The sequence below is a fragment of the Streptomyces tendae genome (genome assembly GCF_014650435.1).
In the GTDB taxonomy this organism is placed as follows: Bacteria; Actinomycetota; Actinomycetes; order Streptomycetales; family Streptomycetaceae; genus Streptomyces; species Streptomyces tendae.
In genome coordinates, this window is the sequence record NZ_BMUY01000015.1 from 1 (window position 1) to 56,136 (window position 56,136).

Below are 56,136 nucleotides of genomic sequence, written 5' to 3' on the forward strand. Positions count from 1 at the left end.
CGACGAGCAGGGGCAGCGGCTCGGAGGAGGTGACCAGGTCCCGCAGGGGGTGGCGGGCCAGGACCGCGTCCACCTCGGGCGTCAACGCCGCCGCCAGTCGGGTGGCCACCGGCAGCGTGTCGTCGAGCAGGGTCGTCGCGGCGGCCAGCAGCACCGCACGCCCCGCCTCCTGGGGCATCCCCGCGGCGGCCCGCCGGTACAGCTCGGCCCCCTCCTCGAGCACGAGGCCGGCGTCGATGCCGGCCGGGACCTTGATCCGCGCGGTGTGCCGCCAGGTGGCGACGGGGTCGCTCCACGCCTCCACCCGGTACGTCCAGTCGCCCGGTGCGTCCGGGGTGACCTCGGCGCCCCAGCGGTCGCTGCCCGGGGCCAGCTCCCGCATCGGCGTCCAGGGACCCGGCCGGCCCTCGGGGTCCTTCAGCACGACGTTGGCGGCCACCGCGTCGTGCCCCTCCCGGAACACGGTGGCGGTGACCTCGAACGTCTCTCCCGTCACCGCCTTCGCCGGACGCCTGCCGTGCTCCACCACCGGCTGGACGTCCCGGACCGGGATACGTCCGATCCCCGCGGTCGCGCTCATCCGCATCTCACCTCCGCCGTGCTCGGGGCCGGGCGCGCGCCCGGCCGATTGGGTTGGGCCGATCGGGTCACGCCGCGCCCGAGGGGGCCTTGTGCGCCGACGGGGCGAGCCGCTCCGGCTGCTCCTGCGCATGGGTGACCAGGCTGGTCCGCAGGTACCTCTCGGCGGCGTCCGCGGCCTCGCGTGCGCACCGCTTTCCCATCAGCACACAGAGGGTGTAGCCGGAGTCCTCGAAGGTGGTCCGGACGGTGACGTCCGTGGGGGACGCCAGCATCGAGCGTTCCCAGGCGCGGTAATGCCGCAGCTGCCGGGCGACTTCGCTCTTCGCGGGGAGCAGCATGGCCGGTCACCTTCCGGACGGTCCGGTGGTACGGACGATCGGGTTCTGGACGGTCGAGTTCTTCACACATGGTGCATGGACGGTCACGCCCCGTCTTGTTGGATCTTCAACTGCTTTGCGTCACCCGTTCCGGCCCGTATTCCGGCCCCGAGCTGCTCGTGTTGCACGAATGGGCTACCGCTCCCACTCTGGAGTGACTCAGAAGCGATCAGCGCTCACGCTTCGTGATCGGGGAGCCCGTCCCCCAAGGGACGAGGAGGAGCGAGAGCCTTCGCGGTGAGGAGCCACGACGATGAAGACCGCAGTGCCCTGCTACTACCACCTCGACGTGGAAGTGAGCCCGGAACGGGTCGGACAGGTCAGGCGCATCCTGGCCGCTCACCTCCGGTTCTGGAACCTGGAGAACCTCGTCGAACCCGTCTGCTCGGGCGCCGAGATGCTGCTCCGGGCGATCGACGAACACGCGAGCGACAAGAACACGTCGATCGAGATGTGGTGGAACCGCCAGCACCTCATCACGGCCGTGGGGGGCAACGACCAGGCGCTCCGGGTCGACCAGGACCTGCGCACCTGTCTGCAGCACCTCGCCGCCAACAGCGACGGCTGGGGCTGCTGCGCCACCGACACCGGGGCGAAGGTCATCTGGTTCTCGCGCCGTGCCCGCGCCGGCGAACGCGTCCCGCTGGTGGAGCGGTCGCCCGAGCCGATCACCCAGGAGGGGCTGGAAGTGCCGAGAGAGATCATGCCGGTGGCCCGGGTCGCCGGGTGGGCACGTACCCGAGACGGCGTTCTGGAGGAGGCCCGGTGACCCGCGCCAGGCCGAACTGGAAGGGGTCGCCCGTGTGGAGCGGGCACCCCTACCCCCTGGGGGCGTCGTACGACGGACAGGGCACCAACTTCGCCCTGTTCAGCGAGGTGGCCGAGCGGGTCGACCTGGTGCTCGTCGACGACGACGGCAACCACAGCAGCATCCCGCTGCCCGACGTCGACGGCTTCGTCTGGCACTGCTACCTGCCCGGCGTCGGCCCGGGCCAGCGCTACGGCTACCGGGTCCACGGCCCGTGGGCCCCGGCCGTCGGCCACCGCTGCAACCCGGCGAAGCTGCTCCTCGACCCCTACACCCGCGCCGTGGACGGTCTGGTGGACAACCACGCCTCCCTCTTCGAGCGTGCCAGGGGCAGGGCCGATCCGGGCGACAGCGCCGGGCACACCATGCTCGGCGTGGTCACCGACCCCTTCTTCGACTGGGGCGACGACCGCCCGCCCCGGCGCCCGTACTCGGAGAGCGTCGTCTACGAGGCCCACGTCCGCGGACTCAGCCGCACCCACCCCGGCGTGCCCGAGGAACTGCGCGGCACCTACGCGGGCCTCGCGCACCCGGCGGTCGTGGAGCACCTGACGTCCCTCGGCGTGACGGCCGTGGAACTGATGCCGGTGCACCAGTTCGTCCACGACGGAGTGCTCCAGGACAGGGGACTCGCCAACTACTGGGGCTACAACACCATCGGCTTCTTCGCGCCCCACAACGGCTACGCCGCCCTCGGCACCCGCGGCCAGCAGGTCAGCGAGTTCAAGTCGATGGTCAAGACCCTGCACGAGGCCGGCCTCGAAGTCATCCTCGACGTGGTCTACAACCACACCGCCGAGGGCAACGAGAAGGGCCCCACCCTCTCCTTCCGCGGTATCGACAACGCCTCGTACTACCGCCTGGTGGACGGCGACTGGCAGCACTACTACGACACCACCGGCACCGGCAACAGCCTGCTGATGCGCCACCCCTACGTGCTCCAGCTCATCATGGACTCGCTGCGGTACTGGGTCACCGAGATGCACATCGACGGGTTCCGCTTCGACCTCGCGGCCACCCTGGCCCGGCAGTTCCACGAGGTGGACCGGCTGTCCGCGTTCTTCGACCTCATCCAGCAGGACCCGGTGATCAGCCGGGTCAAGCTGATCGCCGAGCCCTGGGACGTCGGCGAGGGCGGCTACCAGGTGGGCAACTTCCCGCAGCTGTGGTCGGAGTGGAACGGCAAGTACCGCGACGCCGTACGGGACTTCTGGCGTGCGGAGGACCACTCGCTCGGCGAGTTCGCCTCCCGGCTGACCGGCTCCTCCGACCTGTACCAGCACAGCCGCCGCCGCCCCCGCGCCAGCGTCAACTTCGTCACCGCGCACGACGGGTTCACGCTGCGCGACCTCGTGTCGTACAACGACAAGCACAACGAGGCCAACGGCGAGGACAACCGGGACGGCGAGAGCCACAACCGGTCCTGGAACTGCGGCGTCGAGGGCGAGACCCGGGACCCGGCCGTCCGGGAGCTGCGCGGTCGCCAGCAGCGCAACTTCCTGGCCACGCTCCTGCTCTCGCAGGGCATCCCGATGATCTGCCACGGCGACGAACTGGGCCGCACCCAGCGCGGCAACAACAACGCCTACTGCCAGGACAACGAGATCTCCTGGATCGACTGGCGGCTCGACGACGAGCAGCGTGCGCTGCTGGACTTCGCCCGGCGTCTGATCGCGCTGCGCGCCGACCACCCGGTGCTGCGCCGGCGCCGCTTCTTCCGGGGGGAGACCCTCACCCACGCCGGCCAGCCGCTGCCCGACCTGGTGTGGCTGCTGCCCGACGCGCGGGAGATGACGGACGACGACTGGCAGCGCTCCGACGCGCACACCGTCGGCGTCTTCCTCAACGGGGACGCCATCGCCGAACCCGACCCCCGCGGCCGGCCCGTCGTCGACGACTCCTTCCTGCTGCTGCTCAACAGCCACTGGGAGCCGGCGGTCTTCCGGCTGCCCGACGCGGCCTACGGCGAACGCTGGACGGCGCTGGTCGACACCGCCGACCCGGACGGCGTCCCCGACGAGGCCGAGCACAAGGCGGGCACCCGGCTGACCGTCGAGCAGCGCAGTCTCGTGCTGCTCTCCCGGCCCTCCCGCGCCGACCGGTGAACCGGTGAGGTCAGCTGCCGAGGCGGCGCGCGGTCACCGTGAACTGCGCGCCGTCGGCGTCCCGGAGCACCGCCTCGTCCGCGCCCAGGGAGAGCACGCTGCCGCCGTGCCGCTCGGCGGTGCGGGCGCAGGCGGCGACGTCCTCGACCGCGAAGTGGATCTGCCAGTGCGGCCGGACGGCCGGGTCGGGGGCCGCGCCGAGCGCTCCCGACTCGATGCGGGCCACGACCTCGCCCTCGTGGCGCAGGACCACCTCGTCGCCCTCGTACCGGACCTCGCAGCAGCCCTGCCCCGACGCCCACTCGAAGATCTCGCCGTAGAAGATCGCGGCGTCGAAGGCGTCGCGGGTGTGCAGCCGGATGAAGGCGGGACGCTTGGTGCGCCAGGCGTCCCAGTCCGAGAACAGCTCGCCCTCCCAGATGCCGAACGTGGCGCCGTCCCGGTCGGCGAGCAGGGCCGCCCGGCCCGGCGGCAGGGAGATCGGCCCGACCGCCGCGGTGCCGCCGCGCTCCTGCGCCCGCGACACGGCCTCGTCCGCGCTGCGCACGGCGAAGTACGGCGTCCAGGCCACCGCCATCTGCCACATCGCGGCGACGGCGGCGATCCCGGCGACCGGCACCCCGTCGGCCAGGGCGATCCGGAAGGGTTCGCCCAGCCGGGCGGGCCGCCACTGCCAGCCCAGCACGGCGGAGTAGAACGCCTCGGTGGCCTCGAGATCACGGCTGGTGAGACTCACCCAGCAGGGGGCCCCGTACACGGAGTGCGTGGACAGGAGGCTCTCCCCGCGGGTGGAGGAGGTCGTGTCGTGGTTCATGGCAGTCTTGTCCTGGTCTCGTCCACCGGCAGCCACCGGCTCCACACCAGTGTCCGGCCGGGAGTGCGGCGGGCGCCTGGCGAGTACCCCGCACAGGGCGCCGAAACGGTGGCGCACCCGCCCCGGACGGCCCAGTGGCGCGTCAGCGCGCGGCTGCCGAGGATGGAGACCCGGAGGTGACCATGCCCCCCATCGACGCGGCCCCGGCCCCGGGGCCGGACCCCGATTCCGACTCGGACCAGATCTTCCGGCTGCAGGAGCAGGTCCGGCAGCTCAAGGAGGCCGTCGTCTCGCACACCGTCGTCGATCAGGCGATCGGCGTGGTCATCGCGCTCGGCGGGGTGACGCCGGACGAGGGGTGGATCGTCCTGAAGGAAGTTTCCCAGCATACGAACATCAAACTCCGCAATGTGGCGGAAACGATACTCATCTGGGGGCGCACCGGAGTGATGCCGCCGGAGATCCTGACCGCCCTGGAGGACCGTCTGGGGCGGCCCGTGTGCGGCGGACCCGCGCTCAGCGGGCCTCCGCCAGGATCTCCTCGCGTATCCGGTCGAAACAGCCGGTGAGCAGCCGGGAGACGTGCATCTGGGAGATGCCCAGCTGCTGGGCGATGCGGCTCTGCGTCATCCCTCCGAAGAAGCGCAGGTAGAGGATGGTGCGCTCGCGCTCGGGCAGCGCCTCCAGACAGGGCCGCACGGCCACCCGGTCGACGACCGCGTCGAAGGCGGGGTCGGGGCCGCCCAGCGCGTCGCCGAGGGCGTACCCGTCGGTGCCGGGCATCTCCGCCTCCAGGGACAGGGCGGTGAAGCACTCCAGGGCCTCCATTCCGGTGCGCACCTCGACCGTGGTCAGCTGCGCGTGCTCGGCGATCTCCTCGACGGTCGGCGCGCGCCCCGGCGTGGTCTGCGCCAGCTCCTTCGCCGACCTGCGGACCCGGTTGCGCAGGTCCTGGATGCGGCGCGGCACGTGCAGCGTCCACATGTGGTCGCGGAAGTGCCGTTTGATCTCGCCGGTCACGGTCGGCACCGCGTACGCCTCGAAGGCGTGGCCGCGCTCGGGGTCGTAGTGGTCGACGGCCTTGACCAGGCCGAGGGCCGCCACCTGATAGAGGTCCTCCAGGTTCTCGCCGCGGCCGCGGAAGCGGACGGCGATCCGCTCCGCCATGGGCAGCCAGACCCGGATCAGTTCGTCCCGCAGCGCCTTGCGCTCCGGTCCCTCGGGCAGCCCGGCGAGCCGTTCGAACGCCGCGGCCGTGTCGGGAGCGTCGTCGTGCGGGTGGGGCTGGGTTCGACCGGCGACACGCATCACGCGCACCTCCCTCAGCAGGGGTGCTGGCAAGTCCTCGTATATATGGATACTGAGCGCGAATGCCCCGAACGGCCACTCGAACGGCCGCACACCGGTGACCGGACGGCCGCCCGGTCGCGGGACGTGATGTGCGGCACGCTCCCGGTGATCGTGCGGACCGGTGCGGGTGGATCGTCCCTGGGCAACGCTTGATCACCGATCAAACGGGACGAAGCCCCTGGCCACAGCGCATTCCGCTCATTTGACAGTGCGCTGAGCGTACGGATAGGAAGCAGCGTCGAGAGGTCGAGAGGGGCACCGTGTACGAGCCGAACGTGGTCGGGGACTGGCAGGAGTACGACGAGCACGCCGGCCTGCGGGTCCGCGTCCACCGTCTTGAGCCGGCCGAGCCGCCGCGTGGCCGTGACGACGCCGCCGAGGGGCTGACGTACTTCCGGATCCGGGTGACCGTCGAGAACCGGGGCGGGCGGCACCTCGGCATCCATCTGGAGGACGGCCAGATCGACGTGCGGATCGGACCCGACGGGGAGAGTGCCTTCCTCGACTGGCGCAACTCCCAGTTCGTCGAGGGCTTCGACGTCTACCCGCTGCGCCGAGCCACGGCCGTGCTCTACGCGGCCGGGCCGGAGGCGAGCCTGAGCCAGGTGGACGTCCAGGTGCAGCTGCGGGTGGACGAGGAGTGGGCCGAGCGCAGGCTGTGGAGCGGCGCCCTCGGGCTGCCCGACGGCGCCGGCGCCACCCCGTGCGGCGCGGTACGCGACGACGGCCTCGCCCACCAGGTGAGCGCCTTCCTGCGGGGCCAGTCGGAGGACGGCTCGGCCTGACCCGCCGGGCGGTCCCCCGGGCCGACCGGACCCGGCTAGTGCGCGATGCCGTCGATGATCTCCCGGGCGCCCTGCCGCAGCAGGGCCACCGCGACCGAGGTGCCCAGCGTCGCCGGGTCGAGTCGGCCGGCCCACTCGTGGGCGTTCAGCCGTACCTTGCCGTCCGGGGTGAACACGCAAGCGCGCAGGGAGAGTTCGCCGCTCCGCTCCACGTGGGCGTATCCGGCGATCGGGCTGTTGCAGTGACCCTGCAGGACGTGCAGGAACATCCGCTCGGCCGTCGCCTCCCGGTGCGTCGCGGCGTGGCCGAGGCCGCTCACCGCGTCGATCAGGGCGCCGTCGCCCTCCCGGCACTGCAGCGCGAGGATGCCCGCGCCGATCGGCGGCATCATCGCCTCGGGGGAGAGGACCTCGCTGATCACGTCACCGCGGCCGATGCGCTCCAGACCGGAGACCGCGAGCAGCAGCGCGTCCGCCTCGCCCGCGGCGAGCTTCGCCAGCCGCCGGTTGGCGTTGCCGCGGAACGGCACGCACCGCAGGTGCGGGTGGGTGGCGGCGAGCTGGGCGACCCGGCGCACCGAGGACGTGCCCACGCGCGCACCGTCGGGCAGCTCGTCCAGGGTGAGGCCGTCCGGGTGGACCAGCGCGTCCCGCACGTCGTCCCGCTCCAGGAACGCGGCGAACACCGTACCGGCGGGCAGCGGCCGGTCGGCGGGCACGTCCTTGACGCAGTGCACCGCGAGATCGGCCTCGCCCGACAGCAGAGCGGCGTCGACCTCCTTGGTGAAGGCGCCCTTGCCCTCCACCTGCGAAAGATCACCGAGCCACTTGTCACCGGTGGTCTTCACCGGGACGACCTCGGTGCGCACGCCGGGGTGGAGGGCCGTCAACCCGGCCCGTACGCGCTCGACCTGAGCGAGCGCCATGGGGGAGTCGCGGGAGACGATGCGGATCAGTTCGGGGGCGGACATGCGGACACGATAGTGCCCCCGGGGCGCCCGCTTCACCCGACCGGTCCCGGCCCGCCCTCTCGCGTCAGGCGTTCGGGTCGAAGGTGATGCCGGCGGGCTTGGCGGCGTCCAGGTGGGAGGCGAAACTGCCGTCCTTCAGGCCGAAGTTGGCGCTGCCGAAGTCGTAGGCGCTCAGCTTGTCGCGCAGGCCCGCCGGATAGCCGTTCCAGCCCACCAGGGTCGGGTACTGCCAGGTTCCCTCGTGGTTCTCCGGCGGCTCGTCGCCCGAGGTCGCCAGGCGGAAGCAGTGCGTGCTGATGCCGTCCTTGTGGTAGACGATCTTCGGGTGGGTGCCGTCGAAGCGGACGGTGGAGCGCTCGTGCACGCTGAACGAGCCGTGGTTGGACGTGGACACGTACTGCACGGTGCCGTCGCGCACCCACACCACCACGTGCTCCCAGTCGTGCCGGTGGCCGCCCAGACTCGTGCCCGGCAGGGCCTGGTCCTTCTCGAAGTAGAGGCCGTACATGTAGGCGCACCAGTCGCCGTCGCACTTGGCGCGCGCGTAGCCGTTGGTGTTGTCCAGGTCCGAGGCGTCGCGGCAGTTGCCGTTGAGGGCGCCGGTCGGGTTCAGCCCGCCGTTGACCGCTCCGTCGGCGCCGATGGCCGGGGTGGGATAGCAGCCGTCGGTGTCGTAGTCGTAGGCGGGCTGGTACGCGCGCTCCAGGCCGTCGGCGTTGCCGGGCAGCCCCGGCGGCGGGGCGGCGAAGGCGGTGGCGGGAAAGGCGACGACGAGGGCGAGGGCACCGAGCGGTACGGTGAGCCATCTGCGGCGGGACGTCGCGGTGGTACGCGGGGACATCGCGTCCTCCTCGGGCTGGCGCAGCCCAACGGCTGTGGGGGGAAGGGGAGTTAAGGTTCCCCTCTTTCTCCTCCCGCGCCAAGGGCGCACAGACGTCACCGCGGTGAAGGGCAGCCCAACACCTGCCCCGGCGTCACACCTCACACCAGGTCGTCCGGGAGGTCCGCGGCCGACTCCTCGGGCGCCAGGTCCGGGCGGAGCCGGAGCCAGGACGGCTGGCGCAGCATGCCCTCCCGGGTGCGCGTGCTGTAGCGGACCTCGCCGACCAGCCGGGGCACCACCCAGCGCGCCCCCGGCACCCGCGGCACCGGGTCGAAGGGGCAGACGTCCGTCGCGGCGGCGGCCAGCAGCGCGGCCAGCTCCGCGCGCTCACCCGCGCTCCAGCCGGTGCCCACCCCGCCGACGTAGCGCAGCCGGCCCGCGGCGCGCTGGCCGACCAGGACCGCCCCGGGCAGGCCGCCGAGCCGTCCCTTGCCGGGCAGCCAGCCGCCGACCACGACGTCCTCGCTGCGCATGTTGCGGATCTTGATCCAGGCCCGGGAGCGGACACCGGGTTCGTACACCGAGTCCAGCCGCTTGCACACCAGCCCCTCCAGGCCGTGCTCGCGGGTGGCCCGCAGGGCCTGTTCGCCGTGTCCGACCAGCGCGGCCGGGGTCGACCACGACGGCCCGTTCGGAGCGAGGTCCGTCAGCCGCTCCCGGCGGGCGGTGTAGGGCAGGCGCAGCAGGGAACGTCCGGCCAGGTGGAGGGCGTCGAACAGCACCAGGTGGACGGGGGCCTTCGCCGCCCGGTGCGCGGCCCGGCCGGGGGCGTGTGCCAGACCCATCCGGGACTGGAGCAACTGGAAGTCGGCACGGCCCCGTTCGTCCAGGGCCAGCACCTCGCCGTCCAGTACGGCGGGGGTCTCGCCGAGCGCGGTGGCGAGCGGCGCCAGCTCCGGATAGGCGGCGGTGATGTCCTGGCCGGAGCGGGCCCGCAGCAGGACGCTCCCGTCGCCCGGCAGGTAGACCACCACGCGCTGCCCGTCCTGCTTGGTCTCGTAGGCCCAGCGCGCGTCCTGCCCGGCGGGCGGCAGGGCGCCCGGGGTGGCCAGCATCGGGGGGATCAGCGGCAGCTCCACGGGTCAGTACTCGACCCGCCCGGGCGCCGTCACGCGCGTTGCCCGCCAGGTTCGCCTGAACGGCGCCGGTCCCGGGCGGGTCCGGCGCCGTCGCGGTCAGCGCACCGGGGCAGGCTCCGTCGCGGCACCGTCGGCCGGCGCCGGGCCGGCGACCGGCTCGGCCGGGCGGTGCCGGGGGACGAAGGACGCGATGGCGAAGGCCAGCAGGGCCGCGCCGGCGCCGATGGCCATGACCACCTTGAACGCGTTCTCGGACGGCAGGGCGAAGCCGCCGAGGTCGATGGTCAGCTGGGCCAGGATCACACCGGCTATGGCACTGGCGACCGACGTGCCGAGCGACCGCATCAGGGTGTTGAGGCTGTTCGCGGCGGCCGTCTCGCTCGGCGGCACCGCGCCCATGATCAGCGACGGCATGGCGCCGTAGGCGAAGCCGATACCCGCGCTGATCACGCAGGAGATCAGGACCAGGTGCCAGACCTCGGCCATCAGCACAATGTTCAGGCCGTAGCCGGCCGCCACGATCAGGGCGCCGATCATCAGCGTCACCTTCGGACCCCGGGACTTGGAGACCTTCGCGGAGACCGGTGCGAACGCCATCATCACCAGGCCGGACGGCGCCATCACCAGACCCGTGGTCAGCAGCGAGCGGCCGAGTCCGTAACCGGTGGCCTCGGGCAACTGCAGCAGCTGCGGAAGGACCAGGGACATCGCGAACATCGAGAAGCCGATGGCGACGGACGCCAGGTTGGTGAAGAGCACCTGTCGGCGGGCGGTGGTGCGCAGGTCCACCAGGGGCTCCGGGGTGTGCAGCTCCCACCAGCCCCACACCAGCAGGATCACCACGGCCGCCGCGAACAGACCGAGGGTGGTGCCCGAGGACCAGCCCCAGTCGCCGCCCTTCGAGATGGCCAGCAGCAGGCTGGCGAGACCGGCGGCCATGCCGATGCCGCCGAGCACGTCGAAGCGGCCGCCGGTGCGCACCGCCGACTCGGGCACCAGCGTCAGTACGAGCACCAGGGACACCACGCCGAGCGCGCCGGAGAGCCAGAACAGCATGTGCCAGTCGAGCTTGTCCGCGATCAGCGCGGCGGCGGGCAGGCCGAGCGCGCCGCCGACTCCGAGGGAGGCGCTCATCACCGCGGTGGCGCCGGCCAGCCGTTCGACCGGCAGTTCGTCGCGCATGATGCTGATGCCGAGCGGGATCACGGCGGCGGACAGGCCCTGCAGGGCGCGTCCGGCGACCATCGGGACCAGCGCGTCGCTCAGTCCGCAGACCGCGGAACCGGCGATCAGCAGCACCAGGCTGAGCAGCAGCATCCGCCGCTTGCCGAACATGTCGCCGAGCCGGCCGACGACCGGAGTGGCCACCGCGGAGGCGAGCAGCGTGGCGGTCACCGCCCAGGCCGCGTCCGAGGCCGACGCGTCCAGGAGCTTCGGCAGCTCCGGGATGATCGGGATGACCAGGGTCTGCATCAGCGCGACGACGATCCCGGCCAGGGCCAGTACCGCCACCACGGCGTTCGGCCGTGGTGAGGCGGGGGAAGCGGGCATGGAGGAGCCTTTCGAGCGAGGAGTCTTGCGACGGGTGCCGGAAACCGGAACGCGAACCTTTAAGTCAGTCGCTTGAAGTATCCTACGGGGTGTGGCGTGCGAACGCCCGTCCGGGCCGGGCGGCGACCCCGCGCCGCCGCGCCGTAGGCTTTCGGAAGAACCCGCCGCACCTCGGCGGACCTGCGACGACTCGAGGGACTGGCCGTCGCGGGCGGTACGGAGAAAGTCCCGGCGCGGTGGTGATCATGGCGGGCAGGGCGGTCCGGACGGAACAGGTCAGCGCGACCCGGCAGCTGATCCTGACCACCGCTGAGCGGCTGTTCGCCGAGCACGGGGTGTACGCGGTCTCCAACCGTCAGGTCAGCGAGGCCGCCGGGCAGGGCAACAACGCCGCGGTCGGCTACCACTTCGGCACCAAGACGGACCTCGTCCGGGCCATCGCGCAGCGCCACTCGGCACGCGTCGAGGAACTGCGCGCCCGGCAGCTCGCCGCCCTCGGCGACTCGCCCGACCTGCGCGACTGGGTGGACTGCCTGGTCCGGCCCCAGTTCGACCACCTGGCGGCGCTGGGCAGCCCCACCTGGTACGCGCGGTTCTGCGCCCAGGTCATGACCGACCCGGCGCTGCGGCAGATCCTGACCGAGGAGTCCCGGGCGTCCCTGTCCCTGCGGGCGATCATCGAGGGGCGCAACCGGTGCATGCCCGCGCTGCCGGACGAGGTCCGCGCGGAGCGGGGCGACATGGCCCGTCACCTCATCGTGCACACCGCGGAGGAGCGCGAGCGGGCCCTGGCCGAGAACCGGCCCACCCCGCGGGCCAGCTGGCAGGACGCGGCCGACGGCCTCGTCGACGCGATCGTGGGCATGTGGCTGGCGCCCGTCACACCCCGGGGTGGGGAGTGACGGGCGCCGGCAGCTGAAGGGGCGAGGTCAGCGGGCGAGGCGGATCCGGGTCACGGCGTCCTCGGCGGCGCCGGCCCCCGACCTGTCGACCACCTAGGCGGTGCCGTCGGCGATCTCCACGTGGTTCGGGTTGGCGCCGGTGGAAACGCTCTCCTCCACGGCGCCCCGGCGCGGGTCGACCCGGGTGACGGGGGGCGTGGTGACCGGGATGGCGGACCGCGCCCGGCCCGACTGGCTGCCGTGCAGGGAGCACCGGGGTTCGCGGCTGTGGGTGCGGGCTGCGGGGGCGGGTCGGTCGGTCGACCGCGTCGCGCGTCGGCGTCGCTCACCGCGCGTCGGCGTCGCGTGCCGTCCGTGACCCGAGGGCGGGTAGCGCCGGAGGCGGGGCCGGTTCGCGCAGGCCGCACAGGAGCAGCCTCCCCACGGCGGGCAGCGCCACCAGCGGCAGCAGGGCTGTCCGCAGCGAGGACGCGTCGGCCAGTGCGCCCAGCGCCGGGGCGGCGAGCCCGCCGACGCTCACCGCCAGCCCCAGCGTCACCCCGCTCGCCGTCCCCACCCGGCGCGGCAGGTAGTCCTGGCCCAGCGTGATGTGCAGGGAGAACGGCACGTACAGCCCCGCCGACGTCAGGGCGACGAACAGGTACACCGCGGGACCGGGCACGAGCACGACCCCGGCCACCGCGAGGACCGTCAGGACGTACGACCGCCGCACCACCTTCAGCCGCCCGTACCGGTCCGCGAGCCGGCCCCCGGCGACCGTGCCCACCGCGCCGCCCAGATAGAGCACGAACAGCGCCGCCGTCCCCGCCGCGACGCCACCGCCCACCCGCTCCCGCACGTACAGCGCCACGAACGTGCTCAGGCCGACGAACACGACGGAACGGCACACGACGGCGCCGGTGAGCCGCAGGAAGGACGCCCAGTCGTCGGTCCCCGCCGCCACCGCCGTACGGCCGCCCGCCGCACGCGCCCTCCCGGCCGCATGCACCGCCACCCCGCACAGCGCGGCCCCCGCCACCGCGGGCAGCGCCAGCAGCCACGACGCGCCGAGACCCCCGCCCCCGACGACGGCCCACACCAGCGGCGGCGCCAGCGCGAAGCCGACGTTGCCGCCCAGGGAGAACCACCCCATCGCCGTATGGCTCCCCCGTGCTGCCGCCCGCGCCGCCCGCGCCGCCTCCGGGTGGTAGGCGGCGATCCCCACACCGCTCACCGCGACGGCCGTGAGGGTGAGCGAGTAGGAGTCGGTGACGCCCCCGAGGGCGACGCCCGCTCCGGCGGTCAGCGTGCTCAACGGCAGCAGCCACGGCAGCGCCCACCGGTCGGTGAGGGCCCCGAACAGCGGCTGTACCAGCGACGACAGCAACGAGGCGGCGAGGACGACGCCCGAGGCGGCGGCGTAGCCGTACGCCCGTTCGGCGACGAAGTACGGCACCAGGGCGGCCACGGCGCCCTGGTAGACGTCGACGCAGGCGTGGCCGAAGGACAGCAGGACGAGGGGCCGGTCGTGGGTGAGGGTCACCCGTCGATCGTCACGCGCACCGGGCCTGGCCCGCTTTCGATAACCTGCCGAATTGTGTCGAACATCCGCCACTCGAACGCCGGCCAATCGGGCATCCGTCAACCGGACATCCGCCACACCCCGGTCGCCCCGACCCGCGCCCAGCGGCTGGACGCCGGGCAGCGGATCGACGCCCACCGGCACGACGAGCACCAGATCGTCCACGCCGGGTCCGGCGTCGTGGCCGTCACCACCGAGTCCGGAACCTGGTTCGCGCCGGGGACGCGTGCCATCTGGATCCCGGCCGGCACCGTGCACGCCCACCGCGCCCACGGCCGCCTCGACCTGCACCTGGTCGGCCTGCCCGCCGACGCCAACCCGCTCGGCCTGGACAGTCCGGCCGTCCTCGCCGTCGGCCCGCTGCTGCGCGAACTGATCGTCGCCTACACCCTCGACCCCAGCGACACGAGCCCGGAACGCGGCCGCCTCCTGGCCGTGCTGTGCGACCAGTTGCGCGCCTCGCCGCAAGAGCCCCTGCGCCTGCCCACCCCCAGGGACCCCCGGCTGGCCGAGGTGTGCGCGCTGGTCCACGCCGACCCCGCGGACACCCGCACGCTTGCCGCCCTCGGCGCCGCCACCGGCGCCGCGGAACGCACCCTCAGCAGGCTCTTCCGCCGCGAGTTCGGCATGACCTTCCCCCAGTGGCGCACCCAGTCCCGCCTCTACCACGCCCTGCGCATGCTCGCCGACGACCTGCCCGTCACCACCGTCGCCCACCGCTGCGGCTGGTCCTCCGCCAGCGCGTTCATCGAGGTCTTCCGGCGTGCGTTCGGCTGTACGCCCGGCACCCACAACCGCCGTCCGGGAACCGCCCACCCCCCGGTTCCTACCGTCGAGTAATATCGCGCGCCAGGCCCCCATGAGGAGGAACCGTGCCACGGTCCGAACGCTCACCCCTGCTGCTCGCCGGCCTGCTGGCCGCCGCGGGCGTCGCCCATTTCGCCCAGCCCCGCCCCTTCGACGCCACCGTCCCGCGCTCCCTGCCGGGCACCCCCCGGGCCTGGACGTACGCCAGCGGCGTCGCCGAACTCGCGCTGGCCGCCGGGCTCGCCGTGCCGCGCACCCGCAAGGCCGCCGCGCTGAGCGCCGCGGCCTTCTTCGTCGGGGTGTTCCCGGCCAACGTCAAGATGGCCTGGGACTGGCGGCACCGCCCCGCCCCGCAGCGGGCCGCGGCCCTCGGACGGCTGCCCGTGCAGGTGCCGCTCGTGCTGTGGGCCCGTGCCGTCGCCCAGAGCAGCGGCAGCCGGTCATGAGCGCCCTCCCCGCCGTGGGCGACACCGTCGAGGACTTCACGCTGCCGGACGAGACCGGCACCCCGCGCCGCCTGTCCGAACTGCTCGCCGACGGCCCCGTCGTCCTGTTCTTCTATCCCGCCGCCCTGACCACCGGCTGCACCGCGGAGGCATGTCACTTCCGCGACCTCGCCGCCGAGTTCGCCGCGGTCGGCGCCCGCCCCGTCGGCGTCAGCGGCGACGCCGTCGAACGCCAGCAGGAGTTCGCCGGTCGCCACACCCTGGGCATGCCGCTGCTGTCCGACACCGACGGCACGGTCCGCGAGCGGTTCGGGGTGAAGCGGGGCTTCAGCCTGGCTCCCACCAAGCGGGTCACCTTCGTCATCGGGCAGGACCGCACCCTGCTGGAGATCGTCCGCAGCGAACTGAGGATGAACACGCACGCCGACCGCGCCCTCGCCGCGCTCCGCGCTCACCGACGGTGACGGGACCACCCGCGACCCGCCCCGGTTGATACCGCATCGTCCTGGGATGATCCTGGACGGCATGGAGGATTCCTCCGCCGCGATGACCGTCGACGCCCGCGGACTGGTGACGGGCTGGAGCGACGGCGCGCGGCGGCTCACCGGACACACGGCCGAGGAGGTCGTGGGGCGCCCCGCGCGGGACCTGCTCGCGCGGGGCGCACCCACCCGCCCGCTGTCCCGCACCGACCCGGCCGGCCCCGTTCTGTCCGGCACCGTCGTGGTCCGCCACCGGGACGGCCACACGGTCGGTCTCAGGCTGCGGGTCAGCCCCCTGCGGGGCGCCGACGACGCTCCCAGCGGCTACCTGGCGACCGCCGAAGCACCCGGCGGCCCGGCTCCCGACCTGATCGACGACGCCGTACGGCAGGCGTCCCTGTCCATGTCCGTCCTCGACCCCGAGCTGCGCTTCGTGCACGTCAACGACACCGCGTGCCGGATGCTGGGCAGGCCCGCGGAGGAACTGCTCGGCCGCGGCCTGTCCGACACGCTGGCCGACTTCGAGGGCGACGCGCGGAGCTTCCTGCACCACCTGCGGGTCGTCGCCGACCGGGGGCAGCCCGTCCAGTACGAGAGCTACGCGCCCGCGCCCACCGGCAGCTGCCTGCACGCCTGGACCGTGGAGATCTGGCCGGTCCACGACGCGTCCGGCACCCTCGTCGCCGTCGCCATGGCGGCGCTGGAGAGCACCGAACAGCACCGGGCCCGGGAGCGGCTGGCCCTGCTGAACGCGGCCGGCGCCGTCGGCAGCACCCTCGACGTGGTCCGTACCGCCGAGGAACTCGTCGGGCTCCTCGTGCCCCGGTTCGCCGGTTTCGCCAGCGTCGACCTGCTCGACTGGGTGCTCGGCGCCGACGAGCCCCTCGCCGTCCCGCCCGGGACCGGTGAACTGCGCCGGGTGGCCCACGCCTCCGCCACCGAGGGATTCCCCACCCCCGCCGTGCACCTCGGCGGGCATGAGGTCCACCCGTCCGACAGCCCACCCGCCCGCGCGATGCTGGAGGGCCGCGTCGTCCTCAGCGGCCCCGGCGACCCGGAGTTCGACCGGTGGATGAGGATCCGCGAGGCCGAGGCCCCGCACAACCGCCCGTTCCGCGAAGCGGTCTGCTCGACCCTGTCCGTCCCGCTGCGCGCCCGCGGCACCACCCTGGGCGTCGCGCTCGCCGCCCGGACCGCGCCCCGGGAGCCGTACGCCGCGGAGGACGCCGTACTGGCCGAGGAACTGGTCTCCCGGGCCGCCGTGTCGGTGGACAACGCCCGCCGTTTCGCGCGCGAGCGCTCCACCGCCCTGGCGATCCAGCACAGCCTGCTCCCCAGGGGCCTGCCCGGACAGGCCGCGGTCGAGGTGGCCCACCGCTACCTCCCCTCCGCGTCCGCGGCGGGCATCGGCGGCGACTGGTTCGACGTCATCCCGCTCTCCGGCACCCGCGTCGGCCTCGTCGTCGGCGACGTCGTGGGCCACGGCATCCCGTCCACGGCGACCATGGGCCGCCTGTGCACGGCCGTCCGCACCCTCGCCGACGTCGATCTGCCCCCGGACGAGCTCCTCACCCACCTCGACGACCTCGTCACCCACCTCGCGGCCGGCGGCGCGAACGACGGCGGCGAGGCGGAGATCGCCGAACTGGGCGCCACCTGCCTGTACGCCGTGTACGACCCCGTCTCCCGCCGACTGGCCCTGGCCGCCGCCGGTCACCCCGCCCCCGCACTCCTCCTCCCCGACGGCACCACCCGCCTCGTCGCCATGACCGCCGGTCCGCCGCTCGGCGTCGGCGGACTGCCCTTCGAGGCGACGGAGCTGGAGCTGCCGGAGGGCTCCGTCGTCGCCCTCTACACCGACGGACTCGTCGAGGACCGGGACCGGGACGTCGACCACGCCACCGCCGAACTGCGCCGGGCGCTCACCGCGCCCGCCACCTCCCTGGACGCGCTGTGCGACGGCGTCCTCAAGGCCGTGCTGCCCGAGGAGCCCGGCGACGACGTCGCCCTGCTGCTGGCCCGCACCCGGGCGCTGGGCGAGGACCGGGTACGCACCTGGGACGTCCCTCCGGACCCCGCCGGGGTGGCGGCCACCAGGCGGTCGGTCGGCGAACAGCTGACGGCGTGGGGGCTGGACGAGACGGCCTTCGTCACCGAACTCGTCGTCAGCGAACTGGTCACCAACGCGATCCGGTACGGCGAGCCGCCCATCCAGTTGCGCCTCATCCGCCACACGGCGCTCATCTGCGAGGTGTCCGACGCCAGCTCCACCTCGCCGCACCTGCGCCGCGCCCACGCCTTCGACGAGGGCGGCCGGGGCCTGCTCCTGGTCGCCCAGCTCACCCAGCGCTGGGGCAGCCGCCAGACGGACACCGGCAAGACCATCTGGGCCGAACAGGCGCTGCCCGTCCAGTGAACCGGCCGCACGGCCCCTGCCCCCGCACGGCCCCTGCGCCGGGGGCCGCTACGCCTCGCTCTCCTCCGCCGCCACCCGCGCCAGCGTGCGGCCGGTGCGCGCGGACCGGGCCCGCCGGGGGTCCGGGGTGCCGTGCCCGCGTCCGCCGCCGGCCGTCTTGACCAGCAGCCACGCCGCGTCCGCGGCGGCGCCGCCGTCCGGGCCGCCGCGGAACCGGGTCAGCGCGTACTCGCCGTGCAGCTTCGCGCCGTGCAGCCGGAACCTCGCGTGTCCGTGCGCCAGCGACTCGGCGAAGTCGACCGGCCGGCCCCGGCGGTCGTGGCTCAGCGGCTCGTAGGTGCCGTGGTCCCACACGATGACCGTGCCGCCCCCGTACTCACCCGCCGGGATCACGCCCTCGAACTCCTCGTACTCCAGCGGGTGGTCCTCCGTCGGCACCGCGAGCCGCTTGTCGCTCGGGTCCGCGGACGGTCCCTTCGGCACCGACCAGGACTTCAGCACGTCGGCCACCTGGAGCCGGAAGTCGAAGTGCAGGGTGCTCGCGTCGTGGATCTGCACGACGAAGCGGGGCGCCCCGCCCTCACCGTCGGCGCCGCCGTCGCCCGGCGCCTGTCGTCCCGCGGGCTCGCCGGTCCGGCCGAAGTCCCGTTTGCCGTGGTAGTCCCGCAGCCCATCGCCGCCCTCGCCGTCCACCTGGCACTCCTTCCCGCGAAACCCTGGGTCCCCGCCGGGGCCGGGTACCCCGCTCAGAACTCCTCGTGCACCTCCGGGTCGCCGCCGATCCGCCGGTGGGCGCGGTCCGCCACCGCGCGCAGCTGGCCGGCGTCCAGCTCGAAGCCGAAGACGTCCAGGTTCGCCCGCTGCCGCGCCGGGTCGGCGGACTTCGGGATCGGTACCGCGCCCAGCTGGGTGTGCCAGCGCAGGACCGCCTGGGCGGGGGTCACGCCGTGCGCCTCGGCGACCGCGGCGACGGCGGGATCGCCGAGCAGGTCGCTGCCCCGGCCCAGCGGGCTCCAGCTCTCGGTGCGGATGCCCTTGTGCTCGTGGTAGGCGCGCAGCTCGTCCTGGGGGAACAGCGGGTGCAGCTCGATCTGGTTGACGGACGGCAGGACACCCGTCTCCTTCTCCAGCCGCTCGATGTGCTCCGCCGTGAAGTTGGAGACGCCCACCGACCGCACGAGGCCCTCCTCGCGGAGCTTGACCATGGCCTTCCAGGAGTCGACGTACTTGTCCACCCGCGGCAGCGGCCAGTGGATCAGGTACAGGTCGACGTACTCCACCCCGAGCCGCGCGCGGGACTCCTCGAACGAGGCGAGCGTCTCCTCGTAGCCGTGGTGCCGGCCGGGCAGCTTGGTCGTCACGACGATCTCCTCGCGGGGGAGACCGGCCGAGGCGATCCCGCGGCCGACGCCGGTCTCGTTGCGGTAGTTCGTCGCCGTGTCGATCAGGCGGTACCCCGCCTCGACGGCCTCGCGGACCGCCCGCTCGGCCTCGTCGTCCCGCATCGGCCAGGTGCCCAGGCCCAGGGCGGGGAGCGTGGAGCCGTCGTTGAGTGTGTACGCCGGGATGCTGATCACCGTGGGACCTTCCCTCGACTGTGCGCGGCGGTGTGCCGCCCGCCCAGCGTCGCCCACGGCGGGTCGGGTGATCAACCGGACGGCGCGGCGGAGGGTCTGCCACGATCTGCGCATGACGACCCGGAGCGCGAACGACACGGCAACGGACACGACGACCGGCGGGGCGGGGGCGCACGACACGGCGGAACGCACCGCCGCGGCGGCGGGCATCGAGGTGCGGCCCGTCGCCGGGCACATCGGCGCCGAGATCCACGGTGTCGACCTCGCGGCGGGCCTCGACGCCGCGCAGGTCGCGGCGGTGCGCGCGGCGGTACTGCGCTGGAAGGTGGTGTTCTTCCGCGACCAGCGCCTCGACCACGCCGGACACGTCGCGTTCGCCCGCCTCTTCGGCGAGCCGGTCGTCCTGCCCCGGCGCGGCAAGGCGTCCCCGGCCGGCTTCCCGGAGATCGAGACGACCGCCGACCGGCTGGAACTGGGCGGCCGGTTCGGGATGGAGCACGACGAGTGGCTGCGGCGCCGGCGCCACACGCTGCTGCGCGGCTGGCACTGCGACCACGGCGCCCGCGTCGACCCGCCGGCGGCGACGATCCTGCGCGCCGAGACGGTGCCCCCCTACGGCGGCGACACCACCTGGGCGAACCTGGCCGCCGCCTACGCCGGGCTGTCCGCCCCGCTGCGCGCCTTCGTCGGCACACTGCGCGCCGAACACCGCCTCGGCGTCGGCTACCAGCCCCGGCCCGGCGACGACGCCTACGTCCGGCACCTCCTGGACCACCAGACCGCGACCGTGCACCCGCTGGTCCGGGTCCACCCGGAGACGGGGGAGCGGGTGCTGTTCGTCAACGGCTACTACGTCGAACAGATCACCGGGCTCTCCCGCCCCGAGAGCGCGGCGATCCTGGAACTCCTCGTCGAGCAGGCCACCCGCCCCGAGTACACCGTCCGCTTCCGCTGGGAGCCCGGCAGCGTCGCCTTCTGGGACAACCGCGCCACCGTCCACCTCGCCCCCGGCGACCACGCGCACCTCGACCACCCCCGGACCATGCACCGGGTGATGCTCACCGGCGAGGTACCGGTGGGGGTCGACGGCACCCCGTCCGAGCCCCTCGTCGGCAGCGAGGTGGGCCGCTGGTGAGGCAGGACCCCGGCGAGGAGGGCCGGGGCGCTCACCGGAGCGGGATCGTCACCTCGTCCTCGACCGGCGGGTCCTCCTCCTGGGCCCGGTTGCCGGTGGCCGCGTAACAGCGCAGCCGGACCGCTTCCGGCGTCACGTCCAGGCGCAGGAAGCACTTGAAGAAGGGCGGGCTGTACGTCGCCGAACCCGGCGAGAACACCGACGTGTAGAGCTTGCGCACCGGCAGCCGGAACCGCTTGCGGCGTTCGGGCCGCCGCGCGGTGCCGAGCAGACCAGCGACGATCCGGGTGCGCGCGGTGACCCGGGCGTCGCCGCCCGGGGCGCGGCCGGTGCGGATGCCGAGGCGTTCGGCGATCACGGCCGTCGCCTCGGCCTCCGTGAGGGTGAACAGCCGCCGCAGCCGCAGCCGGCGGCCGTACAGCGCGCTGTAGAAGGCGAGCGAGTCGCCGCGCAGCGGGTAGGAGCGGAAGTCGTCCTCGGTCACACCGGCCACCGAGACGCGCGGGATGGTGTGGGTGGCGTGCATGAACGCACCCCCGCCGCCCGCCACGACGTACTGCACGGTGCGGCCGTCCACGTCGACCGGATAGCGCTGGTAGTTGTGGATGTCGCCGCCGATCGCCGCGACGTAGTGGTGGGCGGGGTCGCGCACGATGTCGTCGACCGTGCCGCCGCCCTCGATGGCGCACGGGTGGTGCTCGCCGTCGACGTACAGGGGCGAGCCGGTGACGAGGATCTTCGGCCGGTCTCCCGCCGACACCTCGCGCAGCCAGGCGCCCTGCTCGGCGTCGACGGTGCCCAGCAGTCCCGTGTCGATGCCGACGATCCGCACCGGACCGGCGTCGACGGCCCAGTACGGCCCGGGCTGGACGGCCTGCTGGTCGGGCGCCGAACGCAGCTTGCGCGCCTCGTCCAGGTGCCGGCCGTCGTCCGGGCGCGGCCGGTGCCACAACAGGGACCGCAGCCGGGCGCGGGAGAACATGCGCGGTGCGGGCTGCGGCGGCAGGGGCTCGGCGTCGTCGCAGAAGACGCGCATGAAGGCGCCGAGGTCCTCGTACCAGTCGTGGTTGCCCGGTATCGCGTAAATGGGCGCCCGGTAGTCGCGGTAGGGACGGAAGAACTTCGTGCCGTAGTCGTCGGCACTGCCCACCGGATAGATCACATCGCTCGCGAGGACCGCGAACCGGGTGTCCCGGCCCGCCTTCAACAGCCCCGGCACGACGGCGTACTGGGGATCGTCGCCCTCTCCCGTGTCACCGACGATAAGGAACGAGAACCGGTCGGGATCGTCGCGCACGATCACCTTGTCGGCCGGCGCCCCGGCCGCCGCGCGCTGCGCCACCCAGCGGGAGCGGGTGCGGCCGGTGGGGTCACCGAACCAGGAGGCCAGCACGCCGTTGCGGGCGGCCCACAGCGTACTCGGGCTGAGCCAGGACAGCTTCTCGGTGCGCACGGGCATGAGCGTCCGGTAGGCGCCGGGTTCGGCGGAGCCCCAGCCGGCGCCTTCGGCGGAATCGCGTGAGGATTTGGACACCCGGGCACGGTAACAACGCCCTCACCCGGGGCCCGACGCGGGGAGGCGCGTCAACTGCGGCCCCGGACGGGCGCTTTCGGGTGCGTCCAGGCGTCAGAACGTCCGGCGCAGCAGGTCGAGCAGGGCCGCCCAGTGCCGCTCGGTCGCCTCCGCGTCGTAGGCCGCGGTGTCGGCCTGCGTGTAGCCGTGACGGGCACCGGCGTAGACCTCGCACCGGTGCCGTACCCCGGCCGCCGTCAGGGCCGCATCCAGGCGCTCCTGCTGCTCGGCGTCCATGCCCGGGTCCTGGTCCGCGTGGGCGAAGTACGCCTCGGCGGTGATGTCCCCGGCCACCAGGTGCGGGCTGTCCGGCCCGTCCGTCGCCAGGTTCGCGCCGTGGAACCCGGCCACCGCGGCCACCCGGTCCGGGAACGTGCCGGCGGTACGCAGGGCGAGCCCGGCGCCCATGCAGTAGCCCACGAGCGCGGCCGGGCCGTCGGTCGCCGCCGGGAGGCCGGCCAGCCACCGCAGCCAGGCGTCGGCGTCCCGCATCGCCCGGTCCGGGGTCAGCGACCGCATGACCGGACCGAGTTGCTGGAAGATCTCCGGCCGTGCCCCCGGGTCGATGAACCCGGGCAACTCCACGACGGGCGCCCGTCCGCTGCGGTGGAAGACGTTGGGCACCAGGACGGTGTACCCGGCACCGGCCAGCCGGTCGGCCATCGCCCGCAGGGACGGGCGAACCCCGAAGGCGTCCATGTACAGCAGGACGGCGGGGTGCGGTCCGCCGTCGGCAGGGTGGGTCAGGTAGGCGTCGGCGGTGCCGTCGTCGGTGGGGACGTCGACGGCGGTTCCCACGGTGGGGGTCATCGGGTGTGGTCTGCCTCTCTCGGGTGCTGCGGCCGGTCGGACGGTCCGCTATTCGAACCGGGTGGTGTCGCCCGCGCCCCGCCGTACGATCTCCGCCTCGCCGCCGGAGAAGTCGACGACCGTGGTCGGTTCGGTGCCGCAGTCCCCGGAGTCGACGACCGCGTCCAGTACGTGGTCGAGCCGGTCCTTGATCTCCCAGCCCTGGGTCATCGGCTCCTCCTCGTCGGGCAGCAACAGCGTGCTGGACAGCAGCGGTTCGCCCAGCTCGGCGAGGAGTGCCTGGGTGACGACGTGGTCGGGGATGCGCACGCCCACGGTCTTCTTCTTCGGGTGCTGGAGCGCGCGCGGCACCTCCCTGGTGGCAGGCAGGATGAAGGTGTAGCTGCCGGGCGTCGACGCCTTGATCGCCCGGAACACGTCGTTGTCGATCTGCACGAACTGCCCGAGCTGCGCGAAGTCCTGGCAGACGAGGGTGAAGTGGTGCCGGTTGTCCAGGTGACGGATCGACCGGATGCGGTCGATGCCGTCGCGGCTGCCCAGCCGGCAGCCCAGTGCGTAGCAGGAGTCCGTCGGATACGCGATCAGCGCGCCGGAGCGGACGCTGTCGGCGACCTGGGCGATGCTGCGCGGCTGGGGGTTGTCGGGGTGCACGTCGAAGTACTTCGCCATTCACCGAGCTTATGCCCGCTCGCCCGCCCTGCCCGACAGGCCCGGCGCGGCCCGGTCGCCGACGCCGATGGGGGGCCGGCGCACAGTGCCATGCGGTAACGTCCCCGACCTGGGCCGGAGACGGGGCGAGACGAGGAGAAGGCCGACGTGGCGGGCCGAGCGGACGGCGGACGGCAGCGGGCGACCGGGGCCGGTGAGCACGCGGGATGGGCGCGGGAGTTGCTCGAACACCTGCGGCCGGCCGGCCGCGACCTGAACCGGGTCGTGGCCTGGCTCGGCGACACCGCGCACGCGACCGTCGCGCTCCAGGACGGCACCGGCCGGCTGCTGGCCGGCACCCGCGTCCCGCTGGACGAGGCGCTGGTCGCCGACGTCACCTCCGGCCGGATCGCGTCCGCCGCCCTGGAGGACCGCGGCCGCCATCTGCGGCTGGTGCGCGTGGAGCGGTCCCGTCCGGCATCGGCCGCCGTCCTCGCGGTGGCCCGCGAGAGCCCCTTCGACCGGCGCGTCTTCGACATCGTCACGCACGCCGCCCAGGTGCTGGAGCTGCTGCTGGCCGGCCACGAGTCCACCGCGGCCGGACACCGGCTGCGGCGCGCCACCTCCGACCTGCGGCTGGCCATCCTGCAACTGCTGATGGTGGAGGACACCGTCTCCGCCCGCCGCGTGGCCGCCGGACTCTGGCCCGGCCTCCTCGACACCGACACGGCCTGCGTGTACGTCGTGGAGAGCAGCCCCGCCGAACGGGACCGGCTCGCCGAGGAGTGCCTGACGGCGACGGGGGAGCGGGCACTGGTCGTGCGGTGCCCGGCGGTCGACGGACACGTCATCGTGCTCGCCCCGCGCGACACGGCCGGGCAGGAGCTGCGCTCACTGGTCGGCCGCCGCCCCGGCGTGTTCGTCGGCGGCAGCGCCCGACAGGGCCTCGCCCGTACCGCGACCGCCTACGGCCAGGCCGTCAGCGCCCTGGCCGTGGCCCGGTTCCGTCCGGAGAAGGCGGCCCTGTACGCCGAGCGGACCCGCCCCGAGCGACTGATGGACCCGGCGGAGCTGCACGACTGGACGGCCGGCGTGCTGAGCCCGCTCGACAGCCTGTCCCACCACACCCGCGCCGAACTGCTCGCCACCACCCGGCTCGGCCTGGAGTTCACCGCCGTCAACACGGCCAAGGTCCTCGGCGTCAGCCGCAACACGGTCCGCGCCCGCATGGACCGGGTCGAGTCGCTGCTGCGCACGGACTTCGCCGACCTGACCGTGCGGGCCGCCGTCCACCTGGCCCTGAACGCCCAGCTGGGCCTCGCCGAACCCCCGCCGGGCTCCGGCGCACGGGCCGGCGCCGCGCGACTCACCGACCTGCTGTCCGGGCCCGCGCTGCGCACCTGGGCCGCCGACCTGCTCGGCCGCCTCGACCCGGACGGCCGGGACCTGCGGCGCAGCCTGCGCACCTGGATCGCCGCGGGCGGAAACGCCGAGCGCGCCGCCCAGAAGCTCGGCATGCACGCGCAGACCGTCCGGGAGCACGTCCGCAGCGCCGAGCCCGTCCTGGAACGCCAGCTGCTCGCCGCAGGCAGCGACCTGTACGAGGTCGTGCTCGCCCACCTGGCCGCCGGTGACCTCGCCCAGCCGGTCCTGCACGGGACGAAACCGGGTCATCCGGACTCACCTGTGCACGAGTGAGTCCTCCGGGCCCGGCAGCGGGCATCGGCGCGATTCACAACGGCGGACCCGTCCACGTAGGTTCGACGGGACGGGGGCACGACCGGAACGGGGGACCGGTCGCGCCCCCTCGGCCGTCAGCCGTGGGGCAGGATCACCGCGCGGCCGTTGACCTTGCCCTCGTGCAGCCGCTCGTAGGCGAGCGGGGCGTCGTCCAGGGAGTACGTCTCGGTGTGCACCGAGACGGCCCCCGAGCGGGCCAGGTTCAGCACCTCGATCAGCTCGCTGCGGCTGCCCCAGTAAGGGGCGTTGACCGACACCTCGAACGGCAGCATGCCGAACCCGACGGGCAGCGAACCGCCACCGATCCCGACCAGGGTGACATCTCCCTCGACGGCCGCGACGGCACCGGCGGTCTGCACGGTGGGCGCCACGCCGACGAAGTCGAACACGGCCTCGGCGCCCAGACCTCCGGTGATCTCGCGCACCGCGTCGGCTGCCTTCGCGTCCGACAGCACCGCCTCGTGCGCGCCCACCTCGCGGGCGAGGCGCAGCTTCTCCTCGCTGACGTCCAGGGCGACGACCCGGGCGGACGTCAGGGCGCGCAGCAGCTGGATGGCGACGTGGCCGAGACCGCCGGTGCCGATGACGACGGCGGTCGAGCCGGGGACCAGCTTGGGCAGCGACCGCTTGATCGCGTGGTACGGCGTCAGCCCGGCATCGGTCAGCGGCACCGCCGCCACCGGGTCGAGCCCGTCCAGCGGGACCAGGTGCCGGGGGTCGTCGATCAGCAGGTACTCCGCCATCGACCCCGGACGGCCGAGCCCGGGCGGCCGGATGCCCAGCTCGTCGGCGCGCAGGCAGTAGTTCTCCTTGCCCTCCGCGCACTTGGCGCAGGTGCCGCAGCCCCAGGGGCCGTACACGGCGACCGCGTCGCCCTCGGCGAGCCCCGTCACGCCGGCGCCGAGCGCGGCCACGGTGCCGACGCCCTCGTGGCCGAGGGTGAGCGGCAGCTCGTACGGGAAGCCCTCGGCGGGCCAGCCCATCACCGCGATGTCGGAGTGGCACACGCCGGCCGCGGTCACCTTCAACAGCACCTGGCCGGGGCCCGGTTCCGGGTCCGGGACGGTGACGACCTCGGGCGGGGCCCCGATGGTGCGGTACTGCAGTGCCTTCATGATCGAACTCCTTTGTTCTCTCTCCCCCCGGGACGGGTGAGCGCTGCTCAGACGGCTGTGTAGGCGCCGTCGACCAGGTGGTAGCTGCCGGCGACGAAGGACGCGCGGTCCGACAGCAGGAAGGCGATCAGCTCGGCGACCTCCTCGGCGCGTCCGAGGCGGCCGGCCGGGTGCAGGGCGACCAGGCCGTTGTAGGCGGCCTCGTCCATGGTCTTCAGCAGCGGGGTGTCGATGAAGCCGGGACCGACCGCGTTGATCCGGATGCCCCGGGCGGCGTACTCGGCGGCGGCCGCCTTGGTCAGTCCGACCACGCCGTGCTTGGCGGCGACGTAGGCGGGCGAGCCGGCGAAGCCGACCGAGCCGAGGATCGAGGCGACGTTGACGATGGCGCCGCCCCGGCCGGCCGCCTGAAGGGCGGGCAGTTCGTAGCGCATCGAGTAGAAGACGCCGTCGAGGTTGGTGCGCACGACGCGCTGGTACGCCTCCACGTCGTACTCGCCGGTCGGGGCGCTGGGGCCGCCGATGCCGGCGTTGTTGACGGCGAGGTCCAGCGAGCCGTACGTGTCGACGGCGAACTTGACGGCCGCCTCGACGGACTCCGGACGGGTGACGTCCAGCTCGACCGCGGCGGCCTCGACGCCCTCGGCCCGCAGGTCGGCGGCGGCCTTCTCGGCGCCCTCGGCGTTGTAGTCGGCGACGACGACCCGGGCGCCGCCGGCGCCGAGCCGGCGGGCGGTGGCCAGGCCGATGCCGGAGGCGGCGCCCGTGACCAGGGCGGTACGTCCGGCGAACTCGGCGGCGTGGTCGGAGGAGGGTGCGGTGGCGGGGGTGGTGCCGGTGGTGCTCATGGTGCTGTTCTCACTCTTCGGTGGTGCTGTCGGGGGTCGCGGCTGCGGCCTCCGAGGTCAGGGCGTCGTAGGCCCGCTCCACGAGGGCGGCGAGGTCTGCGGCTCCCGAGTCCCCCTCACCGCCGCGCGCCCACAGGCGCAGGGCGGCGATCAGAACTCCGGCGGCGGCGTCGACGACGGCGGCCGGGCGCACGTCCCGGGCGTCGTCGCTGCCGAGTCGGGCGGCGACGATGCGGATCGACTCCTCCTGGGCGTCGACCCGGATGCGCTGGTAGGCGGCGAACAGTCCGGGCTCGGTGTCGGCCAGGGCCACCAGGCGGCGCATGCGCGGGCGCACGTGCCACGCCGGGTCCCGGTCGTCGGCCAGCCAGTCCCGGACGGCCCTGCGATAGGCGAGCAGGGGCGGCTCCCCGGCGGGGCGGGACCGCAGCAGCGCGTTGATCCGGTCGCCGTCCCGGCGGACGAAGTCGAGCGCCGCGTCCTCCTTCCCGGCGAAGTGCCGGCTGAAGGTGCGGCGCGTGACGTCCGCGCGCTCGGCGATCGCCTCCACCGTGGTCGCCGCCGAACCGCGTTCCAGGATCAGGTCGCAGGCGGCGGTGGCCAGCGCGTCGCGGGTCTGCCGCGCCTTGCGCTGCCGCCGGTCCTCGGTGGCGGGGGAGGGCTTCGCTGCCGTCATGCCTCCGAGCGTACACCTGAAAATGTCCCAGTGGGACATGTGACGCAATGAGACATGTGACCCGTCGGGACATCTAGAGGGACTACCCGGATTCGTGGCGTGGTCGTGTGGTGGCCCGGCTGCCGCCGACCCGGTGAAATCCACCCGGTGCGCCGATCGGACGGCCCGGGCGCGGGGGAGCAATGGGACTATGACCAGTTCAGCGTTTCACCGCACCATCGTCCTGCCCGCCCCCGTGTGCCGGCAGGCCGCGCAGCACCTGGAACAGGCGGTGCACAAGGCCATCGACGGTGCCGCCACGCCGTGGCGCGCCTTCCGCGGGGCGGACGGCGACGACTTCGCGTTCTCCGTCCCGGTCGTCGAGCAGGCCGCTGGCTGCCTGCTGGTGCTGGCCGCCGAGAGCGCCCAGAGCCTGCGGCCCTCCGCGCTGCGCGCCCTGATCTCCGTCGCCCTGCACCTGCGGGACGCCGCCGAAGCGGTCCGCCGCCCCGCGGTCCCCAGCCCGGCGTGGTGAGCGCGGAAAACACCGTGCCCCCGATCTGAACCTGTGTTTGGCTCGGCCGCATGGAGTTCACCCGCTTCCTCGACTGCCTCGCGGCCGACCACGACCGGCTGCGGGCCGTCGTCGGCACCGACGCCCCGGTGCCGACCTGCCCCGGCTGGACGGTCGCCGACCTGACGCGCCACGTCGGCGAGGTCTACCTGCACAAGACCGCCGCCATGCGCGACGGCGCCGAGCCCGAGCCCTGGCCGCCGAAGGAGTTCGCCGAACAGGAGCCGACGGCGCTGCTCGACCGGGGCTACACCGCGCTGCGCGCCGAGTTCGCCACCCGCGCCCCCGAGGACCCGGCCGGCACCTGGTACGGCCCCGACCAGAGTGTCGGCTTCTGGATCCGGCGGATGGCGCAGGAGACCGTCGTCCACCGCATCGACGCCGAACTCGCCACCGGAGCGCCCGTCACCGCAGTACCGGACGACCTCGCCGTGGACGGCGTCGACGAACTGCTCAAGGTCTTCACCGCGTACGCCGTGGCCGAGTGGGGCGAGTACTTCGCCGAGATCCTGGACGGCTCGCCGGGGCACACGTTCCTGGTGCGGGCGGGCGACGACGCGGTGTGGCGGGTGCGGACCGGCCCCGGGGAGTTCACCGTCACGGACGGCGCGGGCGACGGGACGGCCGACGCGACGATCAGCGGCTCCCCGCAGGGCGTGCTGCGCTCGCTCTGGAACCGGGCGGGTGCCGACGGGGACCTCGGTGTGACGGCCGAGGGCGATCCCGGCGCCCTGGCGGAACTGAGGCGCTGCGTCGTCGTGGCGACCCAGTGAGCGGACGCCCGGCACACGGCGGCGCCCCGGCCGTCAGACACCGATGAGGCGCACCGCCCCCCACAGGGCCACCGTCGACGCGGCGACCGTGGCCGGCACGGTGAGCAGCCCCAGCACGGTGAACCGGCCCAGCTCCACCTCGATGCCGTGCCGGTGCAGGATGCGCCGCCACAGCAGGGTCGCCAGCGAACCGACGTAGGTCAGGTTGGGGCCCAGGTTCACGCCGATCAGCACGGCGAGGACCTGGACCGGTCCGCCGGTCGCGGCCAGCGGCAGCAGGGCGAGGACGGCCGGCAGGTTGTTGACCAGGTTGGCCAGCACCGCGGCGACCGCCGCCACCCCGAGCAGCGCCGGCAGCGAGTCCCCGTCCGGCAGCAGCCGCCCGAGCCCGGTGGCCGGCGCGCCCGCCACCACCCCCTGCACCACGATGCCGAGAGCCAGGACGAACAGGCAGAACAGCGGCGCGGCGGCGCCCGCCAGCTCCCGGGGCGCGACATGGCGCCGGGCCAGCGCCCGCACCCCGAGCACCAGCACACCGCCGAGCGCCGCCCAGGCGGGATCCACCCCGGCGGGCGAGGCCACGGCGAACCCGGCCAGGGTCAGGGCCACGACGACCACGGTGAAACGCGGTACGGCAGGCGCGGGCTTCGCGGGCGCCGCGCCGGGCCCGTCATCGGGGGCGCCGTCCGGCGTCTTGCCGGCGGCCGGGCGGGTGGCTCCGGAAGCGACGGGCACCGCACCGGCGCGCGAGGGGGCCGCGGACACCGGCTCGGCCAGGTCCGCGCGGAAGAAGCGGCGGAACACGGCGTACTCGACGGCGATCGCCGCCAGCCAGGGCAGCGCCATCAACGCGGCGAACCGGGTGAAGGTCAGACCACTGGCCGTGAACGCCAGCAGGTTGGTCAGGTTGGAGACCGGCAGGAGCAGCGAGGCGGAGTTCGCCAGGTGCGCCGTCGCGTACACGTGCGGGCGGGCCCGCGCACCGGCCCGGGACGCGGTGGCCAGCACCACCGGGGTCAGCAGGACCGCGGTGGCGTCCAGACTGAGCACGGCCGTGACCGCGCAGGCCACACCGAAGACCCCGGTCAGCAGCCGCCGCGGACTGCCGCCGCACCTGCGGGCCACGGCCGCGCCGACGGCCTCGAACAGGCCCTCCTTGGCGCACAGGTACGCCAGCATCAGCACGAGTGCGAGGAAGACGACGACCGGCAGCAGCGTACGGGTCTGTTCCCACGCCCGGTGCGGGGAGACCACGCCGAGCGCCACGACCAGCACGGCGGCGGGCACGGCGGCCACCGCCTCCGGGAGCCCCCGCGGGCGCAGCACGGCGAAGGCCAGCACGCCCAGCAGCAGGACGACGGGCACGGCCTCGGAGAGGACGGTGGTACTCAGGACTTCTCCTCCACACCGGTGGGCCGGGCGGGAGCCCGGTGATCGGCGAACGCGGTCAAGGGTCGCATCCCCGGGCGGGCACGGTTCCGCACGACGTGGTGTGGCCGAGGCCACGCCCGGGGCGAGAGCCCGGCCATGTTCCGCGCGGTGCGCCGCGGGCTACCGTTTCCACGGACCCACCCCGTGTTCCCCACGACGAGCAGTTCGGACGGCCCGGCAGTGCACACAGATCTCTCCCCCGTCATCGCGGCGACCGCCCAGTGGCTGACCCGCGCCTATCCGGCGTCCGGCGGCGCCCTGGCCGAGGCCCTGTGCGAGGTGCAGGCCCGGCAGGCCGTGACCGTCGCGGCACGGCTGCGCTACCCGAGCCCGATGGACGTGGCACTGCTGGGTGTGGCGGGCCCCGGAGGCTCCGCCCGGCTCGACTGGATCACCGGCGCCGACGGCGTGACGCCCACCGACCCGGACGCGGACGCCTGGCGGACCTGGGTGGACGAGGTCGTCGCCAGTTGGGCGGCCTGCCTGCTGACCGACCCGGCGCTGGCCGAGCCGGCCGTGACCGCGCTGGCCGGGGGCGGTCCCTCGGCCGGGACACCGGCGGAGTTCCGCCGCCTGCTCGCGCCCGATGACGCCGACCGCCGGGCGGCCGCCCTGCTGCGCCACCCGGACCTCGTCGCGCCCGTCGCCGCCCTGCACCACGCCGGGCTGACGGCCCGACTGGACCCGGGCCAGGCCCTCGTCGCCTGATCCGCGACGCGGCGGGCGCGGCAGCCTGATCCCGCGTTGCTACGCGACGGGCGTGCGGGGCAGCCTCATCCGCCCTGTGACGTGACCTGACGGGTGCGGGAGTCTGCGCTGCGACGCGACGCAACGGGTGCGGGAGTCTGCTCCGCGCTGCGTCGTGACCCGGCGGGCGCGGCTGCCTGCTCCGCGCTGCGACGCGATCCGACAAGGACGGGAGTCTGCCCCGCGCTGCGACGTGACCCGCCGGGTGCCGGAGTCTGCCTCGCCCCCCACGGTGCGGTGTCCGCCGCGCGACGCAACCGACGGGGAGCCCGCGCGGAACCGGGCAGGCCCTCAGACAGCCGTCTTGAGGGCCGACCCGGGCGGGCCCTCAGGCAGCCGTCTCCAGGTTCGCCACCGGCGACACCCTCGGCACTGCCGCCCTGCGTTCGCGCAGGAGGTGGCCCGCGCCGATCGTGCCCACGATGATCAGCCCGCCCGCGATCAGGGCGCCGCGGGCACCGGCCAGCTCCATCAGGAGGCCCAGCGCGGGCGGCCCGCCCAGGCCCCACACCGTGCCGATGCTGCCCCACACCCCGAGCACCCGGCCCCGCATGTGCGCGGGCGGGTCGGTCTGGAGCACCGCCGTACCGGCGGTGTCGGAGACGGACTCCACGACGGCCATGGGCAGCACCATCACCAGCAGGACGGCCAGCGACGGCGACAGCCCCGCCACCACCTGCAGCAGCCCGCCCGCCGCGGCCAGCGCGCCCACCACCCGTACCGAGGGGCGGCGCAGCCTGGCACCCAGGACCGCGCCGATGATGCCGCCGACGGCCAGCACCGTGGAGACGGTGCCGAATGACCCCGCGCCGCCCGCGAGCGGCCCGGTGACCAGCACGGCCAGGGTCAGCTGGTAGTTGCGCCCGAAGACCGCGCTGACCCCGGTGACACCGGCCAGCGCCAGCAGCCGGGGGCGGCGGGTGAAGAAGGCCAGCCCCTCGCGCACACTCATGGTGTCCTTCGCACCGTGGTCCTTCGTGGCCGCCACGTGCCGGACCGCACCGCGCGCCGGGCGCAGGAACGGGATGACCGAGGCCACGAACAGGAACGACAGCCCGTTGGCGGCGTAGGCGGCGGCCGTGCCGAGGAAGCCGACCGTCACACCGGCGAGCGCGGCCCCCGTGAGCCGGCCCGCCTGGTGCACCAGGGCGCCCACCCCGATCGCGGAGGGCACGTCCTCGCGCGGGACGAGGTCGTTGCCCAGCAGGGAGCACGCCGGGCCGTCGACCGTGGCGATGACGCCGGTGACGGCGGCCAGCACCATCAGGGAGGCCATGTCGAGCCGGTCGAGCGCCACCATGAGCGCGGTCACGAAGGCGACCGCGCCGAGCAGTGCCTGGCTGACGGCGGCGGTCAGTTTGCGCGGCCAGCGGTCGACGGCCGCGCCGCCGAACACGCTGATCAGCAGCGCCGGCGCGGCCTGGACGGACATCGACAGACCCGTCGCCGCGGCGGAGCCGGTGATCTGCAGGACCAGCAGGTTCTGCACGGTGAGCTGCATCCACGTACCGGCGTTCGACACGAAGTTCGCGACCGACCACCAGCGCATGCTGCGGTGTCTCAGGGACCGCCACGGCGACCGGGACGGTTCGGACGGCGAGGCGGCAGGGGGCGGCGGGGCGGAGACGGAGGAAGAAGACACAGTGCGCCACTCGAAGGCGGGTCGCGGGACCCGTAGGGGAAACGGACGGGAACGAGCAGGCCGGCTGCGCTGCGCGGCTGTTCCACCGATCCGGACACGGCGCCGACCATCGTGACAGAAGGGACCGGCGAGTCGTCGCCCGGTCCGCGCCCCGCCCGCGGCCGGGACGGACCAACCACCTCTGGCCCTGACGTACTTGAGCACCCGAGTGCGCTTGATCACAGCAGCCCGCGGCGGCGCCGCACCGGCCGCCGGCCGTGACCGCGGTCACGGTGCGTGGTGCCGGTGGCGGGCGCCTGAGCATGTGAGCGCGCCGGTGGGGCACTCGGCGCACGCTGTTCAGCGCTCCGAGGGAGAAAGGTCGTCCTCATGATGCCGATGGCGGCGTTCGGCCCACGGGGGGAGTCCCGCACGCCCTGGGACCGCGTCCTGGTGACCGGCGGGGCCGGATTCCTCGGCTCCCACCTGTGCACCCGGCTGCTCGACGCGGGGGCCGAGGTCGACTGCCTGGACGACCTCTCCACAGGGCGGGCCGAGAAGGTGGCCCACCTGGCGGGCCGCCCCGGCTTCCGCTTCCTGGAACGGGACATCTCCGCACCCGGCTGCGCGGACGCGCTCACCGGCCCCTACGACCTGGTCCTGCACCTGGCGGGCCCCGCGTCCCCGGCCGCCCGGCCGGACCGGCCCGTCGAAGCCCTCGACGCGGGCAGCGTGGGCACCCGTACCGCGCTGGCCGTCGCGGGCCGGGACGGCGCCCGGTTCCTGCTCGCCTCCTCACCCCCGGTGGGCCCCGACGCCCGCGGTGACGCCTCGGACGAGGCGGACCCGGTCGGTCCGCACCGTGCCTGCGCCGAGGCCGTCCGGTTCGCCGAGGCCCTGGTCGCCGCGCACGCGGGCGCCCACGGCTCGAACGCCGGGATCGTCCGGCTGTTCGACGGCTACGGACCCGGCATGCGGGCGGACGGCCCGGGAACACCGGCCGCCCTGATCGAAGCGGCCCTGGCCGGCCGGCCGGTCACCGTGCCCGGGGACGGGAGCGGGACGCACCCGCTGTGCTACGTCGACGACATGGTCGACGGCGTGCTGCTGGTCGCGGCCGGCCGATCGGTGCGGCCCGTGGACATCGGCGGCGACGAGGAGCCGACCGCCGCGGAGATCGCCCGCCTGGTGATCGAGCTGACCGGCTCGGACTCGCCGCTGGCCTTCGGCGAGGACGTGGGGGACGGGCGCGCGCGGCCGCGGCCGGTCACCGGCTTCGCCCGTGAGATCTTCGGCTGGCTGCCGAGCGTGACCTGGCAGGACGGTCTGGAGCGCACCGTCGCCGCCTTCCGCGGACCGCCCGAGCCCTTCCCGGCGCCGGGCGGGGAGACGACGGACGGGCGGGCCGGGGAGGAGCGGTGGGCGTGACCCGCCCGGCACACCGCCGGACCATGCCGGATCATGTGTGGGCCCGGTCACCGCGGCGACCGGGCCCACACATGATCCGGCGGCGGATCGCTCAGCCGGGCTTGCCCCGCCCCGACAGGGCGTCCCGCGCCCGGTCGACCATGCCCGCGCCGGGGGCCAGGAGCTTGTTCATCGGGGGCTTGTCCGGAGCCGACGGGTGCGGTCGGGTCGGTGCCGTCTTCTTCGCCTGACGGACCTTGTCGCCCAGCTCGTCCAGGGCCTGTGCGGGGCACGCCTCGCGCAGCCGCGGGAACAGGTTGCCCTCCTCGTCGGCGACGTGTTCACGGATCTCGCTCATCAGCATGCCGATCAACCGGTCGAACTCGACGTCGTCCGCCCCGCGGCTCTCCAGGTCCTTCATGATCTGCTCGGCCTGGGCGTGGTCCTCCAGCTCCTTGTCCGCCAGAGCACCTCCGCCCGCCACGTGCTCACGAACCGCCGGGTAGAGGTACGCCTCCTCCGCCACCGAGTGCCGGATCAGCTCGATCGTGGCCTGATCGGCGTACAGCTTGCGGTCCTTGTGACCGGGCGGCAGCGCCTCGATCTTGCCGAAGAGCTCCTCGACCTCATGGTGATCGGTCGTCAGCTCGTCGATGACGTTTCCTCCATGACCCATGGTCCACTCCACCTCCAGAGGGTTGTGGCGGTCGCGCAGCCGATCCGCCACGGGTGTCCGGACGACCGGGTCCCCCCGGGCGCGGTGGGCTAACGCCCGGTTCAGGCCCCGAACTTGGCCCGGATACCGCCCGCCCGCGCCGCGGGACCGGCCGCGGCCCGTACCGAGCGGTGCACCAGGTGCGCGTCGTGCCGGAGATCATGGGCGGCGTGCCGGCCGCGCCACAGCAACGAGGGCGCGCCGCCCGTGTCGTCGGCCGCGATCAGCAGCCCGCCCATCATGGACAGGTTCTTGATGAAGTGGACGCGCTGCTGGGCGCGGTCGGCGGGGTCCTCCGCCTCCCAGTACCGGTGCGCCGCCAGTGTGGTGGGGACCAGCGTCACCGCGAGGGCCAGCGCGGCCAGCCGCGGACAGCGGCCGAGCCCGAGCATGATGCCGCCGACCACGTGGACGGCGCCGTTGAGCCGTACGAGTTGTTCGGTGCTGTCCGGCAGGACCGGCACGCGGTCGGCCACCGGCCGCACGACCGGCTCGGCCGCCGGGGCCACGTCCTGCGGCCTGCGCAGAGACTGCAGACCGCCCGCGACGAACATCGAGGCGAGCATCGGCCGGCCGGCCAGACGCAGAAGACTCATGACGCTCTCTCGCTCTCTTCCGGGTGCTCTGTTGGGTGGGGTACTGAGGGTGAGGAGGGCGCCGACGGGACCGCCGGCGGGATGGTGCCCCACGGGGATCATCAGGTGCTCCGGCCGGCCGGCGCCATTCGGCGTCCGGCGTGGCGCCCGTGCCCCTTGGCACCGCGCCGCGCCGGGATGCGCAGGTCAGAGGCTGGTGAGGATCTGGGGCGACAGGTTCTTGATCATGGTGTTGGTCCAGCGCATCTGGCGCAGTGTCTGCGGGTGGCACGCGGAGGCGAGCGTCAGCAGCCCGCTGTCCTTCGACGCCTGGGCGGCCTGGGCCAGCATCTCCCAGTGCAGTGAGTTCTCCGCCGCGGCCACGTGCAGCTCGCGCAGGTCGCGCAGGAGGAGCAGACCCGGCTCCGGCCGGTGCCCGAACGCCTCGGACGCCTTCTTGCGCAGGGTGGCGAAGACGCCGTCCGCGGAGTGCTCCGGCGGCTCGCCCAGCTTCACACCGCGCTCCGCGGCGGTCTCGGCGAGCCGCCGCACGTGCTCGCGGGACCAGCGGGCGAGGTCGGCGGCGACGTGGTGGACCTCGTGCTCGGTGGCGTGCCGCTCGCCCACGGCCACCAACTCGTGGGCCAGCCGCCGCTCGCCGCGGTGCAGCGTGCGCAGGGTCAGGTCGATGCCGTTCACCGGGCGCCCTCCTCGTGGCCGTGCGGGAACCCGGTGGGCTCCTGCTGAGTCGTCCGCGCCGCCGGGCCCCCGGCGGTGGGCGGGACGGAACCGGCGGCGACCGGTGCCGACGCGGTGGTGGTCGGCGCCGGGGAGGGCCGGCCGTCCCCGCGTTCCACGAGGGTGAGCGCGGCCGTGGCCGTCTTGAACAGCGGCTGCTTGGAGGCCGGGTCCCAGTCGGTGATCGTCGTCTCGTTCGCGGCCCGCCCGGGAGTGTCCGGGCCGGGCCCGGAGCCGCCGTCGGTGTCCCAGTAGCCGTAGTGGAACGGCACGAACAGCAGCCCCGTGCGGATGCCGCTCACCCGCAGTCGTCCGCGCAGCCGGCCGCGCCTGCTGGTGACCTCGACCAGGTCGCCCTCGCCGAGACCGAGCCGCTCCGCGTCCGCGGCGGAGACCTCCACCCACACGTCGGGGGCGGCGTCGTTCAGCTGGGGCGCCCGACCGGTCTTCGTGCGGGTGTGGAAGTGGTAGAGCGTCCGGCCGGTCGTGAGACGGAACGGGTACTCCTCGTCCGGCTCCTCGTGCGGCGGCAGATAGGCGGCCGCCTTCAACATCGCCCGGCCGTCGGGGTTGAGGGAGCGGTACTCCACGACCTCCTGCGAGGCCCCGGTCTCCAGGTCCTTGCCGTAGCTCTCGCACATGTCGGGACCGGCCCAGCTGATGCCGTCCGTGTAGAGCCGTGCCGTCCCCTCGGGCGCCCGGTCGTCGCAGGGCCACTGGATGCCGCTGGTGTCGCGCAGCTTGGCGTAGGACAGGCCCGTGTAGTCGCAGGGGCGGCCCGCGCTGCACCGCTTCCACGCCTCGAACGCCGACTCCGGATCGTCCCAGGTGATCAGCGGTCCGCCGTCCTTGTCCCGGAAGTCCATGCGCCGTGCGTAGTCCAGGAAGATGTCCAGGTCGGGCCTGGCCTCACCGGGCGGTTCCACCGCCTTGCAGGACAGGTGCACCGTGCGGTCGGCGTTGGTGAGCGCGCCGGTCTTCTCGCCCCAGGTCGCGGCGGGCAGCACCACGTCGGCCAGCTGCGCCGTCTCCGTCAGGTAGAGGTCCTGTACGACCGTGAACAGCCTTTCCTGCGACAGGATCGAGCGCATGCGGGACAGTTCCGGCATCGAGACGGCGGGGTTGGTGCCGCTGATCCACAGCATCCGCAGCGAGCCCTGCTCGGCGTACCGGAAGATCTGCATCGCGTGGGTCGGCGGCGCGAAGTGCGGGACGGTCTCCGGCTCGACGTTCCACACCCGGGCCAGGTCGGCCACGTGGGCGTCGTTCTGCCAGTTGCGGAAGCCCGGCAGGTCGCCGTTGGCCCCGCACTCGCGGGTGTTCTGGGCGGTGGGCTGGCCGTTCATCTGCAGCAGGCCGGCGCCGGGCCTGCCCAGCATGCCGCGGATCAGGTGCAGGTTGTTGACCTGCACGGCGGCGGCGGTGGCCTGGTGGGACTGGTAGACGCCCTGGAGGACCGTGGAGACCAACGCGTCGGCGGTGCCGACGAGTTCGGCCGCCTCCTCGATCCGGGCGGCGGGCACGTCGCAGATCTCCGCCGCCCACTTCGGCGTGCAGTCGGCGACCCGGGCGGCCAGTTCCTCGAAGCCGACGGTGTGCGCGGCGATGAAGTCCCGGTCGATCCGCTCGTGCCGGATCGTCTCGTGCAGCAGCGCGTTGAGCAGGGCGACGTTGGTGCCGCTGCGGGGCGCGAGATGCACGGCGGCGTGTTCGGCGACGCGGGTGGGGCGCGGGTCCACGCACAGCAGCCGCGGCGGGTCCGCGCCCTCCAGGCGGTCGAGGAGCCGCATCCACTGCACGGGCTGGGTCTCGGCGATGTTGTGGCCGAACAGCGCGACCACGTCGGCGTGGTCGAAGTCGTCGTAGCTGCCGGGCTGCCCGTCACAGCCGAACGTCTCCTTCAACGCCTCCGCGGCCGTGGCCGTGCACAGCCGGGTGTTGCCGTCGAGGTGGTTGGTGCCGATGCCGGCCCGGGCCAGGACCGTGAGCGTGTAGTACTCCTCCAGGAACAGCTGCCCGGAGGTGTAGAAGCCGATCGAGCCCGGCCCGCGCGAGTCCAGCAGCTCGCGCGAGCGGGCGGCCACCAGGTCCATCGCCGTGTCCCAGTCCGTCTCCACCAACTGCCCGCTGCGCCGGACCAGCGGCCGGGTCAGCCGGTCACGGGAGGCGTTGGCCTGCCAGCCGAACAGGTCCTTCGGACCGAGCCGCCCCCGGTTGACCCGGTCCACGTCCCGGCCGCGCACGCCGACCATGCGGCCGTCGGCCACCGCGATGTCCATGGCGTCGCCGTCCGAGTGCAGGATCGACGCGGACTGCACCCAGCGCTGCACCGAGCCGGGCTCCACGCCGTCCGCGAGGTACGTGTCCACCCGGGCCGGCCAGGTCTCGTGCCGTCCGTAGGGCACCCGTGCGCCCCAGGGCCGCGCGATCCGGTCCGTCGCATCCTCCATCGCCGGCCTCCCGCCAACATCCGCCACACTGCCGGCCGCCGGGTACCCGGGCGCCGCGGATCGAAGCGGTCCACTTGTGGGAGCGCTCCCAAGCGGGCAGGATGCTGCGGTGACAGCGACTCCCTCCGTACGCCCCTACCGTCCCGCCGACGCCCCGGCCCTCGACGACATCTGCATCCGGACCGCGCACAACGGCCGGGACAGCCGGCCCGTGTACGCCGACCCCGCCGTCCTGCCGGCCATCTTCGCCGCGCCCTACGTCCACCTGGACCCCGACCTGGCCTTCGTGCTGGACGACGGGCAGGGCCGAGCGGTCGGCTACATCCTCGGCACGGCGGACACCGTGCGCTTCGCCGCCGAGTTCCGGGCGAAGTGGCTGCCGAGGGTCGCCGACCGGTATCCGGCCCCGCAGGGACCGCCCGGCACCCGGACCCCGGACGAGGTCATGGCCGGACTGCTGCACGACCCGGAGCGCATGATCGTCCCGGAACTGGCCGCCCACCCCGCCCATCTGCACATCGACCTGCTGCCCGACTGGCAGGGACAGGGCCACGGCCGGACCCTGATGCGGACGTTCTGGCGGGCCCTGCGCGAACGCGGCGTCCCGGCCGTCCACCTGGTCATGGCAACGGCCAACACCCAGGCCAGGGCCTTCTACGACCGCCTCGGCTTCCACGAGATCGCCGCGGCGGGCCTCGACCCCGCCGACGTCACCTGCCTGGGCCGTACGACGCAGGACACGCAGGACGCGGGGAACACGGGGCACGCGCAGGACGCGAAACGGACCTGACGGCGGACCGGCCGGACGGGGGGTCAGTCCCCGCCCAGCCGGTAGACGTTGAAGGCCCGTCGGATGACCGGCTGCGCCACGTTGCGCACCCGGACCCCGCCCGCCGTCATCCCGTGCTCCGCGCCCAGGTGGGCGTGTCCGTGGACGGCCAGATCGGCGCCGGCCGTGTCGATCGCCTCCGCCAGCAGGTAGCTGCCGAGGAACGGATGGATCTCCGGCGGCTCCCCGGCGAGCGTGTCCGCGACGGGGGAGAAGTGGGTCAGTGCCACCCGCGCCGCGCAGTCCCTCTGGTCCAGCTCCTTGAGCGCGGCGTGCAGGGAGTCCGCCGAACGGCGGGTGGTCCGCACGAACTCCTTCATCACCGGCTCGCCGAACTCACCGGCGCTGCGTCCCACGAACCCGCCGCCGAACCCCTTGGTCCCGGCGATCCCCACCCGGCCCCCGGCGCACTCCACGACGGTCGCCTCGCCCTCCAGCACGCTGACTCCGGCGTCCCGGAGGATCGCGGTGACCTCCTCGGGCCGTTCGTCGTGGTGGTCGTGGTTCCCGAGGACCGCCACCACCGGCACCGGCAGGTCCCGCACCTCCCGGGCGACCACCCGCGCCTCCTGGGGGGTGCCGTGCCGGGTCAGGTCCCCGGCGAGCAGCAGCACGTCGGCGCAGTCGGACAGGGTCTCGAACGCGGGCCGCAGCAGCCCTTCGCTGTCGGGTCCCATGTGGATGTCCCCGACGGCGGCGACGCGGATCGTCACAGCTCCTCCGCATGGTCCGGGCGCGTGGCCTCCGCCACCACGACGTCGGCGTGCACGGTCAGCCCGGCCAGCTCCTGACGGGCCAGGCGCAGCACCCTCTCGCGGCACTGCGCCGAGGGCACCGTCCCGGTGAGCGCGACCGCCCCGGCCCGGACCTCGGCACGTACGCCGAGTTCACCGAGTTCCTCCGCGGCGAGCCGGTCCTGCAGGTGCGCCACACGGTATTCGACGTTCTGGACGCCGGGGTCGCTCATCGCGGACCCTCCTTCGAGACGGTGGCCGGGGGACCGGCCGGAGGGATGATCTCCAGCCGTTCCAGGATGAAGAAGAACGCGGCGGGCATCGGATCGTCGCCGCAGTCTCGGCGCAGCGCCGCCCAGTCGATCTTCTCGCGCAGGGTGCGGGCGATCGGCAGTACCGCACCGAAGTCGCAGTGGTGCTCCGAGAAGGCCGCCAGCAGACCGCGCAGCAGGTCGGTCGGCGACAGGACCGGCATCAGGACCGAGTCGACCGACAGATCCCGGGCCCGGTCCAGCAGAGCCGTCGTGACCGGCTCGTGCGCCAGCTCGAAGATCAGGTCGACCTGCTGCCCCAGGCAGTCCGCCTTGAGCAGCCAGTCCTCGGGTGGCGTGTAGACCGTCAGCCCCGCTTCCCGCAGCGTCGCGGCGACGGCGTCGGCGTCCTCGGGGCGGATGCAGAAGTCGACGTCGTGCTGGAGGTTCTGGGTGCCGCCGTGGGCGTACACGGCGACGCTGCCGGCCAGCGCGAACGGGTGCTCCGCCTTCTTCAGGGTCGAGCCCACCTGCTTGGCGGCCTGGAGAATCGCCTGATTGCGGTCGAGCGGGAGATCCTCGTGAGGTGCCTCGCGCCGGGGCACGGGGCCGCTCTCCCCGTCGGACGGGTGCAGCTCGGAGACGCCGGCCCGTCGGCCGGTGGCGTGATCGTCGGCGGGCTGCCTCATCGCTGTCCCCTTCCCGGGCTGTCGCCGTCGGCGGAACGGACCGGACCGGCCCTCCCCTTCTGGCGAGGCGGGTACCCGGCGCCGTACCGCCGACACCGCGGCAGGTGCCGGTGTGAGGCGTGCGGGGATCGCGGGCACTCGGCCGGCATGAGCGACGAGCGGATGCGACAGCGGACCGACTCCGCCGACCGCCGGACCGTGGAACGGCTGGTGGCGGCCTGGCTGGCCGAGACCGAGCGGCACGATCCCGAGGCCGCCGGCGAGGCCCGCGACGGATGGGAACGGGACGCGCTGTCCGACCGGTCCGCCCAGGACCTGGCCACCTGGGTCACCGCCAGGGTCACGGACACCGGCTTCACCGAGGACGAGGGCCCCTACGTGGCGGGCCCCGTGCGGATCACCCCGGCGGACAAGGACACCGTGCACGCCTGGCTGCGCGCCCGCGGGCACGCCGTGTGAGGCGGACACCGGTGCCGCCTCACGAAGGCGGCCGCCACTCGAACATCAGCAGCGTCGCGTCGTCCCGCAGCCGGCCCTCCTGCATGGCCAGGATCGAGTGGATCAGCCGGCGCAGGGACTCCGGCGCCAGTTCACCGCCGGCCGTGGCCCGGATGACGTAGTCGGCGAAACGTTCCAGGCCCAGCAGCTTGGCCTCCCGGGTCCGGGCCTCCACGACACCGTCGGTGTACATCAGCACCCGGTCCCCGGGCACCAGCGAGATCTCGTGCGTCCGGCGCGCGTGCGGGCTGAGCAGGGACGGCATGCCCATGGGCGGGTCGGCGTCGCGCTCCATGGCGTCGATGATCAGCCGCTGGTCGCGGATCAGGATGGGCGCGGGATGACCGCAGTTGGCCCAGCGCAGCACGCCGGTGACCAGGTCGAGCTGCGCGATGACCGAGGTGCAGAACTTGTCCGGGAGCCAGCTGGACAGCGCCTCGTCCACGCCGCGCACCAGCTCGGGCAGGTCGGCGCCGGTGCGCCGGGCGTTGCGGCTGGCCGCCAGCGAGACCGTGCTGGTCAGTCCGGAGGCCAGGTCGTGCCCCATCGCGTCCAGGACGGCCACGTGCAGGGTGGTCTCCGTCAGTGCGTGGTCGAAGGCGTCGCCGCCGATCTCGTAGGCGGGTTCCAGCACGGCCGTCGACACGACGTCGCCGTTGCCTATGGTGCGTGGCGGCAGCAGGGCGCGGAGCATCTCGGCGGGCAGCTGCATGCGCTCGGTACGGGTGCGCCGCACGAAGGAGTCCTCGTAGAGCCGCTTGGATGTGATCATCATGGCGAGCAGCGAGGCGAGCGCCCGGCCGCGGGTCAGCGAGGAAGCGGTGAGGGCCGTCTCGTGCACGGCCAGGACGCCGAGCCGCTCCGCGCCGTCCAGCAGCGGGAACCAGGCGATGATGCCGCCGCCCGCCCCGGACTCCTCCACCCGCAGCGACTGGGTGCGGTACGCCCACCCCGCCAGCGAGCCGTCGACCGGGACCGTCGGGGCCACGGCCGTCTGGGGGACCAGTTGGCGCTGCTGGAGGTCGACGAGGTAGACGACGGCCTGCCGCAGCCCCAGTGCCCTGGCACAGCGGGCCGTGGCGGTGCGCAGGTCCAGGGTGAGGTGCGCCGGATCGGCGAGGAACTTCCGCAGCCCCGCGTCGTCCGGGTCCGACGTGGACACCTCGTCTCCTCTCGTCGAGAGCCCGCCGGGGCGGGGACGATGCCCAGCAGTCTGGCACCGCCCCTCCTGCCCCGCCCGTCGGGCCGCTCACCGGGGTGGCGCTTCGGTCCCGGCAGAAGGGGCACGCGTCACCTTGTACGCCCCGAGCGCCGAGGAGTGGTGCCGCATGACCGAGTACGAGCGTTCCCGCACCATGCCCGCCCAGCCCGAGCAGGTCTTCGACCAGGCCGCGAACGTGGGACAGCTGGAGACCTGGCTGCCCCGGGACCTGCACGTGGAGCCGGAGGAGCCGCCCGCCGTCACCGTGCACGAGGACCGCACCGACCAGGACACCTCGGCGCTGCTGAGTGCCCGGCCCGAGCAGATGCGGCTCGAGTGGGGCACCCGCGAGCAGGGCAGCTACGCCGGCTGGCTCCAGGTCGCCGGACTCGACAGCGGGGCCAGCGAGGTCACGGTGCACCTGTCGTTCTTCGACGAGGGTCACGACCCGGGACGACGGACGGTGACCGAGGCCCTCGACGGCAGCCTGCGGCGGCTGGAGGACCAGGTGAGGATGCGCACCGACAACGCCGCCGGCTGACCGGGCGTCAGAGGGCCCGTGGACGACGCGTCACGCGGCCACCCGTACAGGGCCGGTTGGCTGATCGTTTGCAGCCCTGGGGGTGTGCGTCGGCCCCGGGCGGCCGAAGCGGCCCTCACCCGAATGGCCCCCGCACACTACTGGTCACGGCCGAACCGGTGTCTCCTGGAGGGTGTCAGCGGCGTCCAGGCTGGGAGGCCGATCATGTACGAAATGTGCGTGGGCCCGGAGAAGGCGGGCGGAGCGTTGGTGTGGCACGTACTGTCCAAACAGGCCGCGGCCACACTTTGCGGACAGCAGCTCCGCGAACGTATCGAGGCATCCGACGGTGAACGGGCGCGTCACTGCCCGGACTGCATGGCTTCGTTCGAGAAGTTGATGGCAACCACACCGTGCTGACGGACCGTCCGCAAGGCGTCCGCCCCGTCGCATCCCGCGGCGGGGCGGACGGCGTACCGGGTCGGCGTGATTGTCGGCTGGGGTCATGGTCATGGATCTGGGCCGCTTCGGTGATCTTTCGACGGGCGGGGCGTCGCGGCCTGCTCCCCGCGGTCCGGCAGCCGGTTGACCGGTGGCGCCCGCATCGCGCCGGTCGCGGACGACGACCACCTGCCGGCGGCGGCCCTGTGGGTGGACTGGGGCTTCGCCTTCGACGACGTGCGCTGCGACACCGGGCTGCTCACCCGCCCGGCGGGCGCGCAGTTCAAGGCGCCCGCCGGGCGGGTGGCTGTCAGCCGGAAGGAAGGCGTCGGCACCGCGGTTGACTCCGGGGCCCGGGTCGGTAATCCGGGAGCGCAGGAAGCTCCCTGACGATCACTCGGTTGGTGCAGTGTCATGGCGGGGAGCCGGGGAAATCGCCGGTCATGCCCCGGCGCACGTCGTCCTCCCGTGCCCGGGGCCGCGGGACGCGCCGCGGCCGGGATCCCCGAGTCGGCCGCGGCGCATCCTCCTTCGGCCGACGAGCGGCTCCCGGCGCCGGGACGATGGGTGTCGGCCGCCGGACCATTTGGGTGTCGTCCCCGATGGCGGTGCAGGGGCCCGGCGTGTGACCGTGGACCGACGCCGCGCCCGGGGGGCTTTCCGGTTGCCGGGGCAGGGCGCGGGCAGGTCCGTCCCGCCCGTTCACGGGCGTCGCCGCGTTGTCCGTCCGTTCCGGGTGCGCCGTGCGCCCCGTGTGCCGGGGCGGTGTCCGGGGCACCGCCGCCCCGGGCCGACGCATTCGACCGTCCGCTGCCCGCCTGCCCGCCTGCCCGCCTGCCCGCCTGCCCGCCTGCCTGCCCGTCTGTCTGTACGCCGGACCGCCCGAGTGTCCGTCCGCACGACCGCCTGTCCGCCGACGCATCCCCGAACGACGACGCATCCCCGAAGAAGGAGAACCCGCATCCATCCCCGTCAAGTGAAGCCCTCCCGAACCTCCGCGCGGTCGAAGGCGGTGACCCGTGGGACACGCTGACACCCTGCTCGCCATGGGCGGTGCCTTCGTCGCCGCCGCGTTCCTCGCCCGCCTCGGCGGGAGGATCGGACTTCCGACGATCCCGCTGTTCATGCTCGCCGGCATCCTGCTCGGCCCTCACACCCCGGGCTTCGTCCTGGTGGAGGACGCCCACGACTTCGAGATGCTCTCCGCGCTCGGACTCGTGCTGCTGCTCTTCTACCTGGGTCTGGAGTTCCACCTCGACGACCTCAAGAGCGGCGGCAAACGGCTGCTCACCGCCGGGGGCATCTACCTGCTCCTGAACGTCGGCGCCGGACTCGGCTTCGGCTTCGTCCTCGGCTGGGGCGTGCGGGAGGCGTTGGTGCTGGCGGGTGTGCTCGGCATCTCCTCGTCCGCGATCGTCACCAAGATCCTCATCGACCTGGGCCGGATCGGCCGTCCGGAGACCCGGCTGATCCTCGGTGTCATCGTCGTGGAGGACATCTTCCTCGCGCTGTACCTGGCCGCCCTGCAGCCGGTGATCTCGGGCGCGCACGGTGTCGCCGAGATGGCACTCCAGGCCGGCAAGGCATTCGGCTTCCTGCTGGTACTGGCCGCCGCGGCCCGCTACGGCACCCGGCTCGTGGGCCGCCTGATCGAGACGCGGGACAACGAACTGCTCGTCATCAGCTTCCTCGGCGCCGCGGTGCTCGTCGCCGGCGTCTCCGAAGTCCTGGGCGTCGCCGACGCCATCGGCGCCTTCATGGTCGGTCTCATCCTCGCCGGCACCCCCTCGGGGCCGCGGATCCGTGAACTGGTGCACCCGCTGCGCGACGCCTTCGCGGCCATCTTCTTCTTCGCCTTCGGACTCGCCATCGACCCCGGCGACCTCGCCTCCGTCGCCGGTCCGGTGGCCGCGGCGGCGGCACTGACCGTCGTCATGAACATCGTCGCCGGGCTGTGCGTCGCGAGGGTCTACCACTACGGTTCCGAACCGGCCGCGGAGATCGCCACCACCCTCGTCGCCCGTGGGGAGTTCGCGCTGATCCTGGCCGCCATGGCCGCCGGCGCCGGACTCGACGCCCGGCTCGCCCCCTTCATCGCCGGATACGTGCTCGTCCTCGCCGTCCTCGGCCCCGTGGTCGCCGGACGCGCCCACGTACTCGCCGCCGGGCTGCGCGCCGTCGGCGGACTCCTGCCCGGGGGAAGGGCGTCGGCCGCCGTGCCGGGTGGCGAGACCCGCGCGGAGACGGAGGGGGACGGCCGCCCGGAGCCGGACCCGGTGCCGGTGTCGGCCCGCGCCGCCTCCGGGGGGCCGTCGTCCTCCCCGGAGCACACCGAGGCGGAGCGCTAGCCGGGGGACGGGAGGACCGCGGCCGGAGCACGCGTAGACCGGAGTACGCGCAGACCAGAGCGCGCGAAGACCGGAGTACGCGATGACCGGACACTGGAGGACGCGAGGTCCGGACGGCCGGCGGGCCGGGGCGGGCAAGTCGTACGGCGGTGGCTGCCCGGCGGTGCCCGTGGGTGGCCGGGCCTCGCCCCGGGCGGCACGGCGCCGAGGTTCCCGGTGGGACAATCTGCCCAGTGCCGTTGTCCGACGCCGTGGTCGGACGCGTCCGGGACCGGAAGGAGCCGTCAGCATGATCGAGTGGGTGCCCCTGGGCAGCGGTGCCAGACCCGTTCCCCGGCCGGTCGCGGCTCCGCTTGTGTGGGCGGGTGCGTTCGGCGGCGCCCTCCTCCTGGTCGCTCTCCTCAACGGCATCGTGGGCGCGGGGCGTCCGGGACTCGCCCTGGTCGCGCTCTCCCTGCTCGCGGCCGTGCTCGGTCTCTGTGCCCGGTTCACGGCCGCACCGGGGACCGCCGTGCTGTGCTGGCTGTCCCTCAACGGCTTCGCCATACCGCCGGCCGGCACGCTCACCTGGGCCGGCCGGCGGGACGCGGTCTGGCTGGCCTGTCTGCTCGGCGCGGCCCTCGTCGGCACGGCGCTGGCCCGTCTGGTCCACGCGCGGGCCGCCTACCGTCGGCTGACCACGGCGACGGGACTCGACGCGCCGGAGCCGGGGACCGGTCCCGGCGACGTCTGAGCAGCCGTCCGGCACGGCGAGGCGACCGGGCCCCGGGCACCGCGGCCGGGGAGGGCCGGACCGTGGACCGGACCGGCCCTCCCCACCGTCGGCGCGTCAGGCCGTAGGCGGGTCGGGCCATACGCAGGGTCGGGCCATACGCAGGATCAGGCCGTGTGCAGAGTCAGGCCGTAGCGGTTCAGGATCTCGTTGACCGGCTGGTACCAGGTCTCACCGCCGCTGGAGCAGTTGCCCCAGCCGCCCGAGGTGACGCCCTGCGCCTGGTCACCGCTGATGAAGGAGCCGCCGGAGTCGCCGCCTTCGGCGCACACACTGGTCTTGGTCAACTGGTGCACCACCGAGCCGTCGCTGTAGTTGACCGTCTCGTTGTGGGCGAGCACGGTGCCGCAGTGCCAGTGCGTGGTGGACCCGGAGCGGCAGATCGAGGCACCGACGGGCGCCACGTTCGAACCGCGCACGAGCTGGTCGGAGACCGTGCCCCAGCCGAGCACGACCGGCACCGTCCACCAGCCGCTGCCCACGCTGACCCACGCGTAGTCGTTGTCGGGGAAGGACGAGCCCTGGAACGTGCCGATGTACGAGCGGTCCCAGCCGCTGACCCCGGCGCCGGCCCGGCCGCAGTGCCCGGCGGTGACGAAACCGCCGTGCACCGAGAAGCCGATGGAGCAGCGGACGTTGCCCGTGTAGTACGGGTCACCGCCGACGGTGCCCGCCGCGAAGGTCTGCGGGGCCGACGGCACCGTGCGCACCGTGACCGGCGCGGCCTCGCGGGCCTGCTTCAGGAAGCTCTGGACATCGTTGTCAGCACGCTCGGCCGCGACCACGTCGACGACGACCTTGTTGGTGGCCTGGTCGACGCGCCAGCTGCTCACTCCGGCCGGTGCGTCGAGCCGGTCGACGCGTGCCTTGGCCGCGTCGAGCTGCTGTGCGCTGTGCTCCACTGTGCGGACCTCCGCGCCGGTGGCGCGGACGGCGCGCAGGGTGGAGGGTGCGGCGTCCGAGGTGAGGGCCACCGTCAGCCGTCCGGCGTCCGCGTCGAACCACGAGCCGCCGAAGGCATTTCCGGCCGCCCGGCGCGCCGCGGGCTCGATGCCGGTGGCGTCGCGTTCGGCCGCGAGCCGGTCCTCGGCCTCGGCCCGGGTGAGACCGAAGTCCCGCTGCATGGCGTCCAGCAGACCGGCGGAGGCCGGCTGCTCGGAGGAGGAAGGGGAGTGGGTGGTGGGGGCTTCGGCCGCCGAGGCCGGCAGGGTGCCGACCGCGGTCAGGCTGCCGAGCACGAGGAGTCCGGCCAGGCCGAGGTGCCTGAGTCTGCTGCGTCTCACGGAGTTGCCCTTCGTCGTTCCAGCAAGGTGGGGGTGGAACAGATGGCATGGAACAACCGCGGTTTGAGAGCGCTCTCATCGGGTCGCTTCGAGCTTAGCCAGCCACCCGTCATCAGGTCCATGCCAATGCACGGCCTTTCCCGCGGCCGACTCTCCGCAGCCGGCTCTCCGCGGCCGACCTTCTGCGCTCGACCTTCTGCGCTCGACCTTCTGCGACCGCTCGCCCGCGCCCGGTGAACCGTCCCGTGGGTTGGCCGGTCGTGTCCGGGGCACTCAGGCTGCGTCCTCGCAATGACGGCCGTACGACGGCCACCGGACGTGGGAGGCACGCGTGGCGGTTCGGCACAGGCTCATCCAGGCGACCCCGGAGGCGGTCTGGGACGTCCTCGCGGACGGCGACCTGTACGTGCAGTGGGTCGTGGGGCCCTCGGAGGTCACGCCCAGGGACGGGCAGTGGCCCCAGGTGGGCGCGACGATCGCGTACGAGGTGCGGCTCGGGCCGCTGCGGCTCACCAACGAGTCGGTGGTCAGACGCTGCGTGCCCGGCTCCGAGCTGGAGCTGGAGGCGAAGGCGGGCAGGCTCGGCACGGCCCGCATCGCCGTCGAGCTGCGTCCCTGGGGCGAGCAGTGCCTGGTGATCGTGGACGAACACCCCCTGCGCGGTCCGGGAGGTCTGCTGCACAACGTCGGCGTGGAGGCGCTGATCCAGGTGCGGCACCGGGCCATGCTCGCCAGGCTCGCGAACCTGTGCGAGTCCGAGGCCGGTGACCGGTGCCGTCCCGACCCGCCCGACGCGGTGGGGTCCGTCGAGTACCGTCCGGGAACCGGCCGTGCCTGACGCGGTCGTGGTCGGGGCGGGACCCAACGGTCTGGTGGCGGCGAACCTGTTGGCCGACGCCGGCTGGAGCGTGACGGTCCTGGAGGAGCAGCCCGAGCCGGGCGGCGCGGTGCGGCACGACGGCGAGGTCGCCCCCGGCTTCGTCAACGACCTGTTCAGCTCCTTCTACCCGCTCGCCGCCGCCTCCCCGGTACTCGGCGGACTGCGGCTGGACGAGCACGGGCTGCGCTGGGCGCACGCGCCCCACGTACTGGCCCACCCGCTGACCGACGGGAGCTGCGCCGTCCTGGACCGCGACGTCGCGACCACCGCCGCCTCCCTGGACGCCTTCGCCCCGGGGGACGGCGCCGCCTGGGAGCGGCTGCACGAGGTGTGGGACCGCTACCGGGCCGACATCCTGGACGCCCTGTTCACGCCTTTCCCGCCGGTGCGCGCCGGTGCCCGGCTGGCCCTGCGGCTGCGCGGCGCGGGCGGACTCAGACTCGCCCGCACCCTCGTCCTGCCGGTGCGCCGCATGGGGGAGGAGGAGTTCCGGGGCGAGGGCGGCAGACTGCTCCTGGCCGGCAACGCCCTGCACGCCGACCTCGCGCCAGAGGCGGCCGGCAGCGGCGGCTTCGGCTGGCTGATGTCGATGCTCGGGCAGACGTACGGCTTCCCCGTGCCGGTCGGCGGTTCCGGCGCCCTCACCGGGGCCCTGGTCCACCGGCTGCGCGCCCGGGGCGGCACCCTGCACTGCGGGCGGCGCGTCGAACGGGTCCTGGTCCGCGACCGGCGCGCCGTCGGCGTGCGCACCGCCGACGGCGAAATAGTCACCGCCCGCCGCGCCGTCCTCGCGGACGTCTCCGTCCCCGCCCTCTACGGCGGGCTCGTCGCCCCGGCGGACCTGCCCGACCAGGTCCTCGCCGACGTGCGGCGCTTCCAGTGGGACTTCGCCACCTTCAAGGTGGACTGGGCGCTGGACGGGCCCGTGCCCTGGAGTTGCGAGGACGCGGCGCGGGCCGGCACCGTGCACCTGTCCGACGGTCTCGACGAACTGACCCGGTTCGCCGCCCAGATCGCCATGCGGCAGGTACCCGACCGCCCCTTCTCGCTGTTCGGCCAGATGACCACCACGGACCCGACCCGCTCGCCGCGCGGCACCGAGTCCGCCTGGGCGTACACCCACGTGCCGCACGACGTCCGCGGGGACGCGGGCGAGGAGGGCATCACCGGCAGCTGGGACACCAGGGAGCGGGAACTGATGGCCGACCGGGTCGAACGCCAGGTGGAGCGCTTCGCACCAGGATTCCGCGCGCTGGTCCGGGCCCGCCGCGTGCTCGCCCCGCCGACGCTCCAGGCCATGGACGCCAACCTGGAGGGCGGCGCCATCAACGGCGGCACCACCGCCATGCACCAGCAACTCGTCTTCCGCCCCGTGCCCGGCACCGGGCGGCCGGAGACACCCGTGACCGGTCTCTTCCTCGCCTCCGCGGGTGCCCACCCGGGAGGCGGGGTGCACGGCGCGCCCGGGGCCAACGCCGCGCGCGCCGCACTGCGCCAGCACCGGTTCGCGGGGCTCGCCCGGCTGCAGCGGACCCTGACACGGCGGGACCGGGCAGGTGACCGGCGGTGAGGCCCCGCGAAGCCCTCCAGCAGCCCCGGGGAACAGCGGGACCCGAGGAAAGGGCAGACCGGTGACCGACAGCCCCCTGCAGAACCGCACCGTCGTGGTGACCGGCGCCGCGCGCGGACTCGGCGCCGCCCTGGCCCGCGCCTGCGCACGCCGCGGTGCCAGGCTCGCGCTGCTCGGCCTGGAGAAGCCGCGACTGGACGCCCTGGCGGCGGACCTGCCGACCCCCGCGCTCGCCGTCGAGACCGACGTCACCGACCCCGCCGCGCTGGCCGCCGCGGCCGCCGAGACGCGTCGGCGCCTCGGACGGCCGTCGGTCGTGGTGGCGAACGCCGGTGTCGCGCACGGCGGACCGTTCGCCGGCTCGGACCCCGCCGAGTGGCGCCGCGTCGTCGACGTGAACCTGACCGGCAGCGCCCACACGGCCCGCGCCTTCCTGCCGGACCTGCTCGACACCGCGGGCTACCACCTCCAGATCGCCTCGCTGGCCTCGCTCGGCGCCGCCCCGATGATGAGCGCCTACTGCGCCTCCAAGGCCGGCGTCGAGGCCTTCGCCCATTCGCTGCGGGCCGAGGTCGCCCACCGCGGCGTCGCCGTGGGCATCGCCTACCTCAACTGGATCGACACCGACATGATCCGCGACGCCGACCGCTACCCGGTCCTGCGCGAACTGCGCGCCCACATGCCGCCCCCGGCCCGCCGCACCTTCCCGGCGGACGACGTCGCCGCCCGGCTGGTCCGCGCCGTGGAGCGCCGCCGTACCGCCGCGTACGTGCCGGGCTGGCTGCGCCTGGTCCAGGTGGGGCGCGCGTCTCTGCCGCCCGCGGTGCTGAGGCTCTCCCGCCGCGAGCTGTCCCGGATGGAGGCGGAGGACTCCCTGGGCCCCACCGGTCCGCTGGGCGCGGGCGGGCTCGCCGACCGCGCGGCGGAAACGCGGAGCAGCACGAGGGAGTAGCACGAGGGAGCAGCATGAGGGAGTGGCGCGCGGGACGAGCCCCCGGGCGGCGCGGCCCGTGTCAGTGCGACCCGAAGCGCCGCGCCAAGGCCCGCAGCGGTGCGGACCGGCCCCGGTCGGGCACCGTCCACAGCGTCTCGCCCCGCACGCCCCACCGTTCCAGCAGGGCGCCCGCGGCGAGGAACCCGGAGGTCGCGGCCCGTTCCATCAGCGCCACGGGCAGATCCGTACGGACCAGGTCCCCGGCGACGACGACGGCCGGGTCCGGGGTGCGGACCGTGGGGCGGTCGCGGTAGCCGCCGACGGTGAACAGCGGGCAGTCCGCCCGCCACTCGTGCCGGGCCGCGACCACCCGGGCCCGACGGGTCTCCGGATACACGCGGTGCAACTGGTCGACGAGGTGCTTCTCCTCGACCTCCCGCACGGCCCCCGACGGCACGGCGTACGCGTGGAGTTCGACGACGCAGCCGCCGGTGCGCGCCGCCCAGCGGGCCGCCTCGCCCTCCCAGTGGGACAGCACGCTCACGTTGTCCAGCGAGCCGTACCCGCTCGTGCCGAGGAAACCCGGCCGGCCGGGGGCGACCGGGCGGTCCAGCCACAGCCGGGAGACCAGGAACGGCGGCGCGTTCCGCAGCCGTGCCACCCGTGCCCGCCAGTCGGAGTCGCCCAGGTGTGGCGACCGGCGCACGACGCCCTGCAGCCCGCCGACGTCCATGGCGAGCACCACGGCGTCGTACGGCCGGGCCCCGGCGGCGTCGACCACCAGGTGACCTCCGGACGGACCGGGCCGGACGGCCTCGACGCACGTGCTCGTGCGCACCTCGACCCCGTGCCGCGCCAGATGTCCGGCCAGCGGGTCCCACAGCGCCCGCGGAAAGGGCTCGCGCGGCACGTCGAACAGCAGCCCCTCGCTGGAGCCGAGGAAGTAGATGTGGAACATCAGCGCCATCTCCGCGGCGGACAGCTCGCGCGGGTCGGCGAAGAAGCTCCGGGAGAACACCTCGAAGGCCAGGTGGCGCGCGGCCGCGGGGAAGCGCAGGGAGTCGAGGAACTCGTGGGCGCTGACGTCGTCCAGGCGCTCGTGGACGCGGCGGGTGCGGACGTCCAGGAGCGGAAGGGCGGCCGAGGGCCGCAGGGCCGTCAGGTCGCGCGGCCCGAAGCTGGGGCTCAGGGCGACGAAGGCCAGGGCACTGAACGGGGGCGTGCGCGGAATGCGGCGGAAGCTGTCGCGCAGTCCGCTGCTGTGCCGCAGCGGGTAGTCCGGCAGGCCGGTCAGCATGCCGAGGCCGGGATCGCAGCGGCGCAACAGGGCCCGCAGGTTGTAGTACTGACGGAAGAAGGCGTGGAAGCCCCGGCTCATCGTGGCCGGCGTGCCGTCCGGCAGGGCGATCGTCCGGCCCCCGACCCGGCCGCCGAGCACGGGCTCGCGCTCGTGCAGGACGACCCGCACCCCGCGTTCCGCCAGCGCGGTCGCCGCCGCGAGACCCGCGATGCCGCCGCCGATCACCGCCACCGACGGCGGATCGCCCGCGATGCGCTCCCGACCCGCGGCCGGGCGCAGCACCCTCGCCCGCCGATCCCTCCCCGGCAGCCGCATCCCGCGCCCCTCCCCGCCCCCACCGCGCCGGATCACCGCGCACCGCCGGTGTGCGCGAGGCCACGCCACGGGGCCCCGACCGGCTGCGGGCCGCGACGCCCGCTGCCGTGCTCCCCGAGGCCCGTTCGCCGGACCCACTGGAGAAGGCGGGCGCAAGGGCCCGGTACGGGCACGGCCGACCGGCGGTGGCGGCCCTTTCCGGGGGCGCGAGCGGGGGCGGTGGTCGATGGGACGGCGGGCGGCAAGGGCATCGGGGGCTCCCGGAGAGGTCGGCGCTCAGCGCGGGTGGAGGTGGCGGCGTCGCAGCCACGGCAGTTCGGCGGCCGTGCGCAGCATCGGGAGGACGGGGACGCGCAGGCCGACCGCGAGGTCCTCGTACAGCCGCGACCGGCCGTCGAGGAAGCGCAGCAGCCGATCGGCGGGTACCCGGTCGAACAGCCGGAAGAAGAGGTCGGGTCCGTCGACCCGGCCGGTGTCCAGCGCGCGCAGCAGCACCGCGTCCATGAGCCGGGCCCGAGCCGGATGCGGGGGAGGGGGCACCGGACGGCGACCCGCGCGCACCGCACGGGCCACGGCCTCGGACTGCCGTTGCACGGCGGCGAAGGTGTAGCCGGTGGACGCCCGGGTCGCGCCGCCCGCGGCACCGATCCGGAAGATCCGGTCGCAGCCGCCGGCCCGCCGGTCGAACACGGCGTCGGTCATCGGGATGACCCCCTGCTCGGTGGACAGCACCTCCATGGCACCGGTGCGCAGGACGCGGCGCGTGTAGTCCTCCAACGCGTGGTCGTACGCCTCGGTCGTCAGGGGCGCCGGACCGAACTCGGTGTACTCCACCAGCGCGGTGTGCCGTCCGGTCGGCAGCACGTAGCCGAAGGACAGGCCCCGCGCCGGTTGCGCGGTGCGGAAGTCCATCAGGTCGACGGCCTCCGGGTCGAAGACCGGCCGCTCGGTGCGGACGAACCAGCCGCGGAAGTGCTGGAGCAGACGGGTGCGGGCGGCCGGCAGCCGCTGAGGCGGGCGGGAGTCGAAGACCCAGCGGGCGCGCAGGTCGACCGCGGCCCCCGCGGCGTCCGCGGCCGCCACCCGCACGCCGGCGTCCGGCAGCGCGGTCACGGCCCCGACGGTCGCCTCGACGCGCCGCAGCCCCGGACGGTCCTTCAGGTCCCGCTCCACCAGCGCCTCGAAGTCGTCCGAGCGGATCATCTTGTAGCGGGTGGGCGCGAGGTGCCGCCGGACGACCCTGCCGTCCCGGCCGCGTACCCGCAGCCACTCCCAGGACGCCGTCGCCGCACGGTCGAAGCGGCCGGGCCCGGTCTCCCAGAAGCACCAGGTGCGACGCGGCGGCCGCAGCGGTCCCGGCGGCGGATCGACCAGCACGACGGAGGACACCGCACCGGGTGACGGCCGCGCCGGGAGCCGGTGCGCCAAGGAGAGGCCGGCCGCCCCCGCACCGACGACCACGATGTCCGCGTCCAGCACGCCCGCCTCCTTCCCGTCGGTCCGCTCCTCCGGTTCGATCCGGTTGCACAGGGTTCGCCCTGGTTCGCTGGTTTGCTCTGACTCGCTCCGGTCCGGCGGAGTATTCCGCCCGGCGCCGTCCGCGGACGCACGGCGCGCTGGACGGCGCGGCACGGGTACCCGCCCAGGGACGCGATACCGCCGGGCGGGTGACTGCCCGGCGGGAACCGGCCCCGGTGGCGTCGCGCCGGAAGCGAAGGGGGAAGGCATGACGCCGACCGGACGAGAGGACCCGCGATGCGCCCCACCACGGCCGACCACGGCAACCACCGGCCGGACGAACCGCCCGTGGACGGGGGCGCGCGATGACGCGAACGGTGCCCGGCCGCACCGACCACGTCGTGGTCGTCGGGGCCGGGCTCGCCGGGCTGTCCGCCGCCCTGCACCTGCTGGGCGCGGGCCGGCGGGTCACCGTCGTGGAACGCGAACCGCTGCCCGGCGGCCGGGCCGGGCGGCGTGAACTCGGCGGCTACCACCTCGACACCGGTCCGACCGTCCTGACCATGCCGGACCTGGCCGACGAGGCCTTCGCGGCCGTCGGCGAGCGGCTGCGCGACCGCGTCGAACTCCTGCGGCTGCACCCCGCCTACCGCGCCTGCTTCGCCGACGGCACCGCCCTGGACGTCCACACGGACGCCGACGCGATGGAGGCGGAGGTGGAACGGTTCGCCGGGGCCCGGGAGGCGGCCGGGTACCGGCGGCTGCGCGACTGGCTCGGCCGGCTGTACGGCGTGCAGATGCGCCGGTTCATCGACGCCAACTTCGACTCTCCGCTCGGCCTGCTCACCCCCGACCTGGCCCGGCTCGCCGCCCTCGGCGGCTTCGGCCGCCTGGACACCCGTATCGGACGGTTCCTGACGGACGAACGGCTCAAGCGGGTCTTCTCCTTCCAGGCCCTGTACGCCGGCGTCGCACCGGCCCGCGCGCTGGCCGCCTATGCCGTCATCGCCTACATGGACACCGTCGCCGGCGTGTACTTCCCGCGCGGCGGCATGCACGCCC

At 74.2% G+C, this 56,136-nt stretch carries 55 protein-coding genes (1 of these 55 only partly in view); 25 read left to right on the plus strand and 30 right to left on the minus strand.

What is annotated here, in order from left to right; genetic code table 11:
- Positions 1-586 (minus strand): maltotransferase domain-containing protein (locus IE258_RS31945; RefSeq protein ID WP_189749210.1); only part of this gene is annotated, 586 nt, incomplete at its 3' end.
- Positions 587-647: 61 nt separating this feature from the next.
- Positions 648-920, minus strand: a complete 273-nt coding sequence (locus IE258_RS31950) for a DUF5133 domain-containing protein (protein WP_189749211.1) — start codon at positions 918-920, stop codon at positions 648-650.
- Positions 921-1,212: 292 nt separating this feature from the next.
- Between IE258_RS31950 and IE258_RS31955 the strand changes: the two genes are divergently transcribed.
- Both IE258_RS31955 and glgX read left to right on the plus strand, forming a co-directional pair.
- A complete protein-coding gene (locus IE258_RS31955) occupies positions 1,213-1,728 on the plus strand; it encodes a pep a2 (RefSeq protein ID WP_159330191.1) in 516 nt (171 codons plus the stop codon).
- Positions 1,725-3,872 carry a glycogen debranching protein GlgX gene (gene glgX / locus IE258_RS31960; protein ID WP_189749212.1) on the plus strand — a complete coding sequence of 716 codons (2,148 nt, stop codon included), beginning with the start codon at positions 1,725-1,727 and terminating at the stop codon, positions 3,870-3,872. The genes IE258_RS31955 and glgX overlap by 4 nt, the downstream gene beginning before the upstream one ends.
- A gap of 10 nt (positions 3,873-3,882) precedes the next feature.
- On the opposite strand, the gene IE258_RS31965 is transcribed toward glgX, so the two are convergent.
- Positions 3,883-4,686 (minus strand): VOC family protein, encoded by an 804-nt coding sequence (locus tag IE258_RS31965; protein WP_189749213.1) that lies wholly within the window; start codon positions 4,684-4,686, stop codon positions 3,883-3,885.
- A gap of 182 nt (positions 4,687-4,868) precedes the next feature.
- Between IE258_RS31965 and IE258_RS31970 the strand changes: the two genes are divergently transcribed.
- Positions 4,869-5,255: an ANTAR domain-containing protein gene (locus IE258_RS31970; RefSeq protein WP_189749413.1), complete on the plus strand. Its 387-nt coding sequence runs from the start codon at positions 4,869-4,871 to the stop codon at positions 5,253-5,255.
- On the opposite strand, the gene IE258_RS31975 is transcribed toward IE258_RS31970, so the two are convergent.
- Positions 5,203-5,994, minus strand: a complete 792-nt coding sequence (locus IE258_RS31975) for a SigB/SigF/SigG family RNA polymerase sigma factor (RefSeq protein ID WP_127895698.1) — start codon at positions 5,992-5,994, stop codon at positions 5,203-5,205. The genes IE258_RS31970 and IE258_RS31975 overlap by 53 nt on opposite strands.
- Positions 5,995-6,296: 302 nt before the next feature.
- Between IE258_RS31975 and IE258_RS31980 the strand changes: the two genes are divergently transcribed.
- Positions 6,297-6,821 carry a hypothetical protein gene (locus IE258_RS31980; RefSeq protein ID WP_159330185.1) on the plus strand — a complete coding sequence of 175 codons (525 nt, stop codon included), beginning with the start codon at positions 6,297-6,299 and terminating at the stop codon, positions 6,819-6,821.
- 35 nt (positions 6,822-6,856) lie between these two features.
- Here the strand turns inward: IE258_RS31980 and hemC are convergent, their stop codons facing one another.
- The 4 genes from hemC to IE258_RS32000 all read right to left on the minus strand — a co-directional run bounded on the left by hemC (position 6,857) and on the right by IE258_RS32000 (position 11,305).
- On the minus strand, positions 6,857-7,792 hold the full coding sequence (hemC, locus tag IE258_RS31985) for a hydroxymethylbilane synthase (protein WP_189749214.1): 936 nt from the start codon (positions 7,790-7,792) through the stop codon (positions 6,857-6,859).
- Between the two features lie 64 nt (positions 7,793-7,856).
- Positions 7,857-8,633: an NPP1 family protein gene (locus tag IE258_RS31990; RefSeq protein WP_189749215.1), complete on the minus strand. Its 777-nt coding sequence runs from the start codon at positions 8,631-8,633 to the stop codon at positions 7,857-7,859.
- Positions 8,634-8,773: 140 nt separating this feature from the next.
- On the minus strand, positions 8,774-9,754 hold the full coding sequence (gene ligD / locus IE258_RS31995; protein WP_189749216.1) for a non-homologous end-joining DNA ligase: 981 nt from the start codon (positions 9,752-9,754) through the stop codon (positions 8,774-8,776).
- Positions 9,755-9,850: 96 nt separating this feature from the next.
- Entirely contained in the window at positions 9,851-11,305 is a 1,455-nt protein-coding gene (locus IE258_RS32000) for an MFS transporter (protein WP_189749217.1), read from the minus strand.
- A gap of 245 nt (positions 11,306-11,550) precedes the next feature.
- Between IE258_RS32000 and IE258_RS32005 the strand changes: the two genes are divergently transcribed.
- The gene (locus IE258_RS32005; protein WP_189749218.1) at positions 11,551-12,207 is read left to right on the plus strand and encodes a TetR/AcrR family transcriptional regulator; all 657 of its coding nucleotides are present in this window, start codon (positions 11,551-11,553) and stop codon (positions 12,205-12,207) included.
- A gap of 325 nt (positions 12,208-12,532) precedes the next feature.
- On the opposite strand, the gene IE258_RS32010 is transcribed toward IE258_RS32005, so the two are convergent.
- Entirely contained in the window at positions 12,533-13,729 is a 1,197-nt protein-coding gene (locus IE258_RS32010; protein WP_189749219.1) for an MFS transporter, read from the minus strand.
- Between the two features lie 54 nt (positions 13,730-13,783).
- Here IE258_RS32010 and IE258_RS32015 point away from each other — a divergent pair, with 54 nt between their 5' ends.
- The 4 genes from IE258_RS32015 (at position 13,784) to IE258_RS32030 (ending at position 17,919) form a co-directional block, all read left to right on the plus strand.
- On the plus strand, positions 13,784-14,608 hold the full coding sequence (locus IE258_RS32015; protein ID WP_229892532.1) for an AraC family transcriptional regulator: 825 nt from the start codon (positions 13,784-13,786) through the stop codon (positions 14,606-14,608).
- A gap of 32 nt (positions 14,609-14,640) precedes the next feature.
- Positions 14,641-15,021 carry a DoxX family protein gene (locus IE258_RS32020; protein ID WP_189749220.1) on the plus strand — a complete coding sequence of 127 codons (381 nt, stop codon included), beginning with the start codon at positions 14,641-14,643 and terminating at the stop codon, positions 15,019-15,021.
- Complete coding sequence (locus IE258_RS32025) at positions 15,018-15,485, plus strand: peroxiredoxin (RefSeq protein ID WP_189749221.1); 468 nt, start codon at positions 15,018-15,020, stop codon at positions 15,483-15,485. The genes IE258_RS32020 and IE258_RS32025 overlap by 4 nt, the downstream gene beginning before the upstream one ends.
- 61 nt (positions 15,486-15,546) lie before the next feature.
- Entirely contained in the window at positions 15,547-17,919 is a 2,373-nt protein-coding gene (locus tag IE258_RS32030; RefSeq protein WP_189749222.1) for a SpoIIE family protein phosphatase, read from the plus strand.
- 48 nt (positions 17,920-17,967) lie between these two features.
- On the opposite strand, the gene IE258_RS32035 is transcribed toward IE258_RS32030, so the two are convergent.
- Together IE258_RS32035 and IE258_RS32040 are read right to left on the minus strand one after the other, a co-directional pair.
- Positions 17,968-18,612 (minus strand): DNA polymerase ligase N-terminal domain-containing protein, encoded by a 645-nt coding sequence (locus tag IE258_RS32035; protein WP_189749223.1) that lies wholly within the window; start codon positions 18,610-18,612, stop codon positions 17,968-17,970.
- A 53-nt stretch (positions 18,613-18,665) separates the two neighbouring features.
- Positions 18,666-19,496 carry an aldo/keto reductase gene (locus tag IE258_RS32040; RefSeq protein ID WP_189749224.1) on the minus strand — a complete coding sequence of 277 codons (831 nt, stop codon included), beginning with the start codon at positions 19,494-19,496 and terminating at the stop codon, positions 18,666-18,668.
- A 112-nt stretch (positions 19,497-19,608) separates the two neighbouring features.
- Here IE258_RS32040 and IE258_RS32045 point away from each other — a divergent pair, with 112 nt between their 5' ends.
- Positions 19,609-20,631 (plus strand): TauD/TfdA dioxygenase family protein, encoded by a 1,023-nt coding sequence (locus IE258_RS32045; RefSeq protein WP_229892533.1) that lies wholly within the window; start codon positions 19,609-19,611, stop codon positions 20,629-20,631.
- Positions 20,632-20,662: 31 nt separating this feature from the next.
- Here the strand turns inward: IE258_RS32045 and IE258_RS32050 are convergent, their stop codons facing one another.
- The 3 genes from IE258_RS32050 to IE258_RS32060 all read right to left on the minus strand — a co-directional run bounded on the left by IE258_RS32050 (position 20,663) and on the right by IE258_RS32060 (position 23,683).
- On the minus strand, positions 20,663-22,165 hold the full coding sequence (locus tag IE258_RS32050) for a metallophosphoesterase family protein (protein WP_189749225.1): 1,503 nt from the start codon (positions 22,163-22,165) through the stop codon (positions 20,663-20,665).
- A gap of 93 nt (positions 22,166-22,258) precedes the next feature.
- Complete coding sequence (locus tag IE258_RS32055) at positions 22,259-23,014, minus strand: dienelactone hydrolase family protein (protein WP_189749226.1); 756 nt, start codon at positions 23,012-23,014, stop codon at positions 22,259-22,261.
- A 48-nt stretch (positions 23,015-23,062) separates the two neighbouring features.
- Positions 23,063-23,683, minus strand: a complete 621-nt coding sequence (locus IE258_RS32060; RefSeq protein ID WP_164459475.1) for an L-threonylcarbamoyladenylate synthase — start codon at positions 23,681-23,683, stop codon at positions 23,063-23,065.
- 147 nt (positions 23,684-23,830) lie between these two features.
- Between IE258_RS32060 and IE258_RS32065 the strand changes: the two genes are divergently transcribed.
- The gene (locus IE258_RS32065; RefSeq protein WP_189749227.1) at positions 23,831-25,360 is read left to right on the plus strand and encodes a helix-turn-helix domain-containing protein; all 1,530 of its coding nucleotides are present in this window, start codon (positions 23,831-23,833) and stop codon (positions 25,358-25,360) included.
- A gap of 116 nt (positions 25,361-25,476) precedes the next feature.
- Here the strand turns inward: IE258_RS32065 and IE258_RS32070 are convergent, their stop codons facing one another.
- From IE258_RS32070 to IE258_RS32080, 3 genes are read right to left on the minus strand one after another with little or no spacing between them, the layout of a single operon-like run.
- A complete protein-coding gene (locus IE258_RS32070) occupies positions 25,477-26,517 on the minus strand; it encodes an NAD(P)-dependent alcohol dehydrogenase (protein ID WP_189749228.1) in 1,041 nt (346 codons plus the stop codon).
- A gap of 47 nt (positions 26,518-26,564) precedes the next feature.
- On the minus strand, positions 26,565-27,365 hold the full coding sequence (locus IE258_RS32075; RefSeq protein WP_189749229.1) for an SDR family NAD(P)-dependent oxidoreductase: 801 nt from the start codon (positions 27,363-27,365) through the stop codon (positions 26,565-26,567).
- A 10-nt stretch (positions 27,366-27,375) separates the two neighbouring features.
- Positions 27,376-28,041 (minus strand): TetR/AcrR family transcriptional regulator, encoded by a 666-nt coding sequence (locus tag IE258_RS32080; protein ID WP_189749230.1) that lies wholly within the window; start codon positions 28,039-28,041, stop codon positions 27,376-27,378.
- Positions 28,042-28,231: 190 nt separating this feature from the next.
- On the opposite strand from IE258_RS32080, the gene IE258_RS32085 reads away from it, so the two are divergent.
- Positions 28,232-28,555 carry a hypothetical protein gene (locus IE258_RS32085; protein ID WP_003971778.1) on the plus strand — a complete coding sequence of 108 codons (324 nt, stop codon included), beginning with the start codon at positions 28,232-28,234 and terminating at the stop codon, positions 28,553-28,555.
- A 50-nt stretch (positions 28,556-28,605) separates the two neighbouring features.
- Positions 28,606-29,367: a maleylpyruvate isomerase family mycothiol-dependent enzyme gene (locus IE258_RS32090; protein ID WP_189749231.1), complete on the plus strand. Its 762-nt coding sequence runs from the start codon at positions 28,606-28,608 to the stop codon at positions 29,365-29,367.
- 33 nt (positions 29,368-29,400) lie between these two features.
- Here the strand turns inward: IE258_RS32090 and IE258_RS32095 are convergent, their stop codons facing one another.
- A complete protein-coding gene (locus tag IE258_RS32095) occupies positions 29,401-30,732 on the minus strand; it encodes an SLC13 family permease (protein ID WP_189749232.1) in 1,332 nt (443 codons plus the stop codon).
- A 246-nt stretch (positions 30,733-30,978) separates the two neighbouring features.
- Between IE258_RS32095 and IE258_RS32100 the strand changes: the two genes are divergently transcribed.
- On the plus strand, positions 30,979-31,506 hold the full coding sequence (locus IE258_RS32100; protein ID WP_189749233.1) for a hypothetical protein: 528 nt from the start codon (positions 30,979-30,981) through the stop codon (positions 31,504-31,506).
- Between the two features lie 367 nt (positions 31,507-31,873).
- Here the strand turns inward: IE258_RS32100 and IE258_RS32105 are convergent, their stop codons facing one another.
- Positions 31,874-33,094 carry an MFS transporter gene (locus tag IE258_RS32105; RefSeq protein ID WP_229892534.1) on the minus strand — a complete coding sequence of 407 codons (1,221 nt, stop codon included), beginning with the start codon at positions 33,092-33,094 and terminating at the stop codon, positions 31,874-31,876.
- Between the two features lie 462 nt (positions 33,095-33,556).
- On the opposite strand from IE258_RS32105, the gene IE258_RS32110 reads away from it, so the two are divergent.
- Positions 33,557-34,594: an NAD-dependent epimerase/dehydratase family protein gene (locus IE258_RS32110; protein ID WP_189749235.1), complete on the plus strand. Its 1,038-nt coding sequence runs from the start codon at positions 33,557-33,559 to the stop codon at positions 34,592-34,594.
- A gap of 91 nt (positions 34,595-34,685) precedes the next feature.
- Here IE258_RS32110 and IE258_RS32115 read toward each other — a convergent pair whose 3' ends face one another.
- The 4 genes from IE258_RS32115 to IE258_RS32130 form a co-directional block, all read right to left on the minus strand.
- Complete coding sequence (locus IE258_RS32115; RefSeq protein ID WP_189749236.1) at positions 34,686-35,249, minus strand: hemerythrin domain-containing protein; 564 nt, start codon at positions 35,247-35,249, stop codon at positions 34,686-34,688.
- A 101-nt stretch (positions 35,250-35,350) separates the two neighbouring features.
- Positions 35,351-35,884: a DoxX family protein gene (locus IE258_RS32120; protein ID WP_189749237.1), complete on the minus strand. Its 534-nt coding sequence runs from the start codon at positions 35,882-35,884 to the stop codon at positions 35,351-35,353.
- A 186-nt stretch (positions 35,885-36,070) separates the two neighbouring features.
- Positions 36,071-36,562, minus strand: coding sequence for a hypothetical protein (locus IE258_RS32125; protein WP_189749238.1), 492 nt, complete (start codon positions 36,560-36,562; stop codon positions 36,071-36,073).
- Positions 36,559-39,051, minus strand: coding sequence for a molybdopterin oxidoreductase family protein (locus tag IE258_RS32130; protein ID WP_189749239.1), 2,493 nt, complete (start codon positions 39,049-39,051; stop codon positions 36,559-36,561). Before IE258_RS32130 ends, IE258_RS32125 begins: the two co-directional genes overlap by 4 nt.
- Positions 39,052-39,160: 109 nt before the next feature.
- Between IE258_RS32130 and IE258_RS32135 the strand changes: the two genes are divergently transcribed.
- The gene (locus IE258_RS32135) at positions 39,161-39,841 is read left to right on the plus strand and encodes a GNAT family N-acetyltransferase (RefSeq protein ID WP_189749240.1); all 681 of its coding nucleotides are present in this window, start codon (positions 39,161-39,163) and stop codon (positions 39,839-39,841) included.
- 23 nt (positions 39,842-39,864) lie between these two features.
- On the opposite strand, the gene IE258_RS32140 is transcribed toward IE258_RS32135, so the two are convergent.
- From IE258_RS32140 to IE258_RS32150, 3 genes are read right to left on the minus strand one after another with little or no spacing between them, the layout of a single operon-like run.
- Complete coding sequence (locus tag IE258_RS32140) at positions 39,865-40,593, minus strand: metallophosphoesterase family protein (RefSeq protein ID WP_189749241.1); 729 nt, start codon at positions 40,591-40,593, stop codon at positions 39,865-39,867.
- A complete protein-coding gene (locus tag IE258_RS32145; protein ID WP_161378368.1) occupies positions 40,590-40,847 on the minus strand; it encodes a BON domain-containing protein in 258 nt (85 codons plus the stop codon). Before IE258_RS32145 ends, IE258_RS32140 begins: the two co-directional genes overlap by 4 nt.
- Positions 40,844-41,554, minus strand: coding sequence for a nucleotidyltransferase family protein (locus IE258_RS32150; RefSeq protein WP_189749242.1), 711 nt, complete (start codon positions 41,552-41,554; stop codon positions 40,844-40,846). Before IE258_RS32150 ends, IE258_RS32145 begins: the two co-directional genes overlap by 4 nt.
- A 147-nt stretch (positions 41,555-41,701) precedes the next feature.
- Between IE258_RS32150 and IE258_RS32155 the strand changes: the two genes are divergently transcribed.
- Positions 41,702-42,013, plus strand: coding sequence for a hypothetical protein (locus IE258_RS32155; RefSeq protein WP_159330133.1), 312 nt, complete (start codon positions 41,702-41,704; stop codon positions 42,011-42,013).
- 19 nt (positions 42,014-42,032) lie between these two features.
- On the opposite strand, the gene IE258_RS32160 is transcribed toward IE258_RS32155, so the two are convergent.
- Entirely contained in the window at positions 42,033-43,184 is a 1,152-nt protein-coding gene (locus IE258_RS32160; protein ID WP_373309963.1) for a PP2C family protein-serine/threonine phosphatase, read from the minus strand.
- Between the two features lie 196 nt (positions 43,185-43,380).
- On the opposite strand from IE258_RS32160, the gene IE258_RS32165 reads away from it, so the two are divergent.
- The 4 genes from IE258_RS32165 (at position 43,381) to IE258_RS32180 (ending at position 47,295) form a co-directional block, all read left to right on the plus strand.
- A complete protein-coding gene (locus IE258_RS32165) occupies positions 43,381-43,794 on the plus strand; it encodes an SRPBCC family protein (RefSeq protein WP_189749244.1) in 414 nt (137 codons plus the stop codon).
- Positions 43,795-44,358: 564 nt separating this feature from the next.
- Complete coding sequence (locus IE258_RS32170) at positions 44,359-44,604, plus strand: hypothetical protein (protein WP_189749245.1); 246 nt, start codon at positions 44,359-44,361, stop codon at positions 44,602-44,604.
- 629 nt (positions 44,605-45,233) lie between these two features.
- Positions 45,234-46,562, plus strand: a complete 1,329-nt coding sequence (locus IE258_RS32175) for a cation:proton antiporter (RefSeq protein WP_189749246.1) — start codon at positions 45,234-45,236, stop codon at positions 46,560-46,562.
- Between the two features lie 289 nt (positions 46,563-46,851).
- Positions 46,852-47,295: a hypothetical protein gene (locus IE258_RS32180; protein ID WP_161379157.1), complete on the plus strand. Its 444-nt coding sequence runs from the start codon at positions 46,852-46,854 to the stop codon at positions 47,293-47,295.
- A gap of 146 nt (positions 47,296-47,441) precedes the next feature.
- Here the strand turns inward: IE258_RS32180 and IE258_RS32185 are convergent, their stop codons facing one another.
- Positions 47,442-48,617: a S1 family peptidase gene (locus tag IE258_RS32185; protein ID WP_189749247.1), complete on the minus strand. Its 1,176-nt coding sequence runs from the start codon at positions 48,615-48,617 to the stop codon at positions 47,442-47,444.
- 331 nt (positions 48,618-48,948) lie between these two features.
- Between IE258_RS32185 and IE258_RS32190 the strand changes: the two genes are divergently transcribed.
- The 3 genes from IE258_RS32190 to IE258_RS32200 all read left to right on the plus strand — a co-directional run bounded on the left by IE258_RS32190 (position 48,949) and on the right by IE258_RS32200 (position 52,019).
- The gene (locus tag IE258_RS32190; protein WP_189749248.1) at positions 48,949-49,455 is read left to right on the plus strand and encodes an SRPBCC family protein; all 507 of its coding nucleotides are present in this window, start codon (positions 48,949-48,951) and stop codon (positions 49,453-49,455) included.
- Entirely contained in the window at positions 49,448-51,067 is a 1,620-nt protein-coding gene (locus tag IE258_RS32195) for a phytoene desaturase family protein (RefSeq protein WP_189749249.1), read from the plus strand. Before IE258_RS32190 ends, IE258_RS32195 begins: the two co-directional genes overlap by 8 nt.
- 61 nt (positions 51,068-51,128) lie before the next feature.
- Entirely contained in the window at positions 51,129-52,019 is an 891-nt protein-coding gene (locus IE258_RS32200; RefSeq protein ID WP_189749250.1) for an SDR family oxidoreductase, read from the plus strand.
- A 61-nt stretch (positions 52,020-52,080) separates the two neighbouring features.
- Here the strand turns inward: IE258_RS32200 and IE258_RS32205 are convergent, their stop codons facing one another.
- Positions 52,081-53,616 (minus strand): FAD-dependent oxidoreductase, encoded by a 1,536-nt coding sequence (locus IE258_RS32205; protein ID WP_189749251.1) that lies wholly within the window; start codon positions 53,614-53,616, stop codon positions 52,081-52,083.
- Between the two features lie 276 nt (positions 53,617-53,892).
- Positions 53,893-55,095, minus strand: coding sequence for a lycopene cyclase family protein (locus tag IE258_RS32210; RefSeq protein WP_189749252.1), 1,203 nt, complete (start codon positions 55,093-55,095; stop codon positions 53,893-53,895).
- A 344-nt stretch (positions 55,096-55,439) separates the two neighbouring features.
- Between IE258_RS32210 and crtI the strand changes: the two genes are divergently transcribed.
- Positions 55,440-56,136 carry the beginning of a phytoene desaturase family protein gene (gene crtI, locus IE258_RS32215; RefSeq protein ID WP_189749253.1) on the plus strand. It continues 821 nt past the right edge of the window, so only the first 697 of its 1,518 coding nucleotides appear in the window; it begins with the start codon at positions 55,440-55,442; the stop codon falls past the right edge of the window.

Excerpts from the sequence above, each read along its gene's own strand:
- IE258_RS32005 (WP_189749218.1), top strand. The coding sequence starts at position 11,551 with ATGGCGGGCAGGGCGGTCCGGACGGAACAGGTCAGCGCGACCCGGCAG.
- IE258_RS31965 (WP_189749213.1), bottom strand. The coding sequence starts at position 4,686 with ATGAACCACGACACGACCTCCTCCACCCGCGGGGAGAGCCTCCTGTCC.
- IE258_RS32105 (WP_229892534.1), bottom strand. The coding sequence starts at position 33,094 with ATGCGCTGGTGGTCGGTCGCGAACTTCGTGTCGAACGCCGGTACGTGG.
- IE258_RS32110 (WP_189749235.1), top strand. The coding sequence starts at position 33,557 with ATGATGCCGATGGCGGCGTTCGGCCCACGGGGGGAGTCCCGCACGCCC.
- IE258_RS32085 (WP_003971778.1), top strand. The coding sequence starts at position 28,232 with ATGACCAGTTCAGCGTTTCACCGCACCATCGTCCTGCCCGCCCCCGTG.
- IE258_RS32205 (WP_189749251.1), bottom strand. The coding sequence starts at position 53,616 with ATGCGGCTGCCGGGGAGGGATCGGCGGGCGAGGGTGCTGCGCCCGGCC.
- IE258_RS32060 (WP_164459475.1), bottom strand. The coding sequence starts at position 23,683 with ATGGCGAAGTACTTCGACGTGCACCCCGACAACCCCCAGCCGCGCAGC.
- IE258_RS32130 (WP_189749239.1), bottom strand. The coding sequence starts at position 39,051 with ATGGAGGATGCGACGGACCGGATCGCGCGGCCCTGGGGCGCACGGGTG.
- IE258_RS32045 (WP_229892533.1), top strand. The coding sequence starts at position 19,609 with ATGACGACCCGGAGCGCGAACGACACGGCAACGGACACGACGACCGGC.
- IE258_RS31990 (WP_189749215.1), bottom strand. The coding sequence starts at position 8,633 with ATGTCCCCGCGTACCACCGCGACGTCCCGCCGCAGATGGCTCACCGTA.
- IE258_RS32025 (WP_189749221.1), top strand. The coding sequence starts at position 15,018 with ATGAGCGCCCTCCCCGCCGTGGGCGACACCGTCGAGGACTTCACGCTG.
- IE258_RS32150 (WP_189749242.1), bottom strand. The coding sequence starts at position 41,554 with ATGAGGCAGCCCGCCGACGATCACGCCACCGGCCGACGGGCCGGCGTC.
- IE258_RS32055 (WP_189749226.1), bottom strand. The coding sequence starts at position 23,014 with ATGACCCCCACCGTGGGAACCGCCGTCGACGTCCCCACCGACGACGGC.
- hemC (WP_189749214.1), bottom strand. The coding sequence starts at position 7,792 with ATGTCCGCCCCCGAACTGATCCGCATCGTCTCCCGCGACTCCCCCATG.
- IE258_RS32090 (WP_189749231.1), top strand. The coding sequence starts at position 28,606 with ATGGAGTTCACCCGCTTCCTCGACTGCCTCGCGGCCGACCACGACCGG.
- IE258_RS32075 (WP_189749229.1), bottom strand. The coding sequence starts at position 27,365 with ATGAGCACCACCGGCACCACCCCCGCCACCGCACCCTCCTCCGACCAC.
- IE258_RS32165 (WP_189749244.1), top strand. The coding sequence starts at position 43,381 with ATGACCGAGTACGAGCGTTCCCGCACCATGCCCGCCCAGCCCGAGCAG.
- IE258_RS32030 (WP_189749222.1), top strand. The coding sequence starts at position 15,547 with ATGGAGGATTCCTCCGCCGCGATGACCGTCGACGCCCGCGGACTGGTG.
- IE258_RS31950 (WP_189749211.1), bottom strand. The coding sequence starts at position 920 with ATGCTGCTCCCCGCGAAGAGCGAAGTCGCCCGGCAGCTGCGGCATTAC.
- IE258_RS31975 (WP_127895698.1), bottom strand. The coding sequence starts at position 5,994 with ATGCGTGTCGCCGGTCGAACCCAGCCCCACCCGCACGACGACGCTCCC.
- IE258_RS31970 (WP_189749413.1), top strand. The coding sequence starts at position 4,869 with ATGCCCCCCATCGACGCGGCCCCGGCCCCGGGGCCGGACCCCGATTCC.
- IE258_RS32120 (WP_189749237.1), bottom strand. The coding sequence starts at position 35,884 with ATGAGTCTTCTGCGTCTGGCCGGCCGGCCGATGCTCGCCTCGATGTTC.
- IE258_RS32155 (WP_159330133.1), top strand. The coding sequence starts at position 41,702 with ATGAGCGACGAGCGGATGCGACAGCGGACCGACTCCGCCGACCGCCGG.
- IE258_RS32000 (WP_189749217.1), bottom strand. The coding sequence starts at position 11,305 with ATGCCCGCTTCCCCCGCCTCACCACGGCCGAACGCCGTGGTGGCGGTA.
- IE258_RS32180 (WP_161379157.1), top strand. The coding sequence starts at position 46,852 with ATGATCGAGTGGGTGCCCCTGGGCAGCGGTGCCAGACCCGTTCCCCGG.
- IE258_RS32145 (WP_161378368.1), bottom strand. The coding sequence starts at position 40,847 with ATGAGCGACCCCGGCGTCCAGAACGTCGAATACCGTGTGGCGCACCTG.
- IE258_RS32115 (WP_189749236.1), bottom strand. The coding sequence starts at position 35,249 with ATGGGTCATGGAGGAAACGTCATCGACGAGCTGACGACCGATCACCAT.
- IE258_RS32070 (WP_189749228.1), bottom strand. The coding sequence starts at position 26,517 with ATGAAGGCACTGCAGTACCGCACCATCGGGGCCCCGCCCGAGGTCGTC.
- IE258_RS31955 (WP_159330191.1), top strand. The coding sequence starts at position 1,213 with ATGAAGACCGCAGTGCCCTGCTACTACCACCTCGACGTGGAAGTGAGC.
- IE258_RS32080 (WP_189749230.1), bottom strand. The coding sequence starts at position 28,041 with ATGACGGCAGCGAAGCCCTCCCCCGCCACCGAGGACCGGCGGCAGCGC.